We start from the raw sequence: 45,050 nt of genomic DNA, 5'->3' as shown, positions 1-45,050 counted from the left end.
GCGGTGAACTAGACAGCTCCACTTCACAACCGGAGGCCTTCACCTGTCAGCCCGACTCACCGCCGAAACGCGGGACAACCTCCCTGGACATCACACCTAGCTGGTCGAGGTGGGTGGCTGGGGGGACGTCGATCGCGCCAGGGAACATTCCGTCGACGGTAGTGGAGGAACCTGATGGGGCTGAGCGATTTTCCGCGGTACCCGTTGCTGTTCGGACCGAGCCCGGTGCACCCGTTGGAGCGGCTGCCGGCGTACCTGGGCGGGGCGAAGATCTGGGCGAAGCGGGAGGACTGCAACTCCGGTCTCGCGTACGGCGGGAACAAGACGCGCAAACTGGAGTACCTGCTCCCGGACGCTCTCGCACAGGGCGCCGACACGCTGGTCTCGATCGGCGGCTACCAGTCGAACCACACCCGCCAGGTGGCAGCCGTGGCGGCCAAGGCCGGGCTCAAGGCGGTGCTCGTGCAGGAGAACTGGGTGGACTGGCCGGACGCCCTCAACGACCGGGTCGGCAACATCCTGCTCAGCCGGATCATGGGCGCCGAGGTGCGCCTCGACCCGGCCGGGTTCGGGATCGGCTTCAAGGACAGCTGGAAGCAGGCGCTCGCCGACGTCGAGGCCCGCGGCGGTACGCCGTACGCGATCCCGGCCGGCGCCTCGGACCACCGGCTCGGCGGGCTCGGGTTCGCGAACTGGGCGTACGAGGTGGAGCAGCAGGAGCGTGAGCTCGGCGTCTTCTTCGACACGATCGTGGTCTGCTCGGTCACCGGCTCGACGCACGCCGGCATGATCGCCGGGTTCGCGGGCCAGGACCGCCCGCGCCGGGTGATCGGGATCGACGCCAGCGCCAAGCTCCAGGAGACCCGCGACCAGGTCGAACGCATCGCCCGGAACACCGCCGAGCTGATCGGCCTCGGCCGCGACCTCCGCGACGACGAGATCACCGTCCTGGACGGCTGGGCCGGCGACGAGTACGGCGTCCCCGTGCAGTCCACGCTCGACGCGATCCGCCTGACCGGCGAACTGGAAGGCATGATCATCGACCCGGTCTACGAAGGAAAGTCCATGGCCGGGCTGATCGACCTGATCCGCACCGGCGACATACCGAAGGACTCCACCGTCCTGTACGCCCATCTCGGCGGCCAGCCCGCCCTGAACGCCTACAGCAGCCTGTTCACCCGGACTCAGCCGATCACCGGCTGACTACCAGCCGCCGGCGAAGAACCCTTCGAGGCCGGGGCGCGGGTGGGCCGCCGTCATCGCGTTCGCCGCAACGACGACGGCGAGCGCCAGCGACAGCAGCGGCACGAGCACGCCGTACCCGGCCAGCACCCGCCGGGTACGGCCGTCCGCCCTCGCGAACCGGCGCCACAAGAGGACGGCGAGTACAGCGAGCGCGGCCACCACGATCGCGCCCTCGACAGCCATCACCGCGTGGAACAGCACGTAGTCGTCGGTGATCACCTCGAGAGGCGGCGACTGCTGCCCATCCGCCAGCTGCTGGCGGATCTGTACGAGCGTGCCGTCCAACGGACCCGCCGGGGCTCCGAACAGCATCGGCAGCAGCGAGCCGAACGGCGCCGCCATTCCATGGACGTTGGCCATGACCGCCGCGAGCGAGACCACGGCAAGCGCCGTGGACAGGACACCGCTCACCGCGAGCCCCGCCGCCCGCAGCCCGTCCGTCCGCAGGAACGCCCGCCAGATCAGCACGGCGAGCGCGACGAGCACGACCAGCAGCGCGCCGGCGAGCACGCCCTTGGCCACGTGATAGCGGAACCAGTAGTCGACCACCCGTTGCAGGCCTTGGTCGAAGTTCCGCTCGCCGGAGCCCCAGTACGTGACGAACCCGCTGCGGAAGGCACCGACCAGGTGTCCTTCGCTCCTCAGGTCAGCGGTCGCCGCATCGCTCGCGAGCAGGCCTGGAGCAACGACGAAGGCGACGACGAGCGCGACTGCGAGAACGGCGAGCCTCTTCATGGGCACAAGCTAGGCGAATCAGGACGGTGTGAACCATGACGCCGAGGCGACCCCGGGGGTAGCGCCTGCGCTACCCGATTCCGGGGCCGACGAGCGTGCCGACGAAGTAGGTCAGGGCCGCCGCGGCGCCGCCGAGGAGGAGTTGGCGCAGGCCGGAGTACCACCAGGACCGGCTCGTCACGCGGGAGACGACAGCGCCGCAGACGAACAATGCGGTCAGGGAAAGGATCAGAGCCGGTACGACGCTGGTGGCGCCGAGCAGGTACGGCGCCAGCGGGATGAACGCGCCGACGGCGAAGCAGACGAATGACGAGGCGGCGGCGACCACCGGGTTCGGGAGGTCGCCGGGGTCGATGCCGAGCTCCTCGCGGACGTGTTCCTCAAGGGCCTGGTCGGGGTCGGCGTGGAACTGCTTGGCGACCTTGCTGGCCAGGTCCGGGTCGAGGCCCTTCGCCCGGTAGGTCTCGGCGAGCTCGATCTCCTCGTCGATCGGGTGTTTCTTGATCTCGGCGCGTTCGACCTCGATCTCGGCGTGCGCGAGTTCGCGCTGGGAGGCGACGGAGGTGTACTCCCCCGCCGCCATCGAGAACGCGCCGGCGGCGAGGCCAGCGAGGCCGGCCAGCACGATGAACTTCGAGCCCGAGGCGGTGCCGCCGTCCATGCCGGCGATCAGCGCGAAGTTCGAGACCAGGCCGTCCATCGCGCCGAACACCGCCGGGCGCAGCCAGCCGCCGTTCACATCACGGTGCGTGTGGTCGCCGTGATGCTCGGCCGAAACCTCGGGCGTCTCAGTCACGAGACCCTTCGCCGTTGCTCGCGGTGGTCGCCTCGGCAGCCGGCCCTCCGGCCGGCCCCGCCGAGGCGGGTGGCGCATCAGCAGCCCCTTCCCCGGTCCCCGGGGAACCCGGCGCGGCATCGGGTTCCGCCGTCGCGTCGCTCGGCTGGGCGTCGTCCTGCTTGGCATCGCTCGGCTCGGTGGCGTTCTTCGCCTCTCCGGTGGGCTTACCGGCGGCCGGGCCGGTGCTGATGTCTTCCTGGCCGGGGTAGCGCTTGGCGCTGATCACGAAGGCCACGACCGCGAGCACGAACAGGATCAGCGCGGTCCAGACGTTCAGCCGCAGGCCGAGGAAGTGGTTCACCGTGTCGATGCGCAAGTTCTCGATCCACGCGCGACCGGCGGTGTACGCCGCGACATACAGGAAGAAGGCACGGCCGTGGCCGAGCTTGAACCGGCGGTCGGCGAGCAGGATCAGCGCGACCACGCCGAGGTTCCAGACGGCCTCGTAGAGGAACGTCGGCTGGAACGTGGCGAAGTCCTTGTACCCGGCCGGACGGTTGTCGAAGGCGATCTCCAGGCCCCACGGCTTGCTCGTCGGGCGGCCGAACAGCTCCTGGTTGAAGTAGTTGCCGAACCGGCCGAAGATCTGCGCCAGCGCGATCCCGGGCGCCATCACGTCCGCGACCGCCAGGAACGGCACCTTCGCCCGCCGGCACGCGATCCACGCGCCGAGCGCGCCGAAGCCGACCGCACCCCAGATGCCCAGTCCGCCGTGCCAGATCTTCAGCGCGTCGAGCGGGTTCTTGCCGGCGCCGAAGTACAGCTCGGCGTCGGTGATGACGTGGTAGATCCGCGCGCCGACGAGCCCGAACGGGATCGCCCAGAACATGATGTCGGCGAGCACCGGCGCCGATCCGCCGCGCGCCACCCAGCGCCGGCGGCCGAGCCAGTAGCCGGCGAAGATGCCGGCCAGGATGCACAGCGCGTACGCACGGATCGGCAGCGGTCCGAGGTGCCAGACACCCTGGCTCGGACTGGGAATGGTCGCCGGAATCAACACGGCGGAACTCAGACTAGACATGGCAAAGAGAGACGCTACTCGACGCGTCAGACCACGGCCAGGAACGCAGGGTCACGATGCGATCGCGTCCACGGCCTGCTGCAGGCCGTCGGGTGTCAGTTGGTCGGCTTCCAGCTGCTTTCCGTTGACGTACACGGTCGGCGTCCCGGTCACGCCCCGGTCGTCGGCGGCCTTCCCGACGGACTCCAGCCAGCTCGCGTACGTGTCGTTCTGCACGGCTTGCTGGTACTTCGCGTCGCCGATCCCGAGCTGCTTGCCGAGCTCCATCAACTGGTCGGTGGTCCAGGACTTCGAGAAGTCGCCGTACAGCTCGTCGACGAAGCTCAGCGCCTTGCCGTTCGCGGCCGCCGCGGCGAACGCGTTCGCCAGCCGCGGCGAGGCGTCCGGGTTCACGAACTGCAGCGGCCAGTAGGTCAGCGTCGCCGTACCGTCCTGGACGAGCTTGTCGATCGTCGCGCCGGTCTTCTCCTCGAACTCCGCGCAGTGCGGGCAGCGGAAGTCCAGATACAGGTCGATGGTGACCTTGGCCCCGCTCGTGCCGACCGTGACGCCCTTGCCGGCCGTGCCCGGACCGGTGACGACCGCGGGCTCGGGATGCCCGTTCGAGCTCACCTCGACCTTCGAGTGGCCGCGGTAGTACTGCACACCGACGCCGGCGCCGAGGGCCAGCACCAGGACGATCACCACGATGATCCCGGGTGAGATCCGGCGTTTCTGCTGCTGCAGCAGCGGATTCACGGGGGACTTGGCCTTGCTCACGACGCGGTGACTCCTTGCGGCTCGGATACGACGGCGAACTTGCTGACGGGGTTGAACCACAGCCAGCCGGCCAGCACGAGCAGGCCGGCGTCGCGGAGGATCTCCTGCAGGTACTTCGTTTGCCCCGGCGCGACCTCACCACCGCCGCCGAAGCAGCCGCAGTCGATCGACAGGCCACGGGCCCAGGCGGACGCCACCGCGGCGATGAACACGACCAGGAAGACACCGGCCGCGGCCGCCGAGGCCCGGACACCGAAGCCGATGATCAGCAGCAGCCCGATCGCGATCTCCAGGAACGGCAGTCCCCAGCCGACCGGCTGCACCAGCGACGGCGGGAGCAGCTCGTAGGCACGGACCGCCTGCGCGGCGGTCTCCGGGTCGGTCACCTTGAGCGCGCCGGCCACCAGCATCACGCCGCCCAGCACGAGCCGCGCCACCAGCGAGACCCACGACTTCACCGGTTGGCCTCCACCAGTTTCCCGAAGTCGTGGGCGAGGTCGCCGATCGCGGCGTTCGACAGCCACAGCACGGTCGCCTTGTCGTTCTTCCCGAAGCCGATCACCTGCGCTCCGTGACCGACCTCGTACCCGCCGGAGGGCAGCTTCTGCATCCCTTCCACCGGGACGCCGACGGCCTTGGCGATGTCCTTGATCGACGTCAGCGAGCCGGTCAGCCCGACGAACGACGGGTCGAACCGGTCCAGATACTTGCGGATCACCGGTCCGGTGTCGCGCGCCGGGTCCGTGGTGATGAACAGCATCTGGATCTGGTCCTGCACCTGCTGGTCCAGCTTGGTCAGCGCGGACGCCACGTCGGCCATCACGGTCGGGCACACGTCCGGGCAGTTCGTGTACCCGAAGAACACCAGCGTGACCGGCTTCTTGGTCGAGGTGACCAGGTTGAACGGGTTCCCGCCGGTGTCGGTCAAGGTGGCCGCTGGCATCGCGTACGGCCGGTCGAGCGTCGCGCCGCGCAACCCGTTCGGATCCTGGCTGCTGCGGATGATCGCGCCGCCCGGATTGTCCGGCTTCTCCGCCTTGCCGCTGCAGCCCGCCAGGGCAAGCAGGGCCACCGCCGCCAGGAAAAGGACGGCGGTGCTCCTGTTTCGACTCACGGCGGTACTAACGAGCAACGGTCGCACGGGGTTCCCGGCGGACGCCTTCGGACAGTTCCTCGGCGAGCGCGCGGACACCGGCCGGGCCGCCCTCCTCGAGCGACCGGACGAGGGCCGCGCCAACGATCACCGCGTCCGCGAACGCGGCCACACCGGCGGCCTGGTCGCCGTTCGAGATGCCGAGACCGACGCCGACCGGCAGACCGGTCGCCGCCTTGGTCCGGGCCACCAGCGGCGCCGCCAGGTCCGACGGCTTGTCCCGGGCGCCGGTGACACCCATCACAGCGGTCGCGTAGACGAACCCGCGGCAGGCGGCCGTGGTCATGGCGATCCGCTCGTCGGTCGAGGACGGCGAGACCAGGAAGACCTTGTCCAGCTCGTTCTTGTCCGCGGCCGCGATCCACTCCGCGCCCTCGTCCGGGATCAGGTCGGGCGTGATCAGCCCCGCTCCCCCGATCCCGGCGAAGTCGGCCGCGAAGCGATCCACGCCGTACCGCTCGATCGGGTTCCAGTACGTCATCACGAGCACCGGCACGTCGGAGTACGCCGCGACCTTCTCGACCGTGCTGAGCACGTCGCGGGTCCGCAGCCCGCCGGCGCGGGCGATCTCGGTGGCGCGCTGGATCGTGACGCCGTCCATCACCGGGTCGCTGTACGGCAGGCCGATCTCGAGGACGTCGCAGCCGCCGTCGACCAGGGCCTTGATCGCGTCCACACCGCCGTCGTACGTCGGGAAGCCGGCCGGCAGGTACCCGACGAGCGCCGCGCGGCCCTCGTCGTTCGCCGTCCGGATCGCGGCCCCGGCCTTGCCCAGGGCAACGAGCTCACTCACGGCCGGATCCTTCCTCGCCCAGGCCGAACCAGGTCGCGGCCGTGTCCATGTCCTTGTCGCCACGACCCGACAGGTTCACCAGGATCGTTGCGTCCGGCCCCAGCTCCTTGGCGATGTCGAGCGCACCCGCGACCGCGTGCGCGGACTCGATCGCCGGGATGATGCCTTCGGTCCTGGACAGCAGGCGGAACGCCTCCATCGCCTCGGCGTCGGTGATCGGCCGGTACGTCGCCCGCCCGGTCTCGGCCAGCCACGCGTGCTCCGGGCCGACGCCCGGGTAGTCCAGCCCGGCGGAGATCGAGTGCGACTCGATCGTCTGCCCGTCCTCGTCCTGCAGCAGGAACGACCGCGCACCGTGCAGGACGCCGACCTGGCCGGCGCTGATCGTGGCCGCGTGCCGCCCGGTCTCGAACCCGTCGCCGCCCGGCTCGACGCCGTACAGCTTCACGTCCTGGTCGCCGATGAACGCGGTGAACAGCCCGATCGCGTTGGAGCCGCCGCCGACCGACGCGACCGCGGCGTCCGGCAGCTTGCCGAGCAGCTCGAGCGACTGCTCGCGGGCCTCGTCGCCGATGCCGCGGACGAAGTCGCGGACCATCGCCGGGAACGGGTGCGATCCGGCCGCCGTGCCGAGGATGTAGTGCGTCTTGTCGACGCTCGCGACCCAGTCGCGCAGCGCCTCGTTGATCGCGTCCTTCAGGGTCCGGCTGCCGGTCTTGACCGAGATCACCTCGGCGCCCAGCAGCCGCATGCGGGCCACGTTCAGCGCCTGGCGCTCGGTGTCGACCTCGCCCATGTAGACCACGCACTCCAGGCCGAGGTAGGCGCAGGCGGTCGCGGTCGCGACGCCGTGCTGGCCGGCGCCGGTCTCCGCGATCACCCGCGGCTTGCCCATCCGCTTGGTGAGCAGCGCCTGGCCGATCGCGTTGCGGATCTTGTGTGCGCCGGTGTGGTTCAGGTCCTCGCGCTTGAGCAGGATCCGCGCGCCGGCGACGTCCGACAGCCGGGTCGCGTCGTACAGCAGGCTCGGGGCGCCGATGTACTCGCGCAGCATCCGCTCGAACTCGCCGGTGAACTCGGGGTCGGCCATGGCTTCACGCCACGCCTGGGTGAGATCGTCGAGCGGCGCGATCAGCGCCTCCGGCATGAACCTGCCGCCGAAACGGCCGAAGTGCCCGAACTGGTCGGGCAGCACAGTACTCATCCGACAAACCTTCCAAGTCCCGGCCCGAACGGCGCGGGAGAGTTACTGCCCCGAGCCGTTTGGACCGGCCGGAGAGGTCAGTGCCGCTGCTGGATGGCGGGGTGCGATCCGGCGGCGACGAGGTCGGCGACCGAGGCGCGCGGGTCGCGGCCGGTCACCAGAGTTTCACCGACGAGGACGACATCGGCCCCGGCGCGCGCGAACTCGATTACATCATGCGGGCCGCGGACCCCGGACTCGGCCACGCGGACGAGCTCGGTCGGGATCGTCGGCGCGACCCGGGCGAAGGTGTCCCGGTCGACCTCGAGGGTCTTCAGGTTGCGGTTGTTCACGCCGATGAGCTGGGCTCCGGCGTCCACCGCACGCCGGGTCTCCTCCTCGTCGTGCACCTCGACCAGCGGGCACAGGCCGATCGACTGGGCCCGCTCGATCAGCGAGACCAGCGCCTCCTGCTCGAGCGCCGCGACGATCAGCAGCACCATGTCGGCACCGGCCGCCCGGGCCTCCCAGAGCTGGTACGACGAGACGATGAAGTCCTTGCGCAGCACGGGGACGTCGACCCGGCCGCGGACCGCACGCAGGTCGTCGAGGCTGCCGTTGAACCGGCGCTCCTCGGTCAGCACCGAGATCGCCGCGGCGCCGCCCAGCTCGTACTCCCCGGCCAGCGCGGCCGGGTCGGTGATCTCGGCCAGCTCGCCCTTGGACGGGCTGGACCGCTTCACCTCGGCGATCACCGCGATCCCGTCGCCGCGGAACACCGGCATCGGGTCCTTGGCGTCGGGCTTGCGCTGGGCCTCGAGCTTCAGGTCGTCCAGGCTGACCCGCGCCTGGCGCTCCGCGAGGTCGGCCTTGACCCCGGCGAGAATGTCGTCAAGCACAGTCATGTCCGTCCGCCCCTCAGTGGTCGCCGTCGGTCGGGACCCCGAAGCCCAGCAGCTGCAGCACCTTGCCGGCCAGCGCCCCCAGAACCGCGATCCCGACGGAGATCCAGAACAGCACCCAGTTCGGCCCGAGCACCATCGCGATGGCGCCGAGCGTGAACGCGACCAGCACGATCGCGACCGCCGTCCACGCCGCCGGGCTGTTGCCGTGCAGATCGTGCGGAGCCTCGTCCTCGATCCGGCTCGCCCCTTGATCGGCCACCGTATTGTCCATAATTGGCGCCACTCCTCCTCGTCGTCCCGTCCTATTGTGGCGGTAGCCCGCCGCGATCAGAGAGTCGGGTCCTCCCCGGCGTCGATCGCCTTCCACTGATCGGCTCCGTGGTCCGGCCCCGTGGCGGCCGGATCACGCTCGTAACGGGCCGTGGCCCGCTTCCAACGGTGCGCGGTCAGCACGGTCAGCAGACCGGCCGCGACCAGCGCGATGCCGCCCGCCAGCGCGAACCACGGCGCCGGGCCCAGGGACTGTGTGACCTGGTTGGCCAGTACGTCGCTCAGCTCGGGCCGCAGCCGGCTCAGTTCCCGGCCGTCGGGGCGCACACCCAGGGCGACGACGACCGCCGCGAACCCGAGCAGCGCCACCAGAGCGCCGAGGACTCTCCGCAGCGCCGTTCCCGCCAGCCTGAGCACCACGACGGCCAGGACCGCGGCGAGCGCGAGCGTCACCGGGGCCTTGGTGATCGTGTAGCCATTGAGGACGACGTCCTTGCGGCCGTTCCCGGGGTCTGCCGACACCCAGGTCAGGTACCCCGACAGCCCGAGCAGCACCAGCGCCGCCAGGGCGAGAACGTCGACGATCCGTTGAGGCCTCATACGTCGGTGAACGTTCCCGCGACCGCGATCGCGTTGAGCACGGCGGCCGCCTTGGTCCGGCACTCGGCGTCCTCGGCGGCCGGATCCGAGTCCGCGACGATGCCGGCCCCGGCCTGCACGTACGCCGTCCCGCCGCGCAGCACCGCGGTGCGGATCGCGATCGCGGTGTCCGCGTCACCGGCGAAGTCCAGGTAGCCGACGACGCCGCCGTACACGCCGCGGCGGGTGATCTCGAGCTTGTCGATGATCTCCATCGCGCGCGGCTTCGGCGCCCCGGACAGCGTGCCCGCGGGGAACGCGGCGGTGAGCGCGTCGAAGGCGGTCAGACCGGCCTTCAGCTGCCCGGTGACCGTCGACTCCAGGTGCATGACGTGGCTGTAGCGCCGCACGTCCATGAAGTCGACGACCTCGACCGTGCCCGGCGCGCAGACCTTGCCGACGTCGTTGCGGCCCAGGTCGACGAGCATCAAGTGCTCGGCGCGTTCCTTCACGTCCGCGCGGAGCTCCTCCTCCAGCGCGTGGTCCTCCTCCGGCGTGGCGCCGCGGCGACGGGTGCCCGCGATCGGGTGCAGGATCACCTTGTTCTCGGTGACCTTCACCAGCGCCTCCGGGCTGGAGCCGACGATGTCGAACCCGTCCAGCCGCACGAGGTACATGTACGGGCTCGGGTTGGAGCGGCGCAGCACCCGGTAGATGTCCAGCGCGGACGCACTGCTCTGCAGCTCGAACCGCTGCGAGACGACGATCTGGAACGCCTCGCCCGCGCGGATCTCCTCCTTCGCGTGCTCGACGGCCTGCCGGTACTCCGCGCTGGAGCGCTGCCGGTGCGGCTCCGGCTGGGCCTGCCGGTCGGCGCGCACGACGTACGACGGGGTCGGCTGGGCGAGGTCGCGCTCCATCGCGTCCAGGCGCCGGACGGCGTCGGCGTACGCCTCGTCGACGCGCTCGTCGGAGTCGTCCCAGTTGACCGCGTTCGCGATCAGCCAGATCTCGCCGGTCTCGTGGTCAAGAGCGGCCAGGTCGGTCGCGAACAGGAACGTCAGCTCGGGCAGGCCGAGGTCGTCGGTCGTCGTGTCCGGCAACCGCTCCAGGCGGCGCACGGCGTCGTACCCGAGGAAGCCGACCATGCCGCCGGTCAGCGGCGGCAGGTCCGGCAGCCGCGGCGTGTGCAGGATCTCCAGCGTCTCGCGGAGCGCCCGCAGCGGGTCGCCGTGGTCCGGCAGGCCGACGGGCGGGTTACCCGTCCAGACGGCCTCGCCGTTGCGCTCGGTGAGCGTCGCGGCGGACCGGACGCCGATGAACGAGTACCGCGACCAGACGCCGCCGTTCTCCGCCGACTCGAGCAGGAACGTGCCTTCGCGCTCGGCGGCGAGCTTGCCGTACACCCCGATCGGTGTCTCGGCGTCGGCCAGCAGCCGGCGCGTGACCGGGATCACCCGGCGGTCCTTGGCGTACTCGCGGAAGGTCTCCAGGTCCGGCGCGGTCACGCGGCCGTCACCTCGATCTCGCCGTGCTCGAAGCAGCTGCGGGTGCCGGTGTGACAGGCCGGCCCTTCCTGGTCGACGAGCACGAGCAGGGTGTCGGCGTCACAGTCGACGAGGAGCTGCTTCACGTGCTGACGGTGGCCGCTGGTCTCGCCCTTCACCCAGTACTCCTGCCGGCTGCGCGACCAGAACGTGCTCCGCCCGGTCGCCGCGGTCCGGCGGACCGCCTCGGCGTTCATCCAGCCCACCATCAGGACCTCGCGCGTGTCGTACTGCTGCACCACCGCCGGGATCAGACCGGCCGCGTCGAAGGTCAACTCGTCGATAGTCACCCACCCATTGTCCCCGATCCGGGGTTGCCTTCTGACCACGGTCCGGATGAAGGTGTCCGGATGACGCTGAGCGAATACCGGGTGATCGACGGGCACAACGACCTGCCGATTGCTTTCTACGAACTGTGCGGCTACGACCTGGACGCGTACGACCTGGGCGGCTCGGTGCCGGCGCTGAACACCGATCTTCCCCGGCTGCGGGCCGGCCAGGTCGGCGGGCAGTTCTGGTCCCTGTGGGTGCCGCAGGACGAGCACGCGGTCCGGCGTACCTTCGAGCAGCTCGACTTCGTCCGGCGGCTGGTGCAGCGCTTCCCGGCGGACCTGGAGCTCACCGACACCGCCGACGAGGTCGAGGCGGCGATCAAGGCGGGCAGGGTCGCGTCGCTGATGGGTATGGAGGGCGGCCACTCGATCGGCGAGTCGCTCGGCGTCCTGCGGGTGATGCGGGCGCTCGGTGTCCGGTACATGACGCTGACCCACAACAACAACGTGTCCTGGGCCGACTCGGCCACCGACGAGCCGGTGCTCGGCGGACTGAACGAGTTCGGCGAGGAGGTCGTCCGGGAGATGAACCGGATCGGCATGCTCGTCGACCTCTCGCACGTCTCCGCGGACACCATGCGGCACGCGCTCCGGGTGACGAGCGCGCCGGCGATCTTCAGCCACTCGTCGGCGCGCGCCGTCTGCGACGTACCCCGGAACGCGCCCGACGACGTACTCGAGACGCTGGCCGGCAACGAGGGCGTCTGCATGGTGACCTTCGTGCCGTACTTCACCTCACAGGCGTACGTCGACTGGGTCGCCGGCGCCCGGGAGGCGGCCCAGGACCAGGGCCTGAACCCGCTGAACCCGGAGAACCAGGCGAAGCTCGCCGAGAGCTACGGCGTGCCGAAGCCGCAGACCACGCTGGCTGACGTGGTCGCGCACGTCGAGCACGTCCGCGAGGTGGCCGGCGTCGACCACATCGGGCTGGGCGGCGACTACGACGGGTGCCCCGAGTTCCCGGTCGAGCTGCCCGACGTGGCGTCGTACCCGGTGCTGTTCGAGGCGCTGGCCGGCCGCGGCTGGAGCTCCGAGGATCTCGACAAACTTGCCGGAGGCAACATCCTGCGCGTGCTCCGGGCCGCGGACGACGTCGCGGTCTAGGCCTCGCGGTACTGGGAGCGGATCTCGTCCAGCGCCTGCATCCCGGCGGCCTGGTACGTCGCGACCGCGCCCTCGTTGGTGGCCGGCGTGACCGTGTAGATGCTGGAGGCGCCCATCTCCCGCAGGTGCCGCGCGCAGCCGAGGACCATCGCGGTGCCGTAGCCGCGGCCGCGATGCAGGCGGTGGACGCCCATCGGCTCGATGTAGCCGGGGCGTCCCTCGCCGGCCGACCAGACGGTCGCCGCGGCCACCGATTCACCGATCTCGTTGCGGAGCACGAGGCACCGCGCGTCGGCGTACGGCAGGCCGTCGGACATCGCGAACCAGCGGTCGTCGGTGAAGGTCGACCCGTCGAACGACGCCCGCTGGACGGAGGTCCGCTCGTGGGCCTCCTCCGCGCCGATCACGTCCACCCGGGCGCCGGGGTCGGGTACCGGGTCGGTCAGGTCGCGGCGCAGCGGCACCCACGGCGCGTCGGCGTTCCAGCCGTCCTTGAACAGCAGGTCCTGGACGAGCGCCCCCATCGGCGTCTCGACGTACACCTTGCCCTCGATCAGCACGCCGGTCGCGGGCGCGGACACGTCGTCGACGATCCGCTGCGCGAGCTCCTCGTCACGCTGGACGTCCGGCGCGATCGACATCCGCAGCCAGTCCGGCTCGTCGAGCATCCCGATCGCGACGATCTGCCCGCCCCGGCGCCAGACCCGCGTCGCCGCCGCCGTCCGGTCCTCCCCGAACCGCCAGAACCAGCCGAGATCCCCCGGGTGCAACTGCAGCGGCACCTCCTCCCGCTGCCACTCCCGCAACACCGCCACGACGTCCCCCAGCTCACCGATCCCCGGCGTACTCAACTCAATACCCATCCCCCGATCACACACCATCCCCCCACCCATCCGCACGCGACTTCCCGCACCGCACCCCCGCCCCGCGCCGCTTTGTGCCCCCACCGACCACGCCGGCACCACCTTGAGCTCCCACCAACCAAGAATCGTGGCGAGATTGGGTTGAACCGGGCCCAAAGAGGTTTTCCACAGGGTGGTGGATGGGGGATGCGGGGGCGGCGTCGATGGCGAGAGGGTGGGTGGATGGATCGGCTCGGGTACGACGTGCGCGAACGGCTGCTCGTCATCACGCGGACTCCGCAGCGGCGCCACGCACTACTCCGGATCGGGCTCGGAGACGCCGACCTCCGACGCCTGGTACGGCGTGGCACGCTGCGACATCACCATGGCCATTACGTCGACGGCCGGCTCGACGAGGAACTCGCACCGGTCGCGTGCGCGCAGGCGGCCTATCCGGGCTCGGTCGTCAGTCATTTCAGCGCGGCCCGGCTGGCCGGCATCCCGGTGTGGACCGACCGCACCCCCGCCGGGAGGGTCCCGACGGGGGCGACCTGGCTGACCCGTCCGCCCGAGGCTCCGCGCAATCAGCGGCGGGCGGACATCGTCGTGCGACGTGCCGGTCTGGCGCCCGTGGACCTCTCAGGCCATGGATGGCTGCCGGTCACCGGCGTCGCCCGGACCGTTGTCGACCTCGCCCGGGAACTGCCGCTGCGCGAATCGATCGTGACGGTCGACGGCGCGCTGCGCAGCGGTACGACCATCGACGAACTCCACGCAGTTGCCGAGCGGCAGCACCATTGGCCCGGGATCCGGCGAGCTCAGCACGCGATCGCGTTCGGCAACCCGTCCGCGGAGTCGGCTCTGGAGTCGATCGCCAGGGTGAGGTTCGCGGCAGCCGGCTTGCCCGCACCGCTGCTGCAGGTGCAGTTCTTCGACGGCGTCACCTGGATGCTTGAGCGGGTCGACTTCTGGTGGCCTCCGTTCCGGACCGTCGGGGAGGCGGACGGACTCGCGAAGTACGAAGCGAACAGCCCGGCGGAGCGCCGGCAGCTACTCCGCAGGAGCCATCGCCGGGACCAGCGCATCGGTGACCGCGGTGTCGAAGTGGTGCATTTCGGATGGGAGGACGTCGTCGATCCGCGCTCGGACCTGATCGCGCGGCTGCGCGCCGGGTTCGCTCGCGGCGTGTCCCGCACCACCGAGCCGCCCCAGTGGCGCGCCGTACCGCCGCCGCACGCCGACGCCGCGTGACCTTGAGCACCGGTCAACCGTTTTCAGGGGTGTTCTGTGGTCGGTCGGGGCTCAAGGACTGTTTGAGGTTTCGGTGGTCGGGCACGGGGCGAGGGCTAGTGACAAATCGACGGATGGAGTGGGCTGTGCTGACCCTGACTGAGAACGCGACGCTGGTGATCAAGAGCATCACCGGGGTCGAGGGCGCGCCGGAAGGTGCCGGGGTGCGGATCTCGCAGGACAACCCGGCGGATCCGGCACTCGCGGTGACGACGACAGAAGCTCCGCAACCGGGCGACCAGGTGGTCGAGGAGGCGGGTGCGCGGGTCTTCCTCGAGGAGAACGCGGCGAACGCGCTGGACGACAAGATCCTGGACGCGGCGGTCGACGACAAGGGCGGTGTCGAGTTCCTGCTGGTGCCGCAGCCGGGCCCGAGCAACGGCGCTGCGCCGACCCCCTGATCCACCGATCCGCACGCCGGCCGGGAACCATGAGCCTCGGCCGGCGTGCTGTCGTCTCAGAGTGTCAAACGGCGCTGCGCTGGGCGATCCAGCTGTCATGCAGCCGGGTGTAGACGCCGCCCGCGCCGACGAGCTCGGCGTGCGGTCCGCGCTCCACGATCTCGCCCTCGTCGAACACCAGGACCTCGTCGGCGGCCTCCGCCGTCGACAGCCGGTGCGCGATCGTGACCGACGTACGACCGGCCATCAGGCGCTCGAGCGCCGCGTTCACCCGCACCTCGGTGCCGGGGTCGACCGCCGAGGTCGCCTCGTCGAGCACGAGCAGGTCCGGGTCGGCTATGTTCGCGCGGACCAGCGCCACCAGCTGCCGCTCCCCCGCCGACAGCGACTCGCCGCGCTGACCGACCGGCGACTGTAGCCCGTCCGGTAACGACTCCAGCCACTCGGTCAGCCCGAGCGACTCGAACGCGGTGACCAGCTCCGCATCGGTCACTTCCGGGCGCCCGAAGCGCACGTTCTCCGCGAGGGACGCGTCGAACAGGTAGCCGTCCTGCGGCACCATCACGACCCGCTCCCGCAGGGACTCGAACGAGATCTCGCGCGCGTCGACCCCGTCCAGCTTGACCGCTCCGGAGGTCGGATCCATCAACCGGGTCAGCAGTTTCGCGAACGTCGTCTTGCCGGACCCGGTCTCCCCGACCACGGCGACCCGTCGGTGCGGCGCGATCCGGACGTCGACGTCGCGCAGCACCAGCTCGCCTTCGGGATAGGCGAAATCGACGTCGGCGAACTCGACCGTGATCGGCCCGCGCGCCTGCTGTACGCCGTCCTCGCCCGGGTCCGCGACATCGGCGGGCGTGGCGATCACACCGAGCACCCGGCGCCAGCCGGCGAACGCGCTCTGTGCGTCGGTCAGCACCTGCGTCGCGATCTGAACCGGGTCCGAGAACAGGGCCACCAGGAACATGAAGGCCAGCAGCTCACCCAGCGTGGCCTGCTTGTCGACACCGAGCAGCACGCCGACCGTGAGGACGCCGGCGTTCGCCAGGCCGGCTGCCAGGCCGCCGATCGAGAACGTCAGACCGGTGAGCGCCTGCGCCCTGGTCGCGGTCCGGCGGTAGTCCTCGATCGAGGCGTCGATCCGGTCCTGGGTGCGCTGCTCGATCGCGTACGAGCGGACCACCTGGGCGCCGACGACCGGCTCCGCGATCGCGGACAGCATCTCGCCGACCTTGGCCCGCACCACGCCGTACGCCGCGGACATCGCGCGCTGCAGGTACTTCAGGCTCGCGAACAGCGGGATGAAGCACAGCAGCACGACGAGCGCGAGCTGCCAGGAGTAGAAGAACATCACGATCGTCGCGAGCAGCATCTGCCCGAGGCTGACCAGGAAGATGAATCCGCCGAACTGCAGGAACTGCGACACGGTGTCCACGTCCGAGGTGACCCGGCTGACCAGCGCGCCGCGGCGCTCGGTGCTCTGCGTCAGCACCGGCAGGTCGTGCACGTGCCGGAACGCCTTGATCCGCATCGTGGCCAGCCCGTGCTCGGAGTTGACCGCGAGCCGCACGGTCGTCAGGTACGACGCGCCGGCCGTCAGGATCACGCCGAGGGCGCAAATCAGGCACATCCAGGCGACGTACGACATGTCCGGGCCGTTCGGACCGGACAGGCCCTTGTCGATCGTCTGCTGCACCGCGATCGGTACGACGATCCGCCCGGCGGTCATCGTCAGCGCGAGGATCCCGGTCACCCACCACCCGCGCGCGAGCTCCGGCGAGACCTTCAGGCCGTCCTTCAGGGTCTGCAGGCCACCCGCGTTGTCACCGTGGTCAAGACGGCTGGCTTCGGCCGCACTCACGCTGATGCTCCTTCCGCATCCAGGTCGTCGATGTCGGCCGCGAGCTCCGCTTCTTCCTCGCGGCGCTCGGCGTCCTTCTCGTAGGCGTCGACCAGGTCCCGGTAGGCGGGTGTGGACGACTGCAGTTCGGTGTGGGTGCCGTGCGCGAGGATCCGGCCCTCGTCCAGGAACAGCACCTCGTCGGCGAGCGAGATGGTCGCCTTCCGGTACGCGATCACCAGCACGGTGGTCGCCGCGCCGGAGTCCTCCTGGACGGCCGAGCGCAACCCGGCGAGGATGCGCGCCTCGACCTGCGGGTCGACCGCGCTCGTCGCGTCGTCCAGGATCAGCAGCCGCGGCCGCCGGACCAGCGCGCGGGCCAGCGCGATCCGCTGCCGCTGACCGCCGGACAGCGTCGTACCGCGCTCGCCGACCTTGGTGTCCAGTCCGTCGGGCAGCGCCTTCACGAAGCCGTCGCCCTGCGCGACCCGCAGCGCGTCCCACACGTCGTCGTCGCTGTACTCGCCGCCGAGCGTGATGTTGCCGCGGATCGTGTCGTCGAACAGGAACGCGGTCTGCGCCACCAGCGCGACCGATCCGGCCAGCTCGTCCCGGGCCAGGTCCCGCAGGTCGATCCCGTCGATCTTCACCGCGCCCTGCTCCGGGTCCACCAGCCGCGTCAGCAGCGTGGTCATCGTCGACTTGCCGGCGCCCGTCGGGCCGACGACCGCGACCGTCCGGCCCGGCTCGACGGCGAAGTCCACACCGGCGAGCACGTCGCGATCCGGCAGGTACCCGAACCGGACGCCGCCGACCTCCAGCCGGGCCGCCTTCGTCGACGTCAGCCGCTCCTCGCCGTACTCCGTGCCGCCCTCGGCCGTGAGCACCCGCTGGATGCGGTCCCACCCGACGACCGACCGCGGCAGCTCGCCGAGGACCCAGCCGAGCGCGCGGATCGGGAACCCGATCAACGTGAACAGGAACGCCACCTGCACCACGTCACCCGCGTCCGCGCCCCCGGAGCGCACCCGCGCGACGCCGACCAGCAGCACCGCGAGGACGCCGAGCCGGGGCAGGCCGTCGATCACCGGGTCGAACAGGCCGCGGGCCTTGTTCACCGCGATGTTCGCGTCCCGCAGCGCGTACGTCGGGCCGCGGAAGCGCTCGGTCTCGGCCGACTCCCGGCCCAGCGTCTTCACCACCAGCGCCCCGTCGAACGACTCGTGCGCGACCTCGGAGACGTCCGCGCGGAGCTGCTGCGCCCGGGTGGCGAGCGGCTGCAGGTACCGCTGGAAGATCACGTTCGCGACGAAGACCAGCGGGAACACCAGGCAGCCGACCAGTGCCAGCCAGACGTCGGCGGCGAACATCGCAACGGTCGCGAACACCAGCATCGCGATCACGCCGATCGCCATCGGCAGCGGCGCGATCACGAACCAGGTCGACTCGACGTCGGCGTTGGCGTTCGACAGCAACATGCCGGTCGAGTGCTGGTGGTGCCACTCGAGCGGGAGCTTCAGGTACTGCCGGGTGACGCGCCGGCGGTACGTCGCCTGCAGCCGGAACTGCATCACACCGGCGCCGAGCCGCCGCCCGACGACACCGATCGCGTTCAGGATCGCGATGCCGATGAACAGGGCGATCAGCGACCCGATCGCGCCGGCCGTGGTCTCACCGCTCTCGAACGCGGGCCGCAGCACGTGGTCCGTCGCCCAGCCGAGCGCCCAGCCGCCGGCCACCGTCATGGCGCCGTAGAGCATCGCGGCGAGCACGGACAGCGCGAAGATCCCCGGCTCCTCCCAGATCGCCACCCGCAGAACGGCGAACCCCCGGCGGGTGACGCTGCCCTTTTCCGGGACTTTCGGGACAGGCAAGACACGCTCCAGGGCAGTCAGGTGCATCAACGGGACTCAGACATGACAACGATTGACATTCTGCCACTCGCCACGGACAACTACGATCGAGTTGTGACCGACTACAGCCGGGTGGAACGACTCGCTCTGTGTGACCTGTTCGAAGCGGTCGGACCGGCCGCCCCGACCCTGTGCGAGGGCTGGGACGCCTACGACCTGGCGGTCCATCTGTACGTCCGCGAGGCCGATCCGATGGCCGGACCGGGGATCATGATCCCGGCGCTCGCGGACACCACCGAGCGGCGGATGCGGCGCGTGAAGGAGCGCTACGGCTTCGCCGAGGTGGTCGGCAAGGTCCGCAACGGCCCGCCGCGGGTCTCGATTTACGCGCTGCCGAAACTCGGGCACCAGCTGAACACCACGGAGTACTTCGTCCACCACGAGGACGTGCGGCGCGCGCAACCGGCGTACGACGTCCGCGAGCTGCCCGCCGAGCAGCAGGACGGTCTGTGGAAGGCGGTGCGGCTGGCCGCCAAGTCGATGACCCGCAAGTCGCCGAGCGGCCTGGTGCTGCGACGCCCAGACGGTACGACGTCCGTCGCGAAGCGGCCCAACGAGCACGGCTCGGTCACCGTGACGGGCGAACCCGGCGAGCTGGTGCTGTTCTGCTTCGGGCGGCAGCAGGTCGCCGACGTCCAGCTGGACGGTGACGCGGAGACGGTCGAGCGGCTCCGCAACGCGTCATTCGGCGTGTGACCGCTTCTTGCGTCGCGCGCGCTGGATCGCGCCGCTCACCACGGTGGTCAGGATGACCAGGACGATCGCCGCCAGCACGCCCTGCCACGGCTTGTCGAAGAGCGCGTAGCCGAGCAGGCCGATGGCCATGTAGACCGCCGCCCACAGCGACGACGCGGCCAGGTCGACGATCGCGAACCGCTCCCACTTGTAGCCGGCGAGACCGGCCGCCAGGAGCACCGGCACCCGGCCGCCCGGGATCAGCCGGGAGGTGAGCAGCACGCCGATCTCGTGCTCGGACAACCGCTCGCGAAGCGAGTCCAGCGACCCGTTGTTGCGCAGCCACCCGACTCGTGTGGCCAGACGCTCACCGCCGAAGCGACAGCCGGCGTACACGATCAGGTCCCCGACGTACGCGCCGGCGGCGCCCGCGAGCAGCACACCGGCCAGCCCGATCGGGTTGTTGTGCGAGGCCAGGACGGCGCCCGCCGACACCGCGGCACCCGTCGGCAGCACAGGCAGCACCGCGCCGAGCAGCACAGCGCCGGCCAACGCGAACAAGTACCACAGGTCGAACTTGGTGTCCCCGGTCACACAGGCACCTCGATCGACTGGCCGGGGGCGAGGACCTTCACCTTCACCTCGGGATCGAGCTGCTTCATCGCGGCCTCGAACCTCTCCCCCGGCGGCAGGAACAGCTCCGGCTTGATCCAGTCGCAGCCGATCGGCCAGAACGTCCCGAAGTGGACCGGGACCGCCGTCGAGGCGCCGACCCGCCGGACCGCCTCGGCAGCCCGGATCGGGTCCAGGTGCCCGGGGCCGAGCGACGGCCCCCACCCGCCGACGGGGACGAGCGCCACGTCGACCGACCCGGCCTCGGCCTCGAGCCCGTCGTACAGGTCGGTGTCGCCGGCGAACCAGACACTCGGCGAGCCGTCGACCCGGTACCCGAGGGCCTGCGCGGAGTACGACGACCACGGCAGCCGGCGCCCGTCGTGGTGAGCGGTGACCGCGGTGATCTCCAGCGACCCGATCCGGACCTGGTTGCCGGGCGAGACCTCGATGCAGCGGTCCGAATACTCCGGGCCGCTGTCGGCGTGGATGAGCTTCGCGGCGCCGCGCGGCACGATCAGCGCGGCGTCCGACGCGACCAGCGGCAGCGAGGTCAGGTGCAGGTGGTCGGCGTGCAGGTGCGAGATCAGGACCGCGTCACAGCGCCTCGCCTCCCGCGCCGGTGCGGGACCGCGACGGCGGCGCAGGTGGGCGATCCGCGACGTCAGCACCGGATCCGTCAGCAACCGTGTGCCGTTCGCTTCGATCGTGGTGGTGGCGTGGCCCCACCACGTCACGCGCATGTCACTCGCACGCTTCATGCCCCCATCCTGCGGGCCTCAGACGCCCGCTCGGACTCGATCGGCTCGTCCAGGTCCTTGCGCTGTCCCAGCTTCTCCAGCCAGCCGATCAGCACCTCGTGCACCTCGTCGGAGCCTACGGGAGGCTCGCTCAGCGCCCAGCGACTCGGGTGCACCAGCACCGCCTCGGTCTGCCAGCCGCCGATCCCGCCGTGGCACCCGACCAGCTCCTCGAAGGCCGCCACCTCATGGGTGTAATCGTCGAGCCGGCTGACCACCACCAGGTCGCCATTGTGCGGCATCTCCGCCTGCCGGAGCATCGACGCGGCCGCGAGATCGCCGTACGACGCCAGCGGGTCCTCGCCCTCGATGCGCCCGGACCGCAGGACCCGGACCCCGGCGCTGCCGATCGCCACCGGTCCCTCGGCCAGCGAGTCGACCACGACGAACCCGATGCCCGGGTGGGTCGCGAGGCCCGGGATCAGCTTCGGGTGCAGCAGCTCGATCTCCTCCAGCGGCACCCGGCCGGGCGTCGTCGCGAGGTAGATCAGCGCCAGGTTGCCCGATGCGGTCACGACCATCTGCTCGTCCGCGGAAACCTGCGGCTCACAGTCCTTCGGGCCGAGCTCCACCTCGCCGGTCTTCACGTGCAGCGCCCGCCGGGTCACGGAGCCGGCGACGCTGCGGCGCATGCTCAGCTCGGTGAGGAACGCGTTGACCGGGCCCCACCCCTCCGACTTGCCGACCGCCTGAACCGGCTCCTTGGTGGTGTCGACCAGGTCGTCGACCACTTCGGCGAGGGTCCGGCCGTACCGCTGCAGGAACGTCGAGCCCTGGCTCTGGCCGTGGTCCGACAGCACGACGATCTCGTACGAGTGCGGGAGGGTCTCGATGATCCGCTGCAGCGCGCCGAGCACCCGGTCCAGGCCCTCGAGCGTCTGCAGCGACTCGGCGCGGGTCGGGCCGGCGTGGTGCGCCACCTCGTCGTAGTCGACGAAGTCGCAGTAGATCACCGGGGTGCCCTTCACCAACTCGTCGGTGATCAGCGAGACGTTCAGGTCGCGGAGCAGCACGTTGGTGACGGCCCGCAGGAAGATGTACCCACCGCCGCGCTTCACCCGCGGGACCAGGTGCCGGGCCCGCTGCCGGCGGGCCTGGTGCAGCTCCTTGATCATCTCCGCCACACACAGCACGAGGCCGCGGGCGGCGCCCTGCGGACTGGAGAAGAACCGGACGTACCCGCCGCTTCGGCTGTTCGGCAGGCCGGCGCGGCTGAACACCAGCTCGCACTTGTCGGCGTCGCCGGACCAGTTGTTGCTGATGCTGACGCCGCCGTCGGCGAGCAGGCCGCGCCCGGTGGACATCCGGGCCTCGATCTCCGCCGCGTCCCGGCCGCGGTTGGTGACCATCACCCGGCCGGTCTCCTTCTCGTACCACCGGAACGCCGGGATGTGCCGGGACCCGCCGTGCAGGATCCCGGCCTGGCTGGCCGGCGTGGTCGCCGGTACGCCGGTGTGCCAGGCGAGCATCGAGTGCCTGCCGTCCCGGATCCAGCCGCCGAGGTTCGGCAGGTTGCCGGCCAGGACCATCCAGTTCAGCAGCGGCGCGGACAGGCCGTCGATCTGGACGATCAGCATCCCGGTCCGCGGCGCGGGCTCGATCCGCCGGGCGCGCCGGTGCACGACCCGCATCACCTCCGCCACGTACGCGTCGTCACTGCCCGCATACGCGACCCAGCCGACGAAGGCGCTCACCGTCGACATCACGATGGCGACCAGCAGCGGCGCCTCGACGCCGCCGTGCAGGTCGACGCCGGGATCCGCGGTGATGCCGAGGTAGACGACCGCGAACTGTGACAGCAGGCCGCCGACCAGGACGCCGATCGACCCGATCAGCACCGCGACCCCGGCCAGCACCCAGCGCATCAGCACCGAGAAGACCGCCATCAGGACGACCAGCCGGAGGATCGGCAGCCGGCCGTCGCTGCTGATCTGCGGCAGCAGCCAGAACGTGATCACCAGCGAGATCAGGGACAGCAGGCCGCCGACGAGCATCGCCTGCAGGCCACGACCGGTCCGGCGCAGGTCCAGCCACACCGGACGCCCGCGCCGGGCCTTGGACACCTGTTCTGGTGGTTTCGCCATCGCCTGCTTCCCCGTAGTGCTCTGTGCAGTACGAGACTACGGGGTCGCGGCGACAGCTTTACTGCACCTCGAGGTAGTCGACCTCCGTGTACAGGGTGCCCTTGGTCAGCCGGATCGTGTTCCAGCCGGCCTTCAGCGTGACGGAGACCGAGCTCTGCTGCCAGTTGTCCCAGCCGGTGACGGGGTAGCTGACCGATCCCGCATTGTTGCCGTTGACAACGAGGCCGTGGCCGGCCGTGGACGCGGAACCGTTGGCGTACCCGACATGGAGCGTGTAACTGCCCGCGACCGGCGCGAACACCGAGTTCTCCACCCAGGAGTCGGCGTAGTCGATGTACGCCACGACCTTCCCGTCCGAGGCGCCGGCCGCGTTCGACCGGACGACGCAGTGGTTCAGCGTCCCGCGCTCCGCCTCGTACCGGACCCGGCTGCCGCGCACCACCGGGTAGTCGTTGGCGTACCCGATGTCAGCGACGTATAGATGCCGGCCGCCGTTCACCCATCCGTGGACGAACACCTTGCCCCCGACGACGTCGGCGCCACCCGGTCCGCAGACGTGGTTGTCGAACGTCGCGGTCGTCATCAACGGCCGGTACGCGGTCGTCCACGGGCCGCTCAGCGTCTTCGAGGTCGCGTACGACGTGAGGTAGTTGCAGTCGTTGTACCCACCGCCGGAGAAGAACAGCACGTACTGGCTGCCGCGCTGCACGAGATCGGGGGCCTCGATGACGCCGCTCGACGTGAGCATCGCGGTGTTGCCGCCGACGAGGGTCTTGCCGTTGTCCGCCGTCCGGGTCAGCCAGAGCGTCGACGGCTGACCGATCGCGTTGCCGTCGTTCTTCCAGACCAGGTAGCGGGTGCCGTCGTTGGCCACGAACGTGTTCGCGTCGATCGCGCCGCCGAGGTTGAGCGGACAGATCAGCGGCGCCGTACCGACGGGCTGGAACGGGCCGAGCGGATTCGTGGCGGTGGCGACGCCGATGCACTGCCGTCCGGAGGCCTTGTGCCAGGCGGTGTAGGTGAGCGTGTAGGTCCCGTCGGAGTTCGGGTAGACGTCCGGCGCCCAGGTGCGGCCGGGCTGGGCCCAGGCGCTCGACGGGCCGCCGGCATCGCGTCGCCGCGGACCGTCCACGGCCCGTTGGCGCTCGGCGCGGTCGCGACCGGGAGGGTGCCGCGGCTGCCGTTGGTCGCGTACGCGTACCAGGTGCCGTTCTGCTCGAAGACGTCCGGGTCGGGGAAGTTCTCGCCGATGATCTCGCTCGGGAAGACGGCCGCCGTGGTGGCGGCGTGGACCGTGGGCGAGAGTACGGCGGTCAGGCTGAGGACAGCGAGCAAAGCTGCCAGAAGTCGTTTCATGGGTGACTCCTCAGGTGGGGCGGTTACCTGTGGAGCCAACTTTTACATCGATTCACCTGAAACGCGAGGCCTCAATCGCTGGACCCGAAGGAACCTTGGGTGGAGACTCCCGCTAGTTGGTTTCCGCCTGGTTTGAGGGAGTGTCTCGTGAGTCGTTTACCGAGAGGAATGATCGCCGCCGTCGCGGCGGTCGCAGCAGCGGTGGGTGGCGTCGTCACCCAGTCCGTCGCGGCGCCTACCGCAGTACAAGCGACTGCTTTACAGCAGCGGCTCGACGGCCTGCTGAACGACAGCCGGTACGACGGTTCGCAGGTCGCGCTCGTGGTCCGCGACGCGGCCACCGGCGAGACGCTGTACGACCGCAACGGCGGCCAGCGGATGCTGCCCGCGTCGAACACCAAGCTGTTCAGCTCGACGGCCGCGATGCACGTGCTCGGGCCGTCGTACCGCTTCCACACCGACGTCCTCGCCACCGCACCCGTCCGCGGTGGCCAGCTGCTCGGCAATCTCTACCTGAAGGGGTACGGCGACCCGACCGCGCTCGAGTCCGACTACGCCGGCCTGGCCCAGCAGCTCAAGGCGGCCGGTGTCCGGCGGGTGTACGGCGACCTGATCGCCGACGACACGTACTTCGACCACGTCCGGCTCGGTGACAGCTGGGCCTGGGACGACGAGCCGTTCTACTACAACGCCCAGATCTCCGCGCTCACGCTCGCGCCGAACACGGACTACGACTCCGGCACGGCGATCGTCGAGAGCCGCCCCGGCGCCGCCGCGGGTGCGCCGGTGAAGCTGAACCTGGTCCCGGCGAACGGCGCGATCACGCTCGTCAACACCGCCACGACCGGCGCGGCCGGCTCGTCGAACACGCTCACGATCGAGCGTGACCACGGCACGAACGTCGTCCGGGTGACCGGCTCGCTGCCGCTCGGCGCGTCGGTCGGCCAGGAGTGGGTGACGGTCTGGGAGCCCGAGCTGTACGCCGCCGACGTGTTCCGGCGCGCGCTGGCCGACCAGGGCATCACGGTGAGCGGCCGGATCAAGAACGCGGCGACCCCGGCGACCGCGGCGCGGTTGGCGCGCGACGAGTCGATGACCGTCGGCGAACTGATGACGCCGTTCCTCAAGCTGTCGAACAACATGCACGCCGAGACCCTCGTCAAGGCGATGGGCGCGGTCGTCGACGCCGAGGGCAGCTGGCCGGCCGGGCTGGGCGTCGTCACCGACTACGCCAAGAGCATCGGCGTCGACACCAGCCGGATCCGCCTGTCCGACGGCTCCGGCCTGTCCCGCAAGGTGAACGTGACGGCCGACGCGATCACCGATGTCCTGATCGGCGCCCAGCGAGAGCCGTGGTGGCAGCAGTGGTACGACGCCCTGCCGATCGCCGGCAACGCGGACCGGTTCGTCGGCGGCACGCTGCGCAGCCGGATGCGGAACACGCCGGCCGCCAACAACCTGCACGGCAAGACCGGCTCACTCACGGGCGTCACGTCGCTGTCCGGCTACGTGACGAACAAGGACGGGCGCAAGCTGGTGTTCTCGATGATCAGCAACAACTACCTGGTCAGCCCGCGCTCGATCGAGGACGCCGTCGGCGTCACGCTCGCCTCCTGGTCCGACCAGGCCGCGCCTGCTGCCGTCTCCAACTTCCGGACGGCGCAGAGCACATGTGAGTCGGAATGGGACAAGGCCTGCTAATTGAGTTGGCCAGTACGGCGGTCGTTCATCACCATGTGTGAATGACCGCCGTACTCCCATCGTCGTACACCGTCCGCCCGCCGTCGAAGGAGGACGCGCAGGCGGTCCTGGACCTGGTGTCGGCCTACAACACCTCGGTCGTCGGCTTCGCCGACTACACCCTCGAGGACGCCGAGGACCAACTCACCGAACCCGGCTTCGCCCCGGAGACCGACGGCTGGCTGGTCTTCGACGGCGACCGCCTCGTGGGCTACGGCTCGATCTTCGGCAAAGGTGACCACAGCCAGCTCGACCTGGACGTGGTGACCGCGGACCTGACCGTCGAGGCGTACCTTCTGCAGAACGTCCTGAGGCGTACGGAGGAGTTCGCCCGGGCCTACCGGCATGCGTCCGTCCAGCTGGACGCAGTGAACTACCGCGCCGACACCGCCCGCGCGGAACGCCTCGCGAACCACGGATTCCGGCCCGGTACGACGTTCCACCGGATGCGCATCGACCACGACGGACCGGTCCGGGTGCCGGACGTTCCCGAGGGCATCACGGTGCGCCGCGGCGCCCCCGACGAAGCCACCCGCCGCGCGGCACACGACGTACTGAACGCGAGCTTCGAGGGCCAGTTCGGCTTCTCGCCGCGCTCCTTCGAGGAGTGGCACGCGGCGCAGGAGAACCACTCCGCGTTCGACTGGTCGCAGCTGACCTTGCTGGAACTGGACGGCGAGACGGTGGCGCTGCGGCTGTCCAACGACCAGTTCGTCGAGGACGAGGACTGCGGCTACGTCGGCCGCCTCGGCGTCCTCGAGAAGGCTCGCGGCAAAGGACTGGCGAAGTTCCTGCTGCGCGACCAGTTCGCGCTCGACGCGGCGGCCGGGCGAACCGGCACGATCCTGCACGTCGACACCAACAACCCGACCCCGGCGCTCGGCGTGTACCTGTCCGTCGGCATGCAGCCGGTGCTGGTGATGGAGGTCTGGCGGCGCGAGGTGAGCGTGTGAACCTCCCTGCAGGTCACACCGTGCGCCCGATGCGGCAGGAGGACGCCGCGGTGATCGCCGAGCGGTCCGGCGCCTACACGTCGGCGCTGCTCGGCTTTCCGAAACACAGTCCTGAGGACGTCGCGAACTACCTGCGGGATCCGGGGATCGATCCCGCGACGGACGGTTGGATGGTGGCTGGGCCGGACGGCGAGTTCGCCGGTTCGGCCACCGCGGTCGCGATCACCGGCGGCACGCACGTGAACGTCGACATCCTGAGCGAGGACCCGGCGGTCCTCGACTGGCTCCTGCAACAGATCGAGCGCCGTGCCACGGAGGTCGCCTCGCGGACCGGTCGCGAGGTCGTGGCGCGCGTGGGCGTCATCCGTCAGGACGAGCGACTCGCGGCGGCGGTCGCCACGCACGGGTTCGCCATCAGTACGTCGACGCACCGGATGCGGATCACCTTCGACGGCCCGGTCCCGCCACCCGCCGTACCGGACGGCGTCGTCGTACGGCGGGGCGCTCCGGACGAGGCCAGCCGCCGGGCGGCGCACGCCGTACTGATGGAGGCGTTCGCGACCCAGCCCGGGACGCAGCCGCGGCCGTTCGAGGAGTGGGCCGCGTCGCGGGAGAGCCGGTCGACGTTCGACTGGTCGCAGGTGACGATCGCCGAGGTCGACGGGCTGGCCGCCGGGATGACCGAGTGCAACGACAACTTCGTCAGCACCGACGACTGCGGGTACGTCGGGCGGCTCGGCGTCGTGCCGTCCGCGCGCGGCCGCGGGCTGGCCAAATTCCTGCTGCGGAACGCCTTCGCGATCGACTCCGCCGCCGGACGCCGCGGCACGATCCTGCACGTCGACACCGGCAACCCGACGCCGGCCGTCGCCCTCTACACCGGCGCCGGCATGCATGCGGACCTGATCAACGACATCTGGAGCAAGACCTTCCGCGCCTGACTCCCTGCCAGCTCGACAGGACGTATACGCTCACTGCCGCCAGGTCCCCGCCTGAGCGCCCCGGCGATCCGGTCCGATCAGCCGACACCTCCTGTCGAGCGTGCAAAGTCTTGCCGATCCGAGATCTGAGAGATTACTCTCGAAACATGTCTCTCAGGAATCCGTACGGCGATTTCGAGATCACCGACCCGCAGGCGATGCGTGCGTTGGCGCATCCGGTCCGGCTCGCCGCGCTCAGCTATCTGCAGAAGCACGGCCCGGCGACGGCCACCCAGTTGTCCGAGCACGTCGGCGCCTCCCCCTCGGTGACCAGCTGGCATCTGCGGCATCTGGCCGAGTTCGGCCTGGTGGTCGACGTACCGCCGCCGAGCGGGACGGACCGCCGGCAGCGCTGGTGGGACGCGGCCGCCCGCGGCTTCCGGTACGAGATGCCGGACACCCCGGAAGGCACCGAGGCCGGCCGCCTGCTGCGGACCGAGATGATGAACCAGGTGCTCGAAGCGGCCCAGCAGTGGCTGGTCGAGACCGAGCCGAACCTGGACCCCGAGTGGAGCCGGCTGGCCGGATCCGCCAACACGCTGCTGATGCTCACGCTCGCCGAGGCCGAGGCGATCGAGAACGCGATCGAAGAGCTGCTCGCTCCCTACGTCCAGCGCCGCGACGCCGGCGACGTACCAGACGATGCCCGCCCGGTCCGGCACCTGCGCATCTCCTTGCCGGAGGCACCATGAAGACTCTGCCCGCCACCAGCCTGTGGCGCGTCCAGCGGTTCCGGACGTTCTGGTCCGCCCAGACGGTCTCCGAGTTCGGCGACCGGATCACCGAGCTTGCCCTGCCGCTGATCGCGGTGACACTGCTCGACGCCTCCCCCAGCCAGGTCGGGTTCCTGACCGCGGCGGTCTGGCTGCCGAACATCGCGTCGCTGTTCATCGGCACCTGGGTCGACCACCGCCGGGACAAGCGGCCGCTGATGATCGCCGCGGACCTGGCCCGGACGGTCCTGCTGCTGACCCTGCCGGTCGCGTACTGGCTGGATCTGCTGGGCCTCGGCCAGTTGTACGTGATCGCGATCCTGGCCGGGACGGCGCATGTCCTGTTCAACACGGCGTACGCGTCGTTCTTCGTCCGGCTCGTCGACCGCGACCAGTACCTCGAGGCGAACAGCAAGCTCTCCGCGACGCGGTCGATCTCGTTCATGGGCGGACCGGCCGTGGGCGGTCTGCTGGTGCAGTGGCTGACCGCGCCGGTCGCGATCGTCGTCGACGCGCTGACCTTCGTGTTCTCGGCCGTCCAGATCAGCCGGCTCAAGGTCGAGCCGGGGGCCTCGGAGGAGTCCAGCGAACCGCTGCTGCGCCGGGCCGGTGCGGGAATGCGGTACGTGCTCAAGCACCCGTACCTCAGCCGCAGCCTGGGCTGCGCCACCACGGTGAACTTCTTCAACCTGATGAGCATGGCGCTGCTGGTGCTCTTCGCGAGCCGGAACCTCGGCCTGTCGGCCGGCGTCATCGGTGTCGCGTTCGGCGTCGGTGCGACCGGCGGGCTGCTGGGCGCCGTCACCGCATCCCCGTTGAGCAAACGGTTCGGGGCGGGACCGGTGATCGCGGTCGGTGCGGTCGTGTTCCCCGGCTCCATCGCGATCGCCGCGCTCGCAGACGGGCCGACGTGGACCAAGGCCGTCGCGCTGGCGGTCGCCGAGTTCGTCGGGGCGTTCGCGGTGATGTGCTTCGACGTACCGCTGAACTCGTTGCAGGCCGCGGTCGTCCACGACCACATGCGCAGCCGCGTCGCGGGAGCGTTCAGCAGCATCAACTACGGCATCAGGCCGCTCGGCGCGGTCGTCGGAGGGTTCCTCGGCACCTGGATCGGTGTCCGCGAAACCCTCCTCGTCTCCGCCGGCGGCGGCCTGCTCGCCGTACTGTGGCTGATCGGCTCACCGATCATCCGCACCCGTTCGCTGGACGCTCTCGAACCACCCAGCCTCTAAAGGTCTTCCGCCACGTCGACCTTGGCGACGGTCTTGCGGAGCGGGACCTCCTTGATGAACACGACCGCGACCAGGCTGACCACGGCGCAGACCGCGGCGATCAGGAAGATCCGCCCGGTCGCGTCGCCGTACGCGTGCCGGACCAGTTCGGCCAACTGCGGCGGCAGGTGGTTGACGTCCAGCAGGCTCGTACCGCTTCCGCCCTCCTGCAGCTTGCGCGCGGCCTCGGCGCCGTTCGGGCCGGCCAGGACACCGGCGACGATCAGGTCCTTCACCCGGGCCGCAAGCACCGCGCCGAGCGCCGAGACGCCGACCGCACCGCCCAGGCTGCGGAAGAACGCGACGGTCGCGGAGGACGCGCCGATCTGCGTGACGTCGACGGTGTTCTGGACCGCGAGCACCAGGTTCTGCATCGTCATACCGGTCCCGAGGCCGAGCGCCAGCATGCCGAGCCCGACCAGCCAGTACGGCGTGGCGTGGTCGAGCGTGCCGAGGATCAGCAGACCGCCGAGCAGCAGGATCCCGCCGGACACCAGGTACCGCTTCCACTTGCCGTAGCGGGTGATCAGCTGGCCGGAGCCAGCCGATCCGACGAACGAACCGAGCATCATCGGGATCGTCAGCAGGCCGGCCTCGGTCGGGCTGTAGCCGCGGGCGATCTGGAAGTACTGCCCGAGGAACAGCGCGCTGCCGAACATCGCGACACCGACCGCGAGGCTGGCGACGATCGCCAGCGCCGTGGTGCGCTCCCGGACGACCTTCAGCGGAACCAGCGGCTCGGCCACCCGGTTCTCCACCACGACGGCGAGGAAGCCGACCAGCAGCGTGCCGCCGACGAACAGCGCGGACTGCCAGGACATCCACGCGAAGTCCGTGCCCGCGAACGTGACCCACAGCAGCGGCAGGCTGGCCGCGATGCTGATCAGCACCGCGCCGAGGTAGTCGATGCGGACCTCACGCTTGAGCACCGGCAGGTGCAGGTACTTCTGCAGGATCACCAGGCTGACCACGGCCAGCGGGACGCAGACGTAGAAACACCAGCGCCAGCCCAGCCACGAGGTGTCCACGATGACACCGCCGATCAGCGGGCCGCTGACGGTCGCGACCGCCATCACGGCACCCATGTACCCGGAGTACCGGCCGCGCGACCGGGGCGGGATCGCGGCGCCGATGATGGCCTGAGCCAGCGCCATCAGACCGCCCATCGCCAGACCCTGCAGCACGCGGGCGCCGATCAGGAACGGCACGTTGTGGGACAGGCCGGCCAGCGCCGACCCGATCACGAAGACCGAGATCGCCACCTGGACGAGCAGTTTCTTGCTCATCAGGTCGGCGAGCTTGCCCCAGATCGGGGTGGACACGGTGGTGGCCAGCAGGCTCGCCGTGAGCACCCAGGTGTACTGCGTCTGGGAGCCCTCGAGGTCGGCGATGATCGTCGGCAGGGCGTTGCTGACGATCGTCGAACTCAGCATCGCCGTGAACAGCGCGGCGAGCAGGCCGATCAGGATCTCGAGGATCTCCTTGTGGGTGAGTTCCGGCGCAGCGGGCGTTTGCTGCTGCCGGGTCTCGGTGACAGTCATCAGTCTCCAGTCTTGGGGTTTCGCCTCACGACCTTGTCGAGGTCACGTGGGGGGCGGCGCGCAGCAGGCACCGGCTATCCACGTGATCTCTGAGCCTCGGTGATCGCGACCGCGACCCGCTGCATGGTGGCAGCGGCCGCGACCAGCGCATCGTCGTCGAGGTCCGCCAAGGCTGTTCTCAGTTGCCGGGTGTAGGAGGAGTAGAGCGCTTCGAGCTGGGCCTTGCCGTGCGGCGACAGGCTGACCAGCCCGACCCGCGCATCGGCGGGATCCGGCCGACGGCTCACCAGTCCGTCGGCCTCCAGCGCGGTCAGTTGCCGGCTCACCACCGACGCGTCGACGCCGAGCTTCCCAGCGATCTCCCCGCCGCGCTGCTCACCGTCCTTCATCAGCACCTTGAGCACACTCGCGTCCGACCGGCGCAGACCGCCGTCGTTCGCCAGATGCCGATGCTCGATACACCGCACGGCCCGCACCAGAGAACTGACCCCTTCGAGCAGTTCCTGAGCCGCCGCATCCCGCTCTACCCCCGGGACAAGGGGTTGCTGAGCTAGTTGCATAACCCAACTATATACCCAATTGGTTGGTTTCCACAACCATATGCACAACCTGTGGAAAACCCGTCGCGGGTGGTGACCACGCGCTGTTTCCGGGGGCTCGACGCGGGTGGCGAGCTGGCGGGGACGGCGGGAGCGCCGGTGCCGCGGGTACGGCGTACGGCGTTGGCAGGGGTACGACGGATACGACGGGGCGCGCGTACGGCGGCGTGCCGCGGGTTCGGCGGTCGCGCGGTGAGGCGGTCGCGGGGTACGGCGGTACGCCAGTCGCGCGGGTAACGCGGGTACGGCGGTACGGCGGGGTATCGCGGTCGCGCAGGCATGCCGGTCGCGCGGGTCGCCGCGGGTACGGCGTACGGCGTTGGCAGGGGTACGACGGATACGACGGGCGCGCGTGCGGCGGCGTGCCGCGGGTTCGGCGGCGTGCCGCGGGCAAGGCGGTCGCGGGGTACGGCGGGTACGACAGTCGCGCGGGCACGACGGGCACGACGGGCACGGGTACGGCGGGGTGCCGCGGGTGCGGCGGTCGCGCGCTACGACGGTACGCCGGTCGCGCGGATGCCCGCGGGAACGGCGGCGGCGCGGGTAGGGCGAGCACGGCGGCGGCGCGGGTGCAGCGGTGATGCAGGTGCTGTGGGTGAAGCGGGGGCGGAGTACGACGTTGGCGGGTGCCGTGAGTACGGCGGATGCCGTGAGTATGGCGCGGGTATCGCGGTCGCGCAGGTGGGGTGGCGGGGGTACGGCGGTCGCGCGCGTGGGGCGGGTGACGTTGGTACGGCGATTGCGCGGGTCCAGCGGTCGCACGGGTAAGGCGGTCGCGCCGGGGACCTCGGTCGCGCAATACGGCGGGTACGGCGCGGTGGTGCGCGAGTACGGCGGTGGCGCGGGTGCCGCGCGCGGCTTTGGTGCGGGTACGGCGGTGGGGTGGGTTAGCCGAGGTCGGTGTTGAGGCGGGTTAGGAGGCGGCCGAGGTCGGCCAGGTCGGTGGGGTTCCAGCGGTCGAGGATGGCGCGGAACTCGGTTTGGCGTTGGGTGCGCATGGCTTCGTAGCGTTCGGCGCCGGTGGCGGTGAGGCGGAGCAGGCGGGCGCGGCCGTCGTCCGGGTCGCCGACGCGTTCGATCAGGCCGAGGCTCTCGAGCTGGGTGATGCCGCGGCTGACGGTCGATTTGTCGAGGCCGAGGACCTGCGCGACGTCGGACGCGCGGACGCCGGCTCCGCTGCCGGTGCCGAGCTCGATCTGCGAGATCAGGGCGTACCCGGCGGCGTCCATCTCGGGGTGCACGCGGCGCGCCAGCCGGAGCGACGCGGAGCGCGACCGGCGGAACAACGCGGACAACTCCAGCTCGATCGCGGCAACCAGCACCTCCGACCGCTCCCCCGTCGCCGACTCATCCGATACCTGCCCCGGCACCTGCTTATCCGACGCCCGCTCGCTCAACGCCTGCGCGCCCGGTGCCTGTTCGCCCGCTGTCTGCTGGTTTGAGGGTTCGGTTTGCATGTCAGCGGACCACGATTCCGGCGTTGCGGAGGGCCAACTTGACGTCGGCGATGCGGAAGTCGCCGAAGTGGAAGACGCTGGCGGCGAGGACGGCGTCGGCGCCGGCCTGGACTGCTGGTGGGAAGTGGTCCGGGGCGCCGGCTCCGCCGCTGGCGATCAGCGGGACGTCGACGACCGCGCGGACTGCCTTGATCAGCTCCAGGTCGAAGCCCTGTTTCGTGCCGTCGGCGTCCATGGAGTTCAGCAGGATCTCGCCGGCGCCCAGTTCGCAGCCGCGCTGCGCCCACTCGATCGCGTCCAGGCCGGCCGACTTCCGGCCGCCGTGTGTGGTGACCTCGAAGCCGCTCGGCTGGTCGGCGGACCGCCGTACGTCGAGGGACAGGACGAGGACCTGGTTGCCGAAGCGGTGTGCGATCTCGCGGATCACGTCGGGTCGCGCGATCGCGCCGGTGTTGATGCCGACCTTGTCCGCGCCGGCCCGCAGCAGCCGGTCCACGTCGGTCGCCTCGCGCACGCCGCCGCCGACGGTCAGCGGGATGAACACCTGCTCGGCGGTCCGCCGGACCACGTCGTACGTCGTCTCGCGCGATCCCGACGACGCGGTGATGTCGAGGAACGTGAGCTCGTCGGCGCCCTCCGCGTCGTACACCTGCGCCATCTCGACCGGATCTCCGGCGTCGCGCAGATCGGCGAAGTTGACGCCCTTGACCACCCGGCCGGCGTCGACGTCGAGACAGGGAATGACCCGCACAGCAAGACTCACGCGGCCAAGCGTACCGAGCCGCATGTCTCGGTCAGGTGAAGCTGTCTCAGAGCAGCAGGGTGCGGACGATCGGCCAGGCGATCAGTACGCCGACGCCGGCGGCTGCCAGCAGCGTCAGGAAGTGCAAGGGATTGCGCTTGTACGCCGGGTCGACGCCGATCTCACGCACCAGCTCCAGTCCGCCCACGGCCGGGCGGTGGTCCACCGGGAGACCGATCGCGGCCGTCACGGTGTGCAGATCCGCGTCGGTCCAGAGCCAGCGGCTCACGCCGATACGGGAGCCGTCGGCCGCGAGGATCGCCAGCAGCCCGATCGGCAGGGAGCGTTTGACGCGGCCGATCCACAGAACCCGGACCACCTGGGCGCGCGGCAGCACCTTGGGCGGCGCCCACGCGGTGGACCGGTAGGCGATCGCGTCCGGGCCGACCCAGATCCGGGCGCCGCGAATGGCGAACCAGAACAGCAAGGTCAGCACGCAGACCAGGACGACGAACAGGACAACGGCAGCCGCCCAGCTCAACGCCCAGGTCGCGAGCGACGCGCACAGCACGGCCGGCAGGACCAGGTAGCAGGCCGCGAGGATCCAGAACGGTCGTCCGGCCGCGCCGAAGCGCGGCCGGACCTCGACAGTCGTCACTTCCAGGCGCGCCGGCGGTTGTCGGTCGACCTCATCGGCCGGGTGGACTCCCAGACGCGGCGCCAGTGCGCGGCGTCAGGGCCCGTCTGCGACGGGGAGGCGCCGATCGCGGCGCGGCGGCGGGACTCGTACCAGGTGGTCGATTCCTCGTCGAGGAGGGCCGACACCGCGGCGGCGATCCGGGGCGCGAAGTCGCGGGCGCTCTCGCCCTCGAGCGGACGCAGCGGGTCGCCGTACCGGACGTGGACCGCCGGGCGGCCGGGGACCGGCCAGCCGCGGCCGCGCGGCATCGCGGCGAACGAGCCCTTGATGCCGACCGGGATGATCGGTACGTCGTGCTCCACGGCCAGGTACGCCGCGCCCATCCGGAACCGCTGCACCCAGCCGTCCGGCGAGCGGGTGCCCTCCGGGAACACGACGACGTTCCAGCCGTCGGCGAGCAGGTCGCCGGGCGTGGCGCTCATCTTGCCGCCACGGCGCTCGATCGGGAACGTGTTGAACACGATCGCCGACCCGGCGGCCCGCCACCAGGTGTCGAAGAAGTAGTCGGCGGCGGCCGCGAACGCCGTCCGGCGGCGCATCGCGTCGGGCAGCGACAGCAGCAGCAACGGGGTGTCGAGGTGCGAGGAGTGGTTCGCGACGATGATCGCCGGGCCGTCGAGCTTGAGCAGCGAGTCGAGGCCGCTCACCTGCGGGCTGACCTCGAAGTTCAGGACCGCGTTCAGCGGGCCCTTCTGGATCAGGTCGCGGACCGCGATCGCGGTCCGCGTCCGGGCCCACTTGGTCGGGAAGACCGAGGTCTCCTTGGGGATCACGTACGGCTCGGCCGAGCGCGGCACCTGCGGCCGCCGGCCCCACCGCCACCCGCGCGCGACCTGCTTCACGTCCCGCGCGGTGTCCCGGCTGAACTTCACCAGGCTGGTACCCATCAGCGCACGTCCGCGAGCAGGTGCGGCGGGTTGTGCAGGTACGTGATCGACGGCGACCGGCCGACCGAGTGGCTGACCATCTCGAGCGCGTCCTGCAGCGTCGACGCGGACCGGAAACCCATCCGCTCGACGGTCTTGCGGTTCGCGCCGACCCAGACGATGTCGCCGCAGTGGTCCAGGGCGTGCGAGATCCAGTACCACATGTAGAACGGGTGCACGCCGTGGTACGCGTACGACGTCCGGTACAGGTGGATGTACCACGGGTCCTCGGCGTACTGCTTCTCGAACTTCGCCTCGATCGTCGCCGGGTCGGTGCTCTCGGCAAGCACTTCCTCGAAGAAGTCGACGTACGACGGGTGGTGCAACTGGCTGAACTCGTAGTCGACCGGGTGGTACAGGATGACCGCGCCGTCCTTGCGGACGACCGGGTTGCCCCGGTAGGAGTTGAAGTAGTACCCGAGGCCCATGCAGGCGGCCAGGATCGGGTTCATCACCGAGTTCACGTTGTACGGGCCGACGAACGGCACGCCCATGATCGCGACGTCGGACTGGCCCTGCACCTCGACCAGGTGCTGGCGGTGCACGGCCTCGATGGTCTTCTCGTGCACCGGCTCGATCGCGCCGGCGTTGATCCCGGTGAGGCCGTAGTTCGAGCGCACGTCGGTGAAGATCTTGTGCCGGAGCTTCGACGGCGCCGCCGCGAGCGCGCGCTTGGTGCCGAGCATCGAGGCCTGGTCCTTGATCGACCACTCCCACTCGCGCTTCTGCAGGAACTCCAGCGGGCCGCCGAAGATGTCGTTGTTCAGCGTGGTCTCGATCTGGAACACCTTGACGTGCTGCGTCAGGATCTCGCCCATCCGCCAGGCGGAGTGGTGCATCTTCGATGCTTTGTGGTCCATGAACGACCGCGAGTGGATCATCGTGTGGCTGTTGTGGTGGTGCCTCAGCGACTTGTACGACGCCAGGCCGATCGACGTGGACTTGTGCCCGCCGTCCATCGCCACCAGGTTCACGTTCACGTAGACGAGCAGGTCGGACTCGGCCGCCCGCTTGGAGATCTCCACGTCCTCGCCGTGCCGGGTCTGACCCAGGTGGGTGAGGTTGTCGCGGTCCTCGGCGTCGAAGTTGTAGAGCTTGCCGTCGGGGAAGAACGAGCGGAACACCCGCTCGCCGACGATCTCGCGCAGCTCGTTCGGGGTCAGCCGGCGGTGCAGCGCGTTCGCCGAGATCAGCTCGACGTCGTCGACACCGGCCTGCGCGGCGAGCTCCAGCACGGCCTCGATGACCCGTTGCCGGATGTCCGGCTTCTTCATCGGGGGCAGCGGCAGCGAGATGTCGTCGAACGCGATCGTCAGCCGCATGCCCGGGCGCAGCAGCTCCGGCAGCGGCTCGGACTCGATCGGGTTCAGCAGCGCGTTCTGGATCGCCTCGTCGACGTCGCGGACCGCGGGCAGGGCCTCCGGTGGGTACACCACCCGGGTGCCCTGCGGGAAGCGCTCCAGCAGGAAGCCCTCACCGTTGTGCACGAGCAGCGGCGGCGTGCGGTCGTCCACCTCAAGCACGAAACCTGGCCGAGACATGTCAGAACCTCTCTCGTCGTACGTTCAGCGCCCTCATGAGGCCCTCACATCGAATGCGACCTTGACTGTTCCCAGTCGGCCGGCGGAGTGCGCGTGGTCCAGCGCCTCACGCCAGCGGTAGAGCGGATAGCGGGCCCCGACGATCCCGTCCAGCGGGGCGCGACCGGCCAGGTCCAGCGCGGTCTCGAACGCCGGGCGGCCGTTCGGTTCCTCCCGCGCGGAGGCGTAGGTGCCGGTGACCTCGAGCTCGCGGAACCACACCGGCGACAGGTCGGCGCCGCTGTCCGGCATCCCGGACAGCACGACCCGCCCGCCGGCCTTGGTGACCCGCAGGACGGTGTCGATCGAGGCCTTGCTGCCGACCGCGTCGACGGCGACGTCGACACCGCCGAGCAGGAACTCGCCGCCGCTGAAGTCCTGCTTCAGCCGGAACGCGCCGGTCGAGCGCCGGACACCGCGGAACACCTCGTCCGGCGCCACGACGTCGCTGGCGCCGAACGCACGCGCCAGCTCCCGCTGCCGCGCGTGCTTGGCGACGACGGTGATCCGTCCGGCCTGGGTCAGCTCGCGCAGGGCGAGCGTCGCGAACAGGCCGACCGCGCCGGCGCCGCTGACCAGCACCGACTGGCCCGGCTGGACCTTGGCGCGCAGTGCGGCGTGCACCGCGCCCGCCAGCGGCTCGACCAGGACGGCGCGCTCGTCGGACATCTCGTCCGGTACGGCGTACAGCTGGCTGCGGTGCGCGACCATCACGTTGCCCCAGCCACCGCCGGTGTCGCGGCAGAACCCGGTCTGCAGGCCCGGCGCCACGTGGCCGACCGTGATCCGGTCGCACCGGTTGGTGTTGCCGGACACGCAGCCCTCGCACGGCTCGACGCCGCGCGCCGCGCAGGTGAGGACGCTGTCCATCACGACGCGCGTGCCCTTCGGCAGGTCCTCGCAGTCGTCGAGCAGTTCGCCGACCACCTCGTGACCGGGGACGAACGGCATCGACACGACGGCGGAGAAGTACAGCTTGGTGGCGCCGGTGACCATGCCGAGGTCCGAGCCGCAGATCCCGGACAGGATCGGGCGGATCCGCGCCCAGCCCGCCCGCTCGGCCTTCGGCTCGTCGATGGTGACGAGGCGCAGCGGCGCGGCCGGTCCGGTCAGGATGCCGGGGATCCGGCCGCCGACCGCCTTGGCCGCCAGGTACTTCGCCGGCGACCGGTACATCTCGAGAGCCAGCATCATCGGGCGTTCACCCCAGGGAGCTCCAGACGGGACGACGTGGACGAGGTCTTCCAGTCGACGATCTGCCAGCGCGCGGCCCGGGCGGCCCGGAACAGCGACACGTCCGGCGACACGGCGACCGGGTTGCCGACCACCGACAGCATCGGCAGGTCCGAGTGGCTGTCGGCGTAGGCGTACGACTTGGACAGGTCGATGTTGGTCTGCCGCGCGTGGTGCTTGATCCACGCGGCGCGGGACTCACCGACCAGCGGCGGGCCGGACAGGAAGCCGGTGCAGCGGCCGCGGTCGTCGACGGCCAGCTCCGCGGCGACGATCTCGTCGAACAACGGTTCCAGCGGCCGGGTCAGCGGCCGGACGGCGCCGGTGATCAGGATCGTCTTGTGCCCGGCGGCGCGGTGCTCGCGGATCCGGCGGACGGCGGCGCCGCTGAGCCGCTCGAGCACGTGCTCGGCGAGGATCTCGTCGACGATCTGGTTCAGCTCCTCCAGATCCGCACCGGCGTACCGGCGGTAGATCGTGCGCAGGAACGTGCCGCGGTCCTTGCGCTCGGCGGCGATCAGCTTGGGCAGCTTGCGGAGCATCGCGCCGATCTCGCCGGCGCGCTGCGGGCCGTCGAGCTCGGGCAGCCGCATCCACAGGTAGGTCTCGATCACGTTCGAGGACAGCAGCGTGCCGTCCATGTCGAACGCGGCGATGACCTTGGACTCCTGGTTCGGCTCGACCTTCTTCAGCACGCCCGCGGACTCGGCGAGCGCCTTGTTCCGCTTCTTGCGGACGACGTCCAGCCGGCGCATCGACTCGGTGACGCTCGGGCAGTGCAGTTCCTGCAGGTAGTACTGCCAGTCGACGACCGCGGTGTCGCAGGCGAACTTCTCCTTGTCGTCGCCTTCGAGCGCGTTGTGCAGCGCGAGCACGTTGTCGTCGATGAACTGCAGCTCGGCCTGCGCGTACTCCGAGTACAGGTCCATGTAGCGGCGCAGGAAGTCGAGGCGGCGCTTCTGGACGTCGAGCTCGCGGGCGTACTTGCGGGTGCGCTCGCCGCGCGGCACCCGAGTGATGACGGCGTCGGCGATCTTGTGCGCGCGTTCGCCGTACCGCAGCATGCTCTCGACCGAGTCGCCGCCGGGGAACTTCCACACCGGCAGCCGGACCGCGCCGCGCTCGCCGAGGTCGAACGGGTGCTTGGAGAAGTACTCCCGGACGCCGGCGTACAGCTGCTCGAAGGTCAGCGGGTTCCGGGCGCCGGAGCCGATGTGGTAGTACTCCGGCTTGCTCAGCTCGGGCTCGGTCGCCATCACCGCGCAGATCGCGCCGACCACGTGGTCGACCGGGATGATCTCGATCACCGAGTCCGGCGACGCCGGGAACTCGGGCAGCTCGCCGCGGCCGTAGGCCAGGATCAGCGGCTCGGCCATCTTGAAGCCCTCGATCCAGCCCGGGTGCGGGCTCTGCACCGCGGACTCGATGATGGCCGGCCGGACGATCGACGTCGGCAGCGTGCTCGCGAACTCCTCCACCACGCGCTCGCCGAGCGCCTTGGTGAATGTGTAGCAGTCGGTCCAGCCGAGGCTGCGGGCGCGCTCGGTGCCGGTCTCGACGAGCCGCTTCGCGACCCACTCGGTCCGGCGGCGCTCGGTGTCGGCCGCGGCCGTCAGGTGACCGGCGCGGCGGTGCAGCTTCTCGGCCTCCTTGCGGAACTTCGCCAGCATCGGCGCGGACCGGGACTGCTCCTCGACCCGGGCCTTCATCGCCATCCCGGCCTCGGCCTCGGTCCGCCAGTCGACGAAGTGGTCGACCGGGGTCTCCGGGATCGCGCCGCGCCGGCGGCCGGCCGTGTACGCCGTCGAGATGTGCACGTAGTGCACCGGGCGGCCGGTCTCGACGATCCGCTCCAGCAGGCTCTTGGTGCCGAGCACGTTGGTCGTGAACGCCTCGTGGATCGGCGGGTCGAAGCTCACGTCACCGGCGCAGTGCACGACGATGTCGAGATCCTTGGGCAGCTCGGGCACGTCGGCCAGGTCGCCGTCGATCACGTGGATCCGGGCCGCGGACAGCGCCTCGGCGTCGGCGTACGGCGTGCCCTCGCCGTAGAACGGCTTGAAGATGTCCTTCCGGAGCAGCTGCGCCATCCGGTCGCCGCCGGTCATCGAGCCCTTCGGCCGGATGATCGCGGCGATCGTGGTGCCGGGGAGCTCGCCGATGATCCGGTGCAGCAGCGCCTCACCGACGAAGCCGGTGACGCCGGTGACCAGGACCTTCTTGTCCTTGAGCTTGTCGGCCAGACTCACTTGTCGCCTCCACGCGTGAGCTCGAGTGCCTCGGTCAGGGTGAACGCGCCGGCGTACAGCGCCTTGCCGACGATGACGCCCTCGACGCCGTCCTTCACCAGCGTGCTGAGCGCCTCGAGGTCGTCGAGACTGGAGACGCCGCCGGACGCGATGATCGGCTTGTCGGTGCGCGCGCACAGGTCGCGGTACAGGTCCAGGTTCGGGCCCTGGAGCATGCCGTCCTTGGTGACATCGGTGACCACGTAGCGCTCGCAGCCGGCCGCTTCCAGCCGGGCGAGCACCTCGTAGAGGTCGCCGCCTTCCTTGGTCCAGCCGCGGGCGGCCAGGGTGCGGCCGCGGACGTCCAGGCCGATCGCGACCCGGTCGCCGTACTGCTGGATGATCCGGTCGCACCACTCCGGGTCCTCGAGCGCGGCGGTGCCGATGTTCACCCGGCGCGCGCCGGTCGCGAGCGCAGCCTCGAGCGACTCGTCGTCGCGAATGCCGCCGGACAGCTCGACCTGTACGTCGAGCTTGCCGGTCACGTCGGCGAGCAGCTCCCGGTTGCTGCCGCGGCCGAACGCCGCGTCCAGGTCGACCAGGTGGATCCACTCCGCCCCGGCCTCCTGCCACGCCATCGCCGCCGCCAGCGGGTCGCCGTACGACGTCTCGCTACCGGCCTCGCCCTGCACCAGCCGGACGGCCTGCCCGTCCGCCACATCGACGGCAGGCAGGAGCACCAGGTTCTCTGACATGGGCCACACCCTAGAGGGCGAGAGTTCCGGATTCGTAACCCGGAGGCCTCCTGAGTCGTTTGAAATCGATCTGTCTCAGCAATACCAGTTGAGTCAATGGTATTACACCTAGGCTTGGTGCCGTGCCGACCGTCGAAGAGCTCGAAACCGATCCGCATCCCGCCCTCGCGAGCATCCGGCCGATCGGGTGGATCGAGTCCCTGAACGCCTGGTTCGTCACCGGTCGCGCGCTCGCGCTGCAGGTGCTGCGCGACCCGGAGACGTTCACCGTCGACGATCCGCGGTTCTCGACCGCCCAGGTCGTCGGACCGTCGATGCTGTCCCTGGACGGCAGCCGCCACAAGTCCCACCGCGACCCGTTCGAGTCCCCCTTCGGGTTGGCGGAAACCCGCCGTCGCTTCACCCGGTCGGTGCAGCAGACGGTCGACGAACTGATGACGGCTCTCCAGGACGGGCCGCAGCGGCGCGCCGACCTTCGGACGACTCTTGCGGGGCCGTTGTCGGTTGGGGTGGTGGCACTCTCGCTCGGGCTGCCGCCGGCGTCGGCGTCGACCGTGCTCGACTGGTACACGGCGATCTCGTCGTCGGTGTCCGGGATCTCGGCCGGGCGTCCGGCCACCGCGGACGGCGCTGCGGCGTTCGCCGAGCTGCACAAGCATGTTGCCTCCGGCATCGACTCCTCGGACTCGCTGCTCGCCGCGGCGGCGCACGCCGGGCTGGGCATCGACGAGGTGGTCGCGAACGCCGCGGTGCTGATGTTCGGCGGCATCGAGACCACCGAGGGCATGATCACCAACGCCCTGTGGCATCTGCTCACGCACCGCGACCAACTCAACCTGGTCCTCGCGGACCCGTCGCTGCTCCCCAACGCGATGGAGGAGTCGCTGCGTCTGGAGCCCGCGGCCGCCGTCGTCGACCGCTACGCGACCCGCGACATCGACCTCGCCGGCGCCACGATCCGCCGCGGCGACATGGTCACGGTGTCACTGGCAGGCGCGGGTCGTGACCCTGAGATGTTCGAGGCGCCCGACGAGTTCGACGTACGACGGCCCAATGCGCGCCGCCACCTGGCCTTCGCCAGCGGGCCGCACATCTGCCTCGGCATGCACCTCACCCGCCTGGAAACCCTGACCGCGGTCGAGGCCGTCCTGCGCCTTCCCGGCCTCCGCCTGGCGCCGGACTCACCCGCGCCGCGCGGTCTCGTGTTCCGCAAACCGTCGGCGCTGCGCGTCACCTGGGACGGGTGAGGACGAGCATCGTCGCGTCGTACCGCGGCATCTGCCGGTCCGGGTCCCGCTCCGCATCCTCGGCGAACCTGGCGAATCCGGCGTCGACCTCATCCGGGGGCAGATGCTCGAACGTCGACAGGGCCCGCAGACTCAGCCGCTCGTAGCGCTCCCGCAACGTCCTGTGCGTCTCGCCCTGGAGCCGTACGACGTCATCGGCCGGCACCAGCCCGGCCTCGACCGCCAGCGCCTTCGTGTCGGCCAGCGACCTGTACATCGCGGCGTCGACCGCCCGCGCGGACGGGAAGTACTCGTACCAGAACAGGTCCGGCATCAGGTCCGTGAACTGGGTGCGCAGCAACGCCGCTCCCCTGGGCCGCAGCACCCGGCGGACCTCGCGCAGCCCCTGCAGCTGATCCGTGAAGTGATGGAACGACAAGAACATCAGCACCACGTCGACCGATGCCTCAGGCAACGGAACGTCCTCGGCGCTGCCCCGCAGGTAGGTCACGCCCGGATGCGGCGCCTGCTCGGCCGCCTCGCGCATCCGGTCGGACGGCTCCACGCCGTACACCTGCCCCTGGAACTCCTCGGCCAGCCCTGGAGTCAGCCGGCCGACCCCACTGCCGAGATCGAGGACGTCCAGCGGCCGCACCTGCGGCACATGCTGGGCGAAGGCCCCGGTCCAGCGCCGTATCTCGGCCGGCGGCATCGCACGGCCCGCGGCGTACACGCTGCCCAAACGACCGTTGTAGTCGACCATGAGGCGACCCTAGCGCCAGTCCTGATGCCATTGTTTCGCCACAGTGCTGGTCTGCTTGCGTACCGCGTCCGCCGCGGCGCCGGCCGGCCAGAACTGCAGCAGGTAGCGATCCACGACGGGCTCGCCGTCCCCGACCACGTTGACCTGATTGCCCTCGTCCATCCCGATGGCGCTGTAGCGCACGCGGTAACTCCGGGTCGGCAGGCGGAACTCCGCGGACGTGGAGCCGTCCAGCCCGTGTACCAGGATGTCCGGCGCCGCGGGCAGGAACGACACCTCGACGATGTCCTCCCAGGCGTCGTCCAGCGCCGGTTCTTGCTCGGAGTGCTCGATCCGCAGCGCTACGTACCCGGTGTGCAGGCCGGTCGCGAGCAGCAGCCGCCCAGGCTCGGCGGCGCCGCAGATGCCGTTGGCCTGGCCCCGCCGCGAGTCGTCGAAGTCCGGCCAGTCCGTGTCCCCACTCATCAGATAGATCTGACCGAAGCTCAGATTCATCTTCCCCTCGAACAACACTTCCGTGTCCATGGCGCGACACTAGGTGGCATCTGGGTCCCGATGGCCGGTACGCGGTCTCAATTGCCGGTTTTGACATCGGCAGGGGCCGGCCGGGTGCACAATGGCGGAATGGCGGAGGGATTGGTAGCGCTGGAGGTGGCAGCGAGCCTCGACGGGATCGGTGAGATCGTCCGCAAGGAGGCGCGCCGCCGCACGAGCGCGCAGGGGGCGACCTTCGTCCTGCGCGACGCCGACCGCTGCTTCTACGCCGACGAGGACGCGATCGCGCCGCTGTGGAAGGGACAGCGCTTCCCGATCACCTCCTGTATCAGCGGCTGGGCGATGCTGCACGACGAGACCGCGGTGGTCCCGGACATCTCCGTCGACAGCAGGATCCCGATCGAGGCGTATCTGCCGACGTTCGTCCGCAGCCTGCTGATGGTCCCGGTCGGCTCACCGACGCCGGTCGCCGCCATCGGCGCGTACTGGTCCCGCCGCTACCGGGCCACTCCGGACGAGATCGCGTCCATCGAGGACCTGGCCGCCCAGACCGCGGACGCCATCCGCCGGGTCGGCCTCGACGACGCGCCCTGGGCCCCCACCTTCAGCCGGCACTCGGGTCAGGCGAAGAACACGTCGTAGGCCAGGCGCAGGATCAGGGCCGAGACGACGACCAGGAAGACCACCCGGACGAACCGGCTGCCGCGGGCGACCGCGGTCCGGGCGCCGAGCAGACCGCCGCACATGTTGGCGGCCCCCATGATCAGACCGAGCCTCCACAGCGGTGCCCCGCTCAGGGCGAACACGGCGATCGCGCCCAGGTTCGTGGCCACGTTGGCGATCTTCGCCTTCGCACTGGCCTGCAGGAAGT

46 protein-coding genes (1 of these 46 running past the window's edge) are annotated in these 45,050 nt (G+C 70.4%); 13 read left to right on the top strand and 33 right to left on the bottom strand.

All coding sequences use genetic code 11. The features are described 5' to 3' along the window. Positions 1 to 174: 174 nt before the first annotated feature. The gene (locus tag AB0I12_RS24670; RefSeq protein WP_359933773.1) at positions 175 to 1,203 is read left to right on the top strand and encodes a 1-aminocyclopropane-1-carboxylate deaminase; all 1,029 of its coding nucleotides are present in this window, start codon (positions 175 to 177) and stop codon (positions 1,201 to 1,203) included. On the opposite strand, the gene AB0I12_RS24665 is transcribed toward AB0I12_RS24670, so the two are convergent. The 13 genes from AB0I12_RS24665 to hisI all read right to left on the bottom strand — a co-directional run bounded on the left by AB0I12_RS24665 (position 1,204) and on the right by hisI (position 11,318). Then, entirely contained in the window at positions 1,204 to 1,980 is a 777-nt protein-coding gene (locus AB0I12_RS24665) for a hypothetical protein (protein ID WP_359933771.1), read from the bottom strand. A gap of 70 nt (positions 1,981 to 2,050) precedes the next feature. Then, positions 2,051 to 2,776, bottom strand: a complete 726-nt coding sequence (locus AB0I12_RS24660) for a VIT1/CCC1 transporter family protein (protein WP_359933769.1) — start codon at positions 2,774 to 2,776, stop codon at positions 2,051 to 2,053. Next, positions 2,769 to 3,839: a prolipoprotein diacylglyceryl transferase gene (gene lgt / locus AB0I12_RS24655; protein ID WP_359933767.1), complete on the bottom strand. Its 1,071-nt coding sequence runs from the start codon at positions 3,837 to 3,839 to the stop codon at positions 2,769 to 2,771. Before lgt ends, AB0I12_RS24660 begins: the two co-directional genes overlap by 8 nt. A 51-nt stretch (positions 3,840 to 3,890) precedes the next feature. Beyond that, complete coding sequence (locus AB0I12_RS24650; RefSeq protein ID WP_359933765.1) at positions 3,891 to 4,598, bottom strand: thioredoxin domain-containing protein; 708 nt, start codon at positions 4,596 to 4,598, stop codon at positions 3,891 to 3,893. Continuing rightward, positions 4,595 to 5,056 carry a MauE/DoxX family redox-associated membrane protein gene (locus AB0I12_RS24645; protein ID WP_359933763.1) on the bottom strand — a complete coding sequence of 154 codons (462 nt, stop codon included), beginning with the start codon at positions 5,054 to 5,056 and terminating at the stop codon, positions 4,595 to 4,597. Before AB0I12_RS24645 ends, AB0I12_RS24650 begins: the two co-directional genes overlap by 4 nt. Beyond that, positions 5,053 to 5,712: an SCO family protein gene (locus tag AB0I12_RS24640; RefSeq protein ID WP_359933761.1), complete on the bottom strand. Its 660-nt coding sequence runs from the start codon at positions 5,710 to 5,712 to the stop codon at positions 5,053 to 5,055. Before AB0I12_RS24640 ends, AB0I12_RS24645 begins: the two co-directional genes overlap by 4 nt. Positions 5,713 to 5,719: 7 nt before the next feature. Continuing rightward, entirely contained in the window at positions 5,720 to 6,544 is an 825-nt protein-coding gene (gene trpA, locus AB0I12_RS24635; protein ID WP_359933759.1) for a tryptophan synthase subunit alpha, read from the bottom strand. Continuing rightward, on the bottom strand, positions 6,537 to 7,748 hold the full coding sequence (gene trpB, locus AB0I12_RS24630; protein ID WP_359933757.1) for a tryptophan synthase subunit beta: 1,212 nt from the start codon (positions 7,746 to 7,748) through the stop codon (positions 6,537 to 6,539). Before trpB ends, trpA begins: the two co-directional genes overlap by 8 nt. Before the next feature lie 77 nt (positions 7,749 to 7,825). Beyond that, complete coding sequence (trpC, locus tag AB0I12_RS24625) at positions 7,826 to 8,632, bottom strand: indole-3-glycerol phosphate synthase TrpC (RefSeq protein WP_359933755.1); 807 nt, start codon at positions 8,630 to 8,632, stop codon at positions 7,826 to 7,828. A gap of 13 nt (positions 8,633 to 8,645) precedes the next feature. Then, positions 8,646 to 8,891 (bottom strand): HGxxPAAW family protein, encoded by a 246-nt coding sequence (locus tag AB0I12_RS24620; protein WP_355479781.1) that lies wholly within the window; start codon positions 8,889 to 8,891, stop codon positions 8,646 to 8,648. Positions 8,892 to 8,959: 68 nt separating this feature from the next. Further along, a complete protein-coding gene (locus tag AB0I12_RS24615) occupies positions 8,960 to 9,502 on the bottom strand; it encodes a Trp biosynthesis-associated membrane protein (RefSeq protein WP_359933753.1) in 543 nt (180 codons plus the stop codon). After that, positions 9,499 to 10,989 carry an anthranilate synthase component I gene (locus tag AB0I12_RS24610; RefSeq protein WP_359933751.1) on the bottom strand — a complete coding sequence of 497 codons (1,491 nt, stop codon included), beginning with the start codon at positions 10,987 to 10,989 and terminating at the stop codon, positions 9,499 to 9,501. The genes AB0I12_RS24615 and AB0I12_RS24610 overlap by 4 nt, the downstream gene beginning before the upstream one ends. Beyond that, positions 10,986 to 11,318, bottom strand: coding sequence for a phosphoribosyl-AMP cyclohydrolase (gene hisI, locus AB0I12_RS24605; protein WP_359933749.1), 333 nt, complete (start codon positions 11,316 to 11,318; stop codon positions 10,986 to 10,988). Before hisI ends, AB0I12_RS24610 begins: the two co-directional genes overlap by 4 nt. 60 nt (positions 11,319 to 11,378) lie before the next feature. Here hisI and AB0I12_RS24600 point away from each other — a divergent pair, with 60 nt between their 5' ends. Further along, entirely contained in the window at positions 11,379 to 12,464 is a 1,086-nt protein-coding gene (locus tag AB0I12_RS24600) for a dipeptidase (RefSeq protein WP_359933747.1), read from the top strand. On the opposite strand, the gene AB0I12_RS24595 is transcribed toward AB0I12_RS24600, so the two are convergent. Then, the gene (locus AB0I12_RS24595) at positions 12,461 to 13,327 is read right to left on the bottom strand and encodes a GNAT family N-acetyltransferase (protein ID WP_359933745.1); all 867 of its coding nucleotides are present in this window, start codon (positions 13,325 to 13,327) and stop codon (positions 12,461 to 12,463) included. The genes AB0I12_RS24600 and AB0I12_RS24595 overlap by 4 nt on opposite strands. A gap of 222 nt (positions 13,328 to 13,549) precedes the next feature. Between AB0I12_RS24595 and AB0I12_RS24590 the strand changes: the two genes are divergently transcribed. Both AB0I12_RS24590 and AB0I12_RS24585 read left to right on the top strand, forming a co-directional pair. Further along, positions 13,550 to 14,557, top strand: a complete 1,008-nt coding sequence (locus tag AB0I12_RS24590; RefSeq protein ID WP_359933743.1) for a hypothetical protein — start codon at positions 13,550 to 13,552, stop codon at positions 14,555 to 14,557. A 125-nt stretch (positions 14,558 to 14,682) separates the two neighbouring features. Continuing rightward, positions 14,683 to 14,997: a Fe-S cluster assembly protein HesB gene (locus tag AB0I12_RS24585; protein WP_355690212.1), complete on the top strand. Its 315-nt coding sequence runs from the start codon at positions 14,683 to 14,685 to the stop codon at positions 14,995 to 14,997. A gap of 64 nt (positions 14,998 to 15,061) precedes the next feature. Here AB0I12_RS24585 and AB0I12_RS24580 read toward each other — a convergent pair whose 3' ends face one another. Both AB0I12_RS24580 and AB0I12_RS24575 read right to left on the bottom strand, forming a co-directional pair. Next, entirely contained in the window at positions 15,062 to 16,858 is a 1,797-nt protein-coding gene (locus AB0I12_RS24580; RefSeq protein ID WP_359933741.1) for an ABC transporter ATP-binding protein, read from the bottom strand. Next, positions 16,855 to 18,711, bottom strand: a complete 1,857-nt coding sequence (locus AB0I12_RS24575; RefSeq protein ID WP_359933739.1) for an ABC transporter ATP-binding protein — start codon at positions 18,709 to 18,711, stop codon at positions 16,855 to 16,857. The genes AB0I12_RS24580 and AB0I12_RS24575 overlap by 4 nt, the downstream gene beginning before the upstream one ends. Before the next feature lie 93 nt (positions 18,712 to 18,804). Between AB0I12_RS24575 and AB0I12_RS24570 the strand changes: the two genes are divergently transcribed. After that, positions 18,805 to 19,446, top strand: a complete 642-nt coding sequence (locus AB0I12_RS24570) for a TIGR03085 family metal-binding protein (protein ID WP_359933737.1) — start codon at positions 18,805 to 18,807, stop codon at positions 19,444 to 19,446. Here the strand turns inward: AB0I12_RS24570 and AB0I12_RS24565 are convergent. The 4 genes from AB0I12_RS24565 to AB0I12_RS24550 are packed head-to-tail and all read right to left on the bottom strand — an operon-like array spanning position 19,432 to position 24,053. Further along, entirely contained in the window at positions 19,432 to 20,019 is a 588-nt protein-coding gene (locus tag AB0I12_RS24565) for a VTT domain-containing protein (RefSeq protein ID WP_359933735.1), read from the bottom strand. The two genes, AB0I12_RS24570 and AB0I12_RS24565, sit on opposite strands and share 15 nt — an antisense overlap. After that, entirely contained in the window at positions 20,016 to 20,798 is a 783-nt protein-coding gene (locus AB0I12_RS24560; RefSeq protein WP_359933733.1) for an MBL fold metallo-hydrolase, read from the bottom strand. The genes AB0I12_RS24565 and AB0I12_RS24560 overlap by 4 nt, the downstream gene beginning before the upstream one ends. Beyond that, the gene (locus tag AB0I12_RS24555; protein WP_359933731.1) at positions 20,795 to 22,921 is read right to left on the bottom strand and encodes an alkaline phosphatase family protein; all 2,127 of its coding nucleotides are present in this window, start codon (positions 22,919 to 22,921) and stop codon (positions 20,795 to 20,797) included. Before AB0I12_RS24555 ends, AB0I12_RS24560 begins: the two co-directional genes overlap by 4 nt. A gap of 58 nt (positions 22,922 to 22,979) precedes the next feature. Then, the gene (locus AB0I12_RS24550) at positions 22,980 to 24,053 is read right to left on the bottom strand and encodes a family 43 glycosylhydrolase (RefSeq protein ID WP_359933729.1); all 1,074 of its coding nucleotides are present in this window, start codon (positions 24,051 to 24,053) and stop codon (positions 22,980 to 22,982) included. 371 nt (positions 24,054 to 24,424) lie between these two features. Between AB0I12_RS24550 and dacB the strand changes: the two genes are divergently transcribed. From dacB to AB0I12_RS24525, 5 genes are all read left to right on the top strand, one after another. Further along, positions 24,425 to 25,978: a D-alanyl-D-alanine carboxypeptidase/D-alanyl-D-alanine-endopeptidase gene (gene dacB, locus AB0I12_RS24545; RefSeq protein ID WP_359933727.1), complete on the top strand. Its 1,554-nt coding sequence runs from the start codon at positions 24,425 to 24,427 to the stop codon at positions 25,976 to 25,978. A gap of 41 nt (positions 25,979 to 26,019) precedes the next feature. After that, positions 26,020 to 26,970: a GNAT family N-acetyltransferase gene (locus AB0I12_RS24540; protein WP_359933725.1), complete on the top strand. Its 951-nt coding sequence runs from the start codon at positions 26,020 to 26,022 to the stop codon at positions 26,968 to 26,970. A gap of 29 nt (positions 26,971 to 26,999) precedes the next feature. Then, a complete protein-coding gene (locus AB0I12_RS24535; RefSeq protein WP_359933723.1) occupies positions 27,000 to 27,911 on the top strand; it encodes a GNAT family N-acetyltransferase in 912 nt (303 codons plus the stop codon). 146 nt (positions 27,912 to 28,057) lie between these two features. After that, on the top strand, positions 28,058 to 28,642 hold the full coding sequence (locus tag AB0I12_RS24530) for a helix-turn-helix domain-containing protein (protein ID WP_359933721.1): 585 nt from the start codon (positions 28,058 to 28,060) through the stop codon (positions 28,640 to 28,642). Next, complete coding sequence (locus AB0I12_RS24525; RefSeq protein WP_359933719.1) at positions 28,639 to 29,895, top strand: MFS transporter; 1,257 nt, start codon at positions 28,639 to 28,641, stop codon at positions 29,893 to 29,895. Before AB0I12_RS24530 ends, AB0I12_RS24525 begins: the two co-directional genes overlap by 4 nt. On the opposite strand, the gene AB0I12_RS24520 is transcribed toward AB0I12_RS24525, so the two are convergent. After that, positions 29,892 to 31,475 (bottom strand): MFS transporter, encoded by a 1,584-nt coding sequence (locus AB0I12_RS24520; RefSeq protein ID WP_359933717.1) that lies wholly within the window; start codon positions 31,473 to 31,475, stop codon positions 29,892 to 29,894. The genes AB0I12_RS24525 and AB0I12_RS24520 overlap by 4 nt on opposite strands. A gap of 74 nt (positions 31,476 to 31,549) precedes the next feature. Next, positions 31,550 to 31,951: a MarR family transcriptional regulator gene (locus AB0I12_RS24515; RefSeq protein WP_359933715.1), complete on the bottom strand. Its 402-nt coding sequence runs from the start codon at positions 31,949 to 31,951 to the stop codon at positions 31,550 to 31,552. A 290-nt stretch (positions 31,952 to 32,241) separates the two neighbouring features. On the opposite strand from AB0I12_RS24515, the gene AB0I12_RS24510 reads away from it, so the two are divergent. Beyond that, entirely contained in the window at positions 32,242 to 32,655 is a 414-nt protein-coding gene (locus AB0I12_RS24510; protein WP_359933713.1) for a hypothetical protein, read from the top strand. Positions 32,656 to 32,961: 306 nt separating this feature from the next. Here AB0I12_RS24510 and AB0I12_RS24505 read toward each other — a convergent pair whose 3' ends face one another. From AB0I12_RS24505 to priA, 8 genes are all read right to left on the bottom strand, one after another. Then, the gene (locus AB0I12_RS24505) at positions 32,962 to 33,444 is read right to left on the bottom strand and encodes a MarR family transcriptional regulator (protein ID WP_359933711.1); all 483 of its coding nucleotides are present in this window, start codon (positions 33,442 to 33,444) and stop codon (positions 32,962 to 32,964) included. A gap of 88 nt (positions 33,445 to 33,532) precedes the next feature. Continuing rightward, positions 33,533 to 34,294 (bottom strand): imidazole glycerol phosphate synthase subunit HisF, encoded by a 762-nt coding sequence (gene hisF / locus AB0I12_RS24500; protein ID WP_359933709.1) that lies wholly within the window; start codon positions 34,292 to 34,294, stop codon positions 33,533 to 33,535. A 46-nt stretch (positions 34,295 to 34,340) separates the two neighbouring features. Beyond that, the gene (locus AB0I12_RS24495) at positions 34,341 to 34,931 is read right to left on the bottom strand and encodes a hypothetical protein (RefSeq protein WP_359933707.1); all 591 of its coding nucleotides are present in this window, start codon (positions 34,929 to 34,931) and stop codon (positions 34,341 to 34,343) included. Continuing rightward, positions 34,928 to 35,860, bottom strand: a complete 933-nt coding sequence (locus AB0I12_RS24490; protein WP_359933705.1) for a lysophospholipid acyltransferase family protein — start codon at positions 35,858 to 35,860, stop codon at positions 34,928 to 34,930. The genes AB0I12_RS24495 and AB0I12_RS24490 overlap by 4 nt, the downstream gene beginning before the upstream one ends. Further along, positions 35,860 to 37,440: a lactate racemase domain-containing protein gene (locus AB0I12_RS24485; protein WP_355690182.1), complete on the bottom strand. Its 1,581-nt coding sequence runs from the start codon at positions 37,438 to 37,440 to the stop codon at positions 35,860 to 35,862. The genes AB0I12_RS24490 and AB0I12_RS24485 overlap by 1 nt, the downstream gene beginning before the upstream one ends. Positions 37,441 to 37,473: 33 nt before the next feature. Further along, complete coding sequence (locus AB0I12_RS24480; protein WP_359933703.1) at positions 37,474 to 38,673, bottom strand: zinc-binding dehydrogenase; 1,200 nt, start codon at positions 38,671 to 38,673, stop codon at positions 37,474 to 37,476. Continuing rightward, positions 38,670 to 40,961 carry an HAD-IB family hydrolase gene (locus AB0I12_RS24475; RefSeq protein ID WP_359933701.1) on the bottom strand — a complete coding sequence of 764 codons (2,292 nt, stop codon included), beginning with the start codon at positions 40,959 to 40,961 and terminating at the stop codon, positions 38,670 to 38,672. The genes AB0I12_RS24480 and AB0I12_RS24475 overlap by 4 nt, the downstream gene beginning before the upstream one ends. Then, positions 40,958 to 41,695, bottom strand: a complete 738-nt coding sequence (gene priA, locus AB0I12_RS24470; protein WP_359933699.1) for a bifunctional 1-(5-phosphoribosyl)-5-((5-phosphoribosylamino)methylideneamino)imidazole-4-carboxamide isomerase/phosphoribosylanthranilate isomerase PriA — start codon at positions 41,693 to 41,695, stop codon at positions 40,958 to 40,960. Before priA ends, AB0I12_RS24475 begins: the two co-directional genes overlap by 4 nt. Positions 41,696 to 41,817: 122 nt before the next feature. Here priA and AB0I12_RS24465 point away from each other — a divergent pair, with 122 nt between their 5' ends. After that, positions 41,818 to 42,942 (top strand): cytochrome P450, encoded by a 1,125-nt coding sequence (locus AB0I12_RS24465; RefSeq protein WP_359933697.1) that lies wholly within the window; start codon positions 41,818 to 41,820, stop codon positions 42,940 to 42,942. Here the strand turns inward: AB0I12_RS24465 and AB0I12_RS24460 are convergent. Further along, positions 42,926 to 43,684 carry a class I SAM-dependent methyltransferase gene (locus AB0I12_RS24460; RefSeq protein WP_359933695.1) on the bottom strand — a complete coding sequence of 253 codons (759 nt, stop codon included), beginning with the start codon at positions 43,682 to 43,684 and terminating at the stop codon, positions 42,926 to 42,928. The two genes, AB0I12_RS24465 and AB0I12_RS24460, sit on opposite strands and share 17 nt — an antisense overlap. A gap of 9 nt (positions 43,685 to 43,693) precedes the next feature. Then, positions 43,694 to 44,209, bottom strand: coding sequence for a hypothetical protein (locus AB0I12_RS24455; protein WP_359933693.1), 516 nt, complete (start codon positions 44,207 to 44,209; stop codon positions 43,694 to 43,696). Between the two features lie 99 nt (positions 44,210 to 44,308). Between AB0I12_RS24455 and AB0I12_RS24450 the strand changes: the two genes are divergently transcribed. Beyond that, complete coding sequence (locus AB0I12_RS24450) at positions 44,309 to 44,821, top strand: GAF domain-containing protein (RefSeq protein WP_359933691.1); 513 nt, start codon at positions 44,309 to 44,311, stop codon at positions 44,819 to 44,821. On the opposite strand, the gene AB0I12_RS24445 is transcribed toward AB0I12_RS24450, so the two are convergent. Continuing rightward, on the bottom strand, positions 44,800 to 45,050 hold the 3' portion of the coding sequence (locus tag AB0I12_RS24445; protein WP_359933689.1) for a TSUP family transporter. 526 nt of this gene lie beyond the right edge of the window; only the last 251 of its 777 coding nucleotides appear in the window; its start codon lies beyond the right edge, outside the window; the stop codon is at positions 44,800 to 44,802. The genes AB0I12_RS24450 and AB0I12_RS24445 overlap by 22 nt on opposite strands.

Origin of the sequence: Kribbella sp. NPDC050459 (assembly GCF_040655315.1) — a bacterium.
Classification (GTDB): Bacteria; Actinomycetota; Actinomycetes; order Propionibacteriales; family Kribbellaceae; genus Kribbella.
The sequence above is the reverse complement of the archived record's forward strand: the minus strand, read 5'-3'. Positions and strand labels throughout refer to the sequence as shown.

What these genes read in the sequence shown, in the direction of transcription:
- AB0I12_RS24560 (WP_359933733.1), bottom strand. Translation starts at nt 20,798, where the DNA reads ATGAAGCGTGCGAGTGACATGCGCGTGACGTGGTGGGGCCACGCCACC.
- AB0I12_RS24665 (WP_359933771.1), bottom strand. Translation starts at nt 1,980, where the DNA reads ATGAAGAGGCTCGCCGTTCTCGCAGTCGCGCTCGTCGTCGCCTTCGTC.
- AB0I12_RS24595 (WP_359933745.1), bottom strand. Translation starts at nt 13,327, where the DNA reads ATGGGTATTGAGTTGAGTACGCCGGGGATCGGTGAGCTGGGGGACGTC.
- AB0I12_RS24460 (WP_359933695.1), bottom strand. Translation starts at nt 43,684, where the DNA reads ATGGTCGACTACAACGGTCGTTTGGGCAGCGTGTACGCCGCGGGCCGT.
- AB0I12_RS24535 (WP_359933723.1), top strand. Translation starts at nt 27,000, where the DNA reads ATGCGGCAGGAGGACGCCGCGGTGATCGCCGAGCGGTCCGGCGCCTAC.
- AB0I12_RS24555 (WP_359933731.1), bottom strand. Translation starts at nt 22,921, where the DNA reads ATGGCGAAACCACCAGAACAGGTGTCCAAGGCCCGGCGCGGGCGTCCG.
- AB0I12_RS24590 (WP_359933743.1), top strand. Translation starts at nt 13,550, where the DNA reads ATGGATCGGCTCGGGTACGACGTGCGCGAACGGCTGCTCGTCATCACG.
- AB0I12_RS24525 (WP_359933719.1), top strand. Translation starts at nt 28,639, where the DNA reads ATGAAGACTCTGCCCGCCACCAGCCTGTGGCGCGTCCAGCGGTTCCGG.
- trpC (WP_359933755.1), bottom strand. Translation starts at nt 8,632, where the DNA reads ATGACTGTGCTTGACGACATTCTCGCCGGGGTCAAGGCCGACCTCGCG.
- AB0I12_RS24600 (WP_359933747.1), top strand. Translation starts at nt 11,379, where the DNA reads ATGACGCTGAGCGAATACCGGGTGATCGACGGGCACAACGACCTGCCG.
- AB0I12_RS24615 (WP_359933753.1), bottom strand. Translation starts at nt 9,502, where the DNA reads ATGAGGCCTCAACGGATCGTCGACGTTCTCGCCCTGGCGGCGCTGGTG.
- AB0I12_RS24450 (WP_359933691.1), top strand. Translation starts at nt 44,309, where the DNA reads ATGGCGGAGGGATTGGTAGCGCTGGAGGTGGCAGCGAGCCTCGACGGG.
- AB0I12_RS24490 (WP_359933705.1), bottom strand. Translation starts at nt 35,860, where the DNA reads ATGGGTACCAGCCTGGTGAAGTTCAGCCGGGACACCGCGCGGGACGTG.
- AB0I12_RS24540 (WP_359933725.1), top strand. Translation starts at nt 26,020, where the DNA reads ATGACCGCCGTACTCCCATCGTCGTACACCGTCCGCCCGCCGTCGAAG.
- trpB (WP_359933757.1), bottom strand. Translation starts at nt 7,748, where the DNA reads ATGAGTACTGTGCTGCCCGACCAGTTCGGGCACTTCGGCCGTTTCGGC.
- AB0I12_RS24530 (WP_359933721.1), top strand. Translation starts at nt 28,058, where the DNA reads ATGTCTCTCAGGAATCCGTACGGCGATTTCGAGATCACCGACCCGCAG.
- AB0I12_RS24455 (WP_359933693.1), bottom strand. Translation starts at nt 44,209, where the DNA reads ATGGACACGGAAGTGTTGTTCGAGGGGAAGATGAATCTGAGCTTCGGT.
- lgt (WP_359933767.1), bottom strand. Translation starts at nt 3,839, where the DNA reads ATGTCTAGTCTGAGTTCCGCCGTGTTGATTCCGGCGACCATTCCCAGT.
- AB0I12_RS24480 (WP_359933703.1), bottom strand. Translation starts at nt 38,673, where the DNA reads ATGATGCTGGCTCTCGAGATGTACCGGTCGCCGGCGAAGTACCTGGCG.
- AB0I12_RS24520 (WP_359933717.1), bottom strand. Translation starts at nt 31,475, where the DNA reads ATGACTGTCACCGAGACCCGGCAGCAGCAAACGCCCGCTGCGCCGGAA.
- AB0I12_RS24485 (WP_355690182.1), bottom strand. Translation starts at nt 37,440, where the DNA reads ATGTCTCGGCCAGGTTTCGTGCTTGAGGTGGACGACCGCACGCCGCCG.
- AB0I12_RS24670 (WP_359933773.1), top strand. Translation starts at nt 175, where the DNA reads ATGGGGCTGAGCGATTTTCCGCGGTACCCGTTGCTGTTCGGACCGAGC.
- priA (WP_359933699.1), bottom strand. Translation starts at nt 41,695, where the DNA reads ATGTCAGAGAACCTGGTGCTCCTGCCTGCCGTCGATGTGGCGGACGGG.